Raw genomic sequence first — 57,671 nt, forward strand, 5'->3', positions numbered from 1 at the left:
GCGAACGGCCATTAAGACACTGCAAGGCTTAGTTCGGGATCCACAAGCATGCTATTAAATTCCTGGGGATCCCTCAGACCTGGAGTGCAATTAATAGATAACCTACAAGTAGTTCAGCTAATCATAAATATGTACTTTCAATTAAAATCGTTAAATGATAAAACCAACATAATAAACAAAACATTGTCACGTACTGCACTTTTCAAGAATCTCCTCAAATAATCCCCAAAAAATTCCGTAATTACCTGTCAGATCCTACAGGTCTACAATTTTATCGTAAGCTATGCTCCCTATTACGTAAAAGCATACGATGATAAATGCTCATTGTAATATGGAGTAATTGTAATGAAAGCTGGATTAAGTTTTACAATATTAATATGCACGCTAGTGTTATCAGGGTGCGGAGGTGACGATGATAATAGCAGTGCAGTGGTCGTAGATGTACCCAATCCTATAGTAGTTAATACACAACCTGAGGCTAATGCAGGGGCCGATCAAACGGTTAACACTGAATCAGTTGTAACATTGTCTGGTGTGGGGTCTGACAAGGAGGGAGATATCTCTGTTCTTTGGACTCAAACAGGGGGGCCCGATATTGTCTTATCTGACACTGCCATTTCCAATCCTACTTTCGTCACTGGTTTGTATTCAGAAACCCAAATCCTAACATTTAATTTCACAGTGACTGATACAGAAGGTTTGACAAATGAAGACACTGTTGATGTTATCGTTAACGTCCCCTTATCTTCCATAACTAGCGCTACAGGCAAATGGCGAATTGCAAAGAAAGAATTCGACTATGATAATAATGGTGTTTTTGAGGGAGTAGAGGATTACACTTATCGTGATGGATTACTTTATCGAATAAAGTACACATATACCGCTGATAACGTTGATGACATGCCATATATTCCCTCATTTATATCGAGTTCTCATACAGAGGAACGGACACAAACTGTAGAGTACGACCAATTAGAAAGGCCAATTAATTATCAAACGACAACTCCGAATATACAGCTAGAGTTCGATTACGCCTATACGGACGAAAGCCTTATTTTGAACGAATTCACTTACTCGCTAAATTCACCTTTGTTTTCGCAAACGGCAAACGTCAACTTCATTTATAATGGAAACTACATATCAAAAATTCACAGTGATGCGAACAGCTCATTTAATATAAATAATACTTATGGATATGATACTGAACAGCGCGTTACAGTTGTTGATTCAGAACAATATGAATACAAGTTTCAATGGTCTATCGACAATTACTTAACACAATGGCGCTATATAGACAAATTGACCCCCAATATCAGTAGTGAGGCTAATTTTATTTATATTGATGGATGGTTAATTACTGCTACATATGTAGAAATAAACGGCACTAACGCCGACGGCACTGTTATTTCTACAAGCTACGATGCTTCTTATATATATGATTCAAAACAATTACCAGTGTTAGTTAATTATGAATACAATTCAAGTGGTCAGATAGATATCGTAGAGAAGATAACTTGGGTTGAAGAAAGCTGTTTATTATCAGGTTTATGGGCCCCCTCTCCATCAGGCGGAATCAATTATCGAAAGTACACAACACCAGAGGGAACAGGGCAGGGAACAGGATGGGGGTGGGGAGGTTGCTTGTAATTGTTACGCTACTAGCTTTTGACGACAGCAAAACAAAGCAGAAAGAATGTAACGAACCTTATTAGGATCATATTTATAATATCAAAGCCATTTATAGCCCTAGATTATAAATGGTTTGCACGTAATAATTCATAAGCTCATCAAGGCTTAAGTGAAGATTCATAATGAAAATAACAACCTTGTGAGGACTAGCTGAAATAAATGCAAACGCTCAGAAAAAATGATTAAACAAGAATGTAAAACAATGAGTCACAGGAGTACCCACACTTCGACCATTATTGTGAAAGCCTTAATTATTATTGCTTTATTCATTTAAACAACCCTATTTCTAAGCATACAAGTGTGGACCAGAACGTCACAGGTCTATACATAAATTAATAGGAACGAATAACTTTAGGTACATATTTATATGAGAAATACTAATAAATTGCGGATAAAACTAGTAATAACCTGTCTTTTCTTTGTTTCTATTTCAGGTTGTGACAACTCATTTTTCAATTCATCTTTCTACGACAATATCTTTGATACCTGTACAAATAATAAAGGGGGAACAAAACAGCTATGTAGTTGTATTGCAGGCGATCTAGAAAAATCTTATACAGATAAGGAGCTGAAACTCCTAACTCCCATGCTTGAGTCATTCGCTCACGGAAGTGAAGATGATAAAAATTTCGCTTCTGTTCGCATGCAAAATATCGGAGAGAAATTAGGATACACAAAAATAGAAATAGGGTCTATCGCGAATTCATTTGCGTGGAAAGCTGCGACTGTAGAGAGAGCTTGTAAGAAAAGTACTAAGCAAGATTAACTACCAAGTTCAACCTAGAATTGCATCACCCATACTGCGAGATATTATAGCAGTCATATTTTTAGACTGCTTCAAAGGCCTCTGGACTCACTCCACCGAGGTGCGCATGGCGCCGCTCTGTAGTGGCATAGTTAATTTGGCCACCCAGTTAGACGATATCAGCACCTTATAAGTTAACAGGTGATACTAAAAAAAATGTACGAGAAGGCTTTTTATTCAACTTTTCAAAATTACAGGCACAAAAAAAGGCCGCATTAGCGACCTTTTTTGCATATCAGCTTACGTTATTAGCGCTTGATTAAAGAGCGACTACGTTGCTTGCTTGTGGACCTTTTGGGCCTTGCTCTACTTCGAAAGTCACTTTTTGACCTTCAGTAAGCGTTTTGAAACCTTCAGATGCGATAGCACGAAAATGTACGAATACGTCAGCGCCACCGTTGTCTTGAGCAAGGAAACCGAATCCCTTGTCTTCGTTAAACCATTTTACAGTACCAGTAGTTGAGTTAGACATATGATGCCCCTTATTTAGTTTTAAAAAGTTCAACATTAACACTATGTTAATTTATTGAATTATATCATGTTACGCTAAAATATAAGGCAAACGTCTAGCTACAAAACACGGTTTTGATAGTGGAAGCTTTACTTGTACTTGATGCTGCATTTAATAACTCTCTGAACAACTGAGCGATATAATAACTGCTGTGCGTTTTTTGTACAGCGTTTTTTTGATTTATTTTGCCTTGTTTAAGCAATACCTTTATTTAACAGTTATATGCATATTTTCGTTTTAGACCGCATTGCTCCATTGAACTTTAGCTTCATTGACTTTGGCTAGGGGAAGAGCTGTCAGGGTAAGAGAAATAGGCCTAAACCTATCTCTTGCAATATGACTTCGCCTTGAAACCTTACAAAAATGTATAGTTCAGGAAAACTTGCGGAAAGATGTCTTAAGTAAAGTAGCCTCATCGACAAGGAAACACCCTGTCTGCATTAAAACAAATGAGGATTTAACCATGAACAATACATCAGTTTTTAAAACAACAACTATTTCAACTCTGCTTGGACTGAGCGCCATGATGGCCATTGGCTCTGCAAATGCAGGTGATGCCCCTAAATCTTTTAATCAAGACACTGTCTCTCTACTTCAGGCTGTCGCATTGGCTGAAGCCAACACAGGCGGCGTAACGGTTGAAGCCGAGCGTGAAGTGAAAATGGGACACGTTTTCTATGAAATTGAATTAATCGGTAAAAACGGTGAGAAAATTTATACCGCAATCAACACACAAACCGGTGATGTTATTTTAACAGACAATCGTGGTCAGAATGATGATCATGACGCTGATGATAAATTAGAAGATGCATTGTATTTATCTGGCTTGAACAGTGGTCAATATTTATCGTTTGCAGATGTTGTGAAGCAAGCAGAAATACAATTTAGCGGTAAAGCGTGGAGCGTTGAACTTGATGATGACCACGGTAATGTTTCTTATGAAATCAAGTTGATGACAGTCAATGGTAAACAAGTTGAAACTGAAGTGAATGCATTGACAACAGCAGTGACAAAATAATTCTCTCGTTGAACACTTGAGCCGAACAATGAATAGTTAAAAAAGGGGTGATCTTTGATGACCCCAAGGAGATCTAATGACTGAATCAACTGAATCAACTGAATCAAAAAATACCAACCAAGAAGCTGAGCCTTGCTCGAAAAGGTCGACGTCTTGGTTAAACAGTGTCAAATGCTGTATTAATAAAGTGAAACTGTTGCTTAACAAATCGAAACAATCGTCGTCAAACATACCATCAGGGCTTAAAATCCTTCGTGAAAATGGACCAAAAGCACTTATTGGTTTAGCCTCTTTCTCTCTGTTTTTCAAACTAGGATTGGTTACGCTGGGCGCGAGCTTATTAGCTGGTATCGCAGCGGTGATTATGATGAAATGGCAACAGCATAAAGCGGAAACGATGCCAACTAATGTGGCAGAACCAACGCCAACTGAACAACAAAATGTCCCTATCGTTGCGGCTTAAGCGACAACGACGTTACCCTATGATCTGAGAGAGAACCGTCATGCGAGTGTTACTAGTTGAAGACGATGTGAGTCTGAGCACTTTTGTTGAAAAAGGGCTGCGTGAAGCTGGGCATCAAGTCGAGGTGACAGAAAATGGCAAATATGCGTTGACCCTATGCATGACGGAACACTTTGATGTGGCGATCGTCGATCGCATGTTGCCGGGCTTAGACGGATTGTCTTTAGTTAAGGCCCTTCGAGCTGCGCAAGTGGGAACACCTATCTTATTTTTGACCTCCTTAGGCGGGGTGGATGACCGTGTGCAAGGGTTGGAAGCGGGAGGTGATGATTATCTCACTAAGCCATTTGCATTCTCTGAACTGCTTGCGCGTGTTAGCGCTCTTTCTCGCCGGTCCGGATTGACATCAACCGACACTAAACCGCAACTGACTTTTGGCGATGTGGTATTAAACCTGTTTGAACATACCGCAACACGTCAAGGTAAGCTATTGGATTTACAGCCTAAAGAGTTTCGTATTCTAGAATTATTCTTGCGTCATCCTGGCCGCGTGATCACCCGTACTATGCTGCTTGAGCATGTATGGGATATTCATTTTGATCCTCAAACCAGCGTTGTCGAAACTCACATTAGTCGTCTTAGGAATAAAATAGAGAAGCCTTTTGGCGACACTTTGATCCAAACCGTACGAGGCGCAGGCTACAAGTTAGAACATCGACATATTGAGGAGGCTAAATGAAACGCAGACTCCTTGATATGTTGCAAAATAAAGTCTCACTTCAGCGAATCGTTAATCGACTCCCAATGTGGATGAAAAGCTCTGCTATCCAGCAAGGCGTGATGTTTGCTCTGGTGTCGCTGTTTAGTCTTGTGCTTATGGCCAGCGTGACCATTCTCTATGTTGACTATGAACTGGGTCAACAGAACAGTGAGATAGTCAAAGAATCAAAGCTACGGGCAACAGGTGATAAACACGATATCGACGAAGATCCGATTGAAGATGACGACATTATAGCGGTGCTTACCACAGGTTTTATTCTTGCTGGCGTTTTAGTATCACTCTTTACCATTGCCATTGTTGTCGCGATGAGCCGTGTCAGTCAGCAACGAATATCTCGTATTGAACAAGTATTGAACGCGGCGGCAGACGGCGATTTGTCGGCACGAACGGGCGAGATAAACACCTATAACGATCTGGCGAGAATATCGGTATCTGTGGATGAAATGCTTTCTCGTTTAGAAGGCTCTGTGGCGGCGATGAGCGATATTTCGTCCAATATTGCCCACGAGCTGAAAACGCCTATCACGCGTTTGAGGCACAATTTACTAACCTTACGTGACGAGGCTGATGCATCATCGATTGCGCAAAGTCAGAGCTTTAACAATGAGTTAGACCATGCCTTGGCTGATTCTCAACGTCTTGCTTCTATTTTTGATGCGTTGTTACGCATTACTCAAATTGAGTCAGGCGCGAGACGAAGCCGCTTCACGACAACGGATTTAACCCAGATTGTTGATACCGTCGCCGAAATTTATGTCGATGTTGCAGAAGATGCCGCAATGCAGTTGCAGATCCATAAAGCCCAATCACCGTTACTGATCCAAGGCGATCGAGAGCTGCTGATCCAGCAAATTGCCAACTTGATAGAAAATGCGCTGCGATATTGCTCTGCAGGCAGTGTGATCAAGCTCAGCTGCGGCGCGGATGATAAAGCCTCACTGGTTTGGCTCAAGGTTGAAGATAATGGGCTCGGTATTGCTGAGACAGAAAGGGAGCGTGTTTTTGAACGTTTATATCGTGTCGATAAAAGCCGTACCGATGGTGGCTTGGGGCTGGGTCTCTCGTTGGCAAAAGCGGTTGCGGGCCTACATCACGGCACTATTACCTTACATGATTGTGAGCCAGGTCTGGGTGTGATGATCACGATGCCAAGAGAAGATGTCTAATTTTTAATGCTTAATGCTTAATGCCAAGTGCTTATTGCCTTCTAATGCCTAATACCTAGTGAACGTTAATCTAGCTCGATTAACGGTGACGGAGATTAGAGAGCACTTACCAAAGCCACGCAATGACACAGCCTTAATATGTAGAAAAAAATCTCGAACCTATGTTCGGGATTTTTATTGCTTGTGCATATTGAGTGGGCAATCTTGTTCGCTCTTAGTGGAAAATACAATGCGAAATCTATGATATAATTTAAGATTGAACTAGTATTCAGACTTTATGAATATGTACAGGATTTATCAGATTAGCAAATCCATTAAAATTAACGTTAAGCTATTGATATGTAGCAATTACCTCTTAACAAAGAACTCTTAATAAAAGATTTTTAACAAAATATTCTTAACAAAGCACTTTTGATAAAGAAATCTTGATAAAGGATTCTTGTTGAAAAATAATTTTGAGTTGTGACCACTTTTTTATAACCATTACCGGATAGTAAATATTATGACAAAAAGGAACGTGCTTAGCATTTGCTTATCTTTTATTGTATCTATAAGTGCTGTTAATTTGTTTGTCACTGTTAATAAGAGCGAGTTGAATAGTAAGTTTTTAACTAACATCCTTTTTATTAGTGATGCAATATACCGCTTTAATGTCAACAGCCTTAACAGTGAGTATATTTCTCTACCAGCTGGTGATTTAAGCCAGGGGGTCATAGTCAAAGGTTCTCAAGATAAGAAAATTCGAGACCTATCTAAGCATATAGATAACCTATTTAGTGTATTAAAAAGAAACCCCATCATAGCTGACAATCTATGGACGGTCGCGAATGTATATCCAGAATATGTCATTCCCAAGCCATTTAGAGAGCAGTACGTTCACCTTTATGATAGGGATTTTGCAGAGGGAAACTACTTAGAACGTATTTTGAAATTAGAAAATATAGAAAAGACTTTAAAAGGCAGTGGTTTAACTGTTTTTGAAACCGTGAGGGTTTTTGGGCCTTATATAGAATCTGGCACTAATGAAGAGTTATATTCAATTTATTATCCATTATATTTAGAAGGTGACGTTTTTTCCGTATTGGTCATTGATGTGAAAAGTAATTTTTTGAATGACTTTATCTCAGATTTCAATAATGAAAAATTCACTTGGTTTGATATTTCTGATGAAGACAGTAAAAAATAAGTACGCTTGTTTACGAATCTTTAGCGCTTAAAACTGAAAACAAAAAAGTAGGTCTAACAATAAAGACTTCCTTACTATACAGCGGCATAGCAATCTTCATATGCACACTAATTATACATAGCTGTTTTTTACTTGCACAATACATTAGAAGATTCTATATCGAAAGCAGCATAGATAGGCTATCTGGATTCTATCGTAAAGATGGGTTTATGAATAAAGATATGTCAGTTACCTCTATGTGTCTGATTGATATAGACCACTTTAAGAAAATCAATGATATTCATGGACACGTTGTTGGTGATATTGTGATATCAGAAGTAGCGAATAGAATAAAATCCTCAATGCGCTCCACTGATCTCGCAATCCGATGGGGCGGGGAGGAGTTTGTTGTTATTTTTAATGGTGAGCTTTCTTTCGAACAATTTAATAACAAAGCGAATAAATTATTGAGTGTAATCAATAGCGAAAAAATAAATGAGATTGGCGTTACTATATCTATAGGTGCTATTTACTGTGAATCTAAAATGAAATTGCAGGAAGCGTTTCAATTTTCAGACAAAGCGCTTTATGAGTCAAAGAATGCAGGACGAAATAAAGTAACAATATATCGTCATAGTTGAAGGCATATACAATCTATTAATGCCATCTTTAAACAAGGCGCTATTTTCTTATCTATGTGCCAGAATCCATGCTTTCAATGGAAGGAAGTTAAAATGGCAACAATTTTAATACTTGCTAACAATGAATGGCACAGTGAAGTTAGATCAATCGCAGAGGACAATTCATTATAGCCTTGATGATATAGAGTCAGAGTTGACGAGGATTAAAGGCTGAATGAAGAAGTAATGGCGAACGTAAGCCGAGAATCACATTATCAGCTGTTTTATATGTGGTCCAATTACACAAACACATAGGTGCGCACAATGTATATTATGTTAAATTCGGTGTGGGTGTAGGGAAATGTAGGTATGAGCTTATGACACAGCGATATTCACAAGCCTTTGCTGCTCTATACCTAAGTCATTGCTGCACGTTATGGTTATACTTTTTCATCAGTATTGATCATCAGCTCACATCGCCTACATAAATTAACCATGCGCTACTTGAAATCTGGCGTGTTGAGCTAAGCAAACTTTTAAAGCAGCCACACAGCGCACGATGTTAAATCCGGTTTGAGCAGCTATATAACTGAGCTTGTGGAACTTAATTTCGCTTAGCAATACTGAGCATTCGATGCTCGAACTATAAGCCGAACCATGGCCCGCACTGAAAACTTGGAAAACTATTGCTTAGTAAATTATCCAAACTGGATATTGAGCGTTAGCTGCTAGTGACTTAATGCCATAATTTCTTAGTAGCGGCATCAACGCTACAAAAAGCCAGTTCTTTTGGTACTGGTCTAGTGGGTTTGAATTAGCTGATAGAGGATTAATGTCATGTCGACCTGGTCGTCTCTAATTCAATCAATCAGCCATACACATGCAAGAAGCGACCAAATATAGGCATAACTATATAAATCGGTGAAATACCACTTCATTACTTAGTTTCATGACCTTTAAAGATGGGCTAGCCCTAATAGAACTCTTCAATTAAGTAATGTTCTAATGCTTTTCATCTATGATCTAATTCAAGCTTCAAAATAATAGCTAATTACGACAGAGGCATAATCGTAATCAACGGCATAACAGTTTCTTGATTACACACGAGAAAGCCCCTTTAGGGCAGTTGCCGATAATGTCACTTATCGGCATTAACTGATATCAAACTTTATCTATAAGCCATTTAAATAGTTGGAAAATATGTCATGCTAATGTACTTTCTTGATTTTAATCGACAATCTACTAAGTTTTTACTTATCAAACCAATGCAACCATTAAAGAAAGTCGCTATTTTACAGCTGTATTGTAAGTGAAGCTAACGCAACTGCGGTGTCGCCAAGATAACAGCTGGACTAGCTGTGAAATAAATTCTAGCAGTTAAAGAAAGTCACTCCTAGATTCTCGTCATAACGGTCCGGCCATTGTTTAAGGGAAAAATGGATAACACCTCACTGCCCTAGCCCATTTATGGTTATAGAGGAAGGTACTAATTCTGAGCATAAAGTTAGATTATCAATAATGTGCAGCTAAAATCCTGAACCTAATTTGAAGTAAATTGCATTTTCTTCACCGCTAGTGGCTAAATCGATCCCCATGTATATGCCATAGCGCCTTGCTAGTTGATATCGAAACCCTACCCCGTATGCATTTACTGATGCATCCCCCGCTTCAATCACATCATTACTGGTCACGCCATAGCCGTAAAATGCGGAAACAGTCCAGCGGTGATCGAAGTGATACATTAACTGAGATTGCACTGTGGCCACTTGGTCGCCTTGATACCTGAACGCCGACACGCCACGCAGATCAACATAGGGTTTAGTTGTCGGAGCGAGTTTACTGCCCCCTGTGTATAACTGGTCATAACTACCCGCAAAAGCAAACGTCCAATGTTTAGAAAGCGGCAAATAAAATTCACCATTTGCTTCCAAGGTTTGATAATTATTATCTGAACCCAACGCTTCGTCGTAAACCATGTACTCGGCCGACACTGTATAACCTTTCTTAGGAAAGAAGATGTTATCTCGTGTATCGTATTCAGCAATAAACCCTAAACCCGATGTTGTCGTTTTATCTCCTAGGCTATTTTGCAATATCCAATCAACTAAGGCATTTGACGATGATATGCTCGACTCTGCCCACAACTGCTTAACCCCAAGCATTAGCGGTGTGTCAGCGACCCTAAATTGTACCTTTTGCATGGCAAATAGCGCTTCAGTTTTTGTATCAAACTGTATTGCGTGTTCTACAGGTAACAGCCCTCCTAAGCGTGTGTAGATATCAAGATTAGCATTCGCGGCTCCACCAACTCCTGTATATCGAATACTATCCTTTAACCATGAGTGACGGTGACCGGCAAACGCAAACCAGGTACCATTTACTGTCCCACCCGCACCGACCAACGTCATTGCTGCTGGCATTAATTGTGCGCCGCCTTCAATAGACTCCAACGCCTTTTGCCTTCTTAGCTCTTTTTCTGAGTCAGTCTCATGCAGAAATAGCCCCACTATTCCCACGCCCGCTCCTACAGCGGGTTCTGTGATTAAAACTGGTACAGGTAGAAAACCGTAAGCATTTTCAGCAAGATGATAACCTAAATCAAATTGTCCATCTTTTTCATCAAAAAAGTACGAGCTTTGGGCTATAGCCTGTGATGAAGCCATGAGTAAGATGCATAACGAAATTTTTTTTATCATCTTGTATCAGCCTATTAAATTAATTTCAACAGAAATAAGGAATGGGTAATTAGCCTATAGTTCGAGGCGTGTATATGCAGGAATCGATTGTAAGGCTTACATAAAATTTAAGAGCGTTGAGACGACAATCAACATTAAAAAGCTTGCTGTAATATAAGATACTGCCATCGCATAAATAGTGCCTTCAACCTTGCCCTGTCGATAAAAGGCTGACAAGCCTAGACCCGAGTTCAGGCTACCACTGGTACACGCCATTAATTCAGTTGGATGTTTAATGTTGAAAAGCCAGTAAGCAAAAATAAATGAAATGAGTTGCGAGATCAGCACCACAAAACTTCCAATTAATGAAACTTTAAACCCATTTGTATTCATTGCCTCAAGCATTTGTGGCCCAAAATACAAACCTGTTACCGCTATAAAACCTAATAGTGATAAATCTCTAAGAGGATTAGTTAAATTTTTAGGTAGTAGTTCTAATGGGTTAATTTTATGACAAGCCCAGCCAACCGCAATACCGGATACCAGGCTGCTAAAGCCAAGGCTAAAATAGAGGTAAAGACCGCCTATATTGAGGTGCCACATACTGATGAGATACGCCAATACTAAGCCTATACCAAATATGGCTTGGTTGGTCCCAGCACTGTTGAACGCACGTGGGAAGGTCTTTTTCACATTTTGCAGATCACTTAAGCTACCAGTGACTTGCACAATATCGTGTTGTTTTACAGTTAGATCGGGGGTGATTTCCAGGGGCTTATCGCCCCTGACTAACTGAGTAATACAAACTTCTCTATGAGTACGTAGGTTAATATCTGCCTTAATCGTCTGTAATGACTGACCCACAAAATCGTCTATATTGATCAGCATAAGATAATTTTTTACACGGGTATCACTGTGTGTATCGTAAGGCATTTCTGTACCTAACACATTATCATCAAAATAAAAAAGCGTATTATGCCTCCCGGTGATAGTGATGAGATCCCCAGCAGTAATAAACTCACTGTCCTTAGCGCTATTGTCACGATTATTTGGGCGCGACAGTTCAAATATAATATCGATGGATGGAGCATTAAGTTGCGCTAAGGTTTTACCAACAACGGTACTTTGCTCATTTACTTCAAAAATCCGTCTAACGATATTTTGCGCAGTATTAATAGGCTGATAGCTAGACATACGAGTTACATTTAATGCTAAGTCATCACGTCTGCTTGAAAGTGAGCCCAAAGACCCCTTAAAAAAGCTTGGCAACAACCAGTTCATCATGAATACAGGCGCTAGCACTCCAAAAATTACCGTCAACATATAACCCATGTGCACTTCACTTTGGGCCACATGTTTAGCCCCATTAGTCAAACCTGGTAGCTGCTCAATGGCGTCAGTGGCAACATTAATGATTTCAGGATGCACAAAACTGCCCGCTGCCATGCCAATGGCGAGATAAAGATCGAGATTAAATAACCAGCTCGCTATAGCAAGGGTTACCATGGACATAAGGCTCATCAATATACTTGCAAATAATATCGATTTTTTTCGTAATTGCAGTGTATCGATAATGTGATACCCGCCCTGATAGCCAACCACATACATAAATAAGCCAAAGAAAACCCATCGAATGGATGGCGTGATATCAACACCTATTTGACCAATAGCAATGCCCACCAGTAGGGTTCCAACAATGCTGCCGAGCACAAAACGGCCGATAGCGAGCTTACCAACTAAGGCTCCCAAGACTAAGGTCAACAAGACAGGGAAGTACGGTGATACATTTAAAAGATACTGTAGTGTTTCCATTGGCTGATCACTTTTATGTTAATTACATGGACTGCTGTTCAGTGCATGTTTATTTAAAAGGTGCAGACTGAGCGCAAGTGAATATATCTCTCCAGCACACCACAGCGTGCTAATCGTCAGAATGAGCGTCATAATTTCAGGATTATTTTATTCGCTATTACTTGTTACTGACAATCGCCTATGAAGGATTAGACCCTTCATAGCCTTTGGCCCAATTGCGTAACCTTGTATCGATTTTTAACTGGGAAAAGTGTGCTTAATATGGGGAAGGTGAAGAGATAAATGAACTCGGTAGAATAGTAAACTTGCTAGCCTCTCCTTAAGAGAGGCTATATGGTACAAGGGTTAGTTGACGGCTGAGTCTACCGCTTGTATGTAATCTATAATGCACTTAGAAATTGATTTCTTGACGATTGCAACCTGTTTTGAATGTTGACACCACATTGAAACAGGTACATGGATTGCTTCATTAATCGTATCGGAATCTATTTCTACTATTTTTTCAGAGTAATACTCAGATTGAGAAATAGTTCGAGGCAATAGTGCCCAACCAAGTCCCTCTTGAACCATTCTAATAATTAACGTCTGCTGATCGACCACCTCATACTGTGACGAGAGAACAATTTTTGCGGCCATATCATCATCGAGCATCGATTTGAGTACAAACTGCCGTGTAGACTTCATGGCTGTAAACGTTTCATTAGACGGTAATTGGGCAAGTATGCTGCTTTCACCCGTAAAAGGAACAAACGCCATACTGCGTAACAACATAGAGTCAATACTGTTAATCACTTTGCTTTCAAATACATTCACAAGACCAAAATGAATAGTCCCATCTTGAATACCTTGTTTAATTTCAGCCTTGGAGCGAACCAGCAGGTTTACCCTCATATGGGGGAAGTCATTGATCAGGACCTTTCGGATTGTGGTGAGCACCTGCTGAGGAATGAAGCTGGCATAAGCTATCGTGACAGACTCTAAACCACCATAACTTAAGCTTAAAGCCATTCGATCGAAGGTCCGAGTTTGTTCAATGGCCTGTTTAGCATAATGATAAAGCAAGGTGGCATCTTGGGTCGGCTCAACCGTACGCCCTACTCTTTCAAACAAGGTAATGGCCAGTTGATCCTCAAGATTAGTGATCACCTGACCAATCGTGGTGCGGTGTTTATCCAATTTTACCGCCGCTTTGCTAAATGCCTTTTGCTCATACACAGTCACAAAAGCAAGCAGCTGCTCTAAACTGAAATTCATGATTCTACTCCCTGAAAAATGCAAAAAAATGGGCCGGAATCGACAACCATTCAAATCATTAACTTAGAACCTAACACACTTGAAGTTGATTGTTCAGCTGTTTTGATGGGTTTGATCCGTCATATGAGATTATTAGATTAACTACCAGTCAATTAATATCTGCAGTCTATTGAACAGGTATGCATATAAAGACCTTGTTTACGCATCTTAGAACCGGAGGCTATTAACGATGAACATCATGCCCCATGAAATAGCGCTGGGTGATGTCTATTTCCCCCCCTTGTTGCTTGTTGGAATACTGGCTTACGTTTTGACGGCGGTATTGACCACGATTGGAACCAGACTTGGCTGGTACAAATATGTTATAGCACCAGCGATTGTAGATCTCTCCATCACAATCATCTTTATAGGTGTGATTACGCAGTTTATTTTAATTTTATAAATAGGTAACCTCATGTTTAAACGATACTTGCTCACATTTATCATTGTTTCGGCGGCTATAGGAACGCTGTACTCGCAATATCAGACAGACTTAGCGAATCCTTGGACCAGAGATGGACAAGTACGAGCTCATATTATTCAAATCACTCCTCGAGTGACAGGTCAAATTATCAATATGATGGTCAAAGATAACGTTCTTGTGAAAAAAGGACAGTTGTTATTTGAAATTGATCCGAGCATTTACCACGTCAATTTAAGCAAAGCCATTGCTAGCGAGAAGCAAGCTAAAGCCTTATTAGATAAAGCAGAGAATGAAGCCCAGCGCGCAAATAACCTTGAAAAACTGACACCTGGTGCGCAATCACAATTAACACTGAATAACTTACAAAATGCAGTTGAAACGGCGCAAGCCAACCTGTTAGTGGCCAAAGCACAAGTTGAAGAAGCCAACCTGAATTTACAGTATACCAAAGTAAGTGCGCCAATAGATGGCTACATTACCAATCTAAACTACCGAGTGGGTTCTCAGGTTATTGCTAATAGCCCTATTGTAGCGTTAATTGATGCCTCTAGTTTTTGGATTGAAGGTTTCTTCAAAGAAACCGATCTCAACGATGTCAGCATCCATAATAAGGCGCAAGTTACCCTACTCATGCACGACAGTGAAGTGCTTGAAGGTGAAGTGCAAAGTATTGGATATGGCATTGCTAAATCAGACGGCAGTACAGGCAATGAATTATTACCCAATGTTAACCCTAGCTTTCAATGGATAAGACTCGCTCAACGTATACCGGTAAAGATAAAACTGACTCACCTTCCTAAAGAGATTCAATTGCGGGTAGGTATGACAGCATCAGTACAAATAATTAAGCATTAAAGTGAGAATGGTATGCTCAGTTCAACAATGAAAGAAGCGATAAAAATATCGTTAGCTGTTGGTGTCTCGATTGCTTTGGCCCTTTTTTTTCAATGGGATAAACCTTATTGGGCGGCCATCACCGTTATTGCAATTTCAGCGACAGAAACCTTTGGTCATGGCATACAGCAGGGGAAACTGCGCATATTGGGCACCGTTGTCGGTATACTTTTTGCCTTGCTGCTAATCAGTCTTTTTTCCCAAGATCGATTGTTATTCATCGTTTTTTTTCAATTATTTCTGGCTTTGTGTGTTTTTTTTAGCGCCAACAAGCGTTACGGTTACGCCTTTACTATGGCATTCGCTGTATTTTCCATCGTGGCCATGCTCGGTGGCACCAACGGCATAGCCTCATTTGATATCGCTATTTTAAGAGTTCAAGAAACCATGCTAGGTGTTCTGGTGTACTCGGCTGTCTATCGCTTTTTGTGGCCAACAACCACCGAGTCACTGTTTTTTGAATCACTTAAGGCGTTAACTAACCAGTTTAATTTAGCGAAAACGACCTTAGAACAAGCATTGGTCGAAGAGCGCAAGCTAGAGATTAAATCTGATATGTTTGACGGACAACATCATATCAATAAAATGCGAGAACTACTGGCGCTGCCAGCAGCCAGCAACTATCGCTTACGTCACGAAAAAGCCAAGTGGCGAACCATTATCGATGCATCCGATGGAATTCAAGCTCATATTACTCAGCTAGTAAAAGATAGTAATGAAAGTGAAAGGCAAGTTATCGAAAAAAGCTTGAGCCATTTGGAGTATGAAATGAGGTTACTTACAGCGGCCATCAATGATGATGCGGAGAAGCTTCATGTATTAGCGCTCTATTGGTCTAAGTACGTAAATAGCCAAGCTACGGCGGTTAACAAAAAAAACAACGTTAACCAGTTCAGACTCCAATTAAACAACGCGTTTACCGCAATGGCCATCTCATCAACATGCTTTGGGTTATGGATCTATTTTGCTATACCTGGAGGACCTATGTTCCCGCTGATTGGGGCTGCACTGGCAAATACCACTGTACGTATGCCCGATAGCCTTATTCGGCAGGCAAAACTGGCCTGTCTAGCATGGGGAGTGGTATTTATTGCTGAGTATTGTTTGGTATTAACAACACTCACTGAACTCTGGCAACTTATCGTCTTTTATATGGTTAACATGCTGTTTATATATGGCCTGTGTGGCAAACCATCACTTGCAGTACAACGAATATTAGGCGCAAATCTGTTACTTATCATGACGATGAATGCACTACATGGCACACCGCAATATGAGATTATCACGCCACTATTAATGTTATTAATGTTGGTTATCTGCTTGGCTGTGGCGCGCTTTTACACACGCTTACTACACATTGATCCTAAATAGCAGCTAACTGACTACAAATAGAGCGACTTCAGCACGAGGTTAGGTCGCTACTAAAAATGTTGCATTCTAAGAGCTTCTCAAAATGCGTACTCATAAAAAGTATTCACTCATTGTAAACCCAAAAAGTACCTGACATTAGTTTGATACCATTATTTCCATTCAAAATCATGAATTTAACGATTTAAGTTCCATTCATAAACAAGCTGTAAATAAAGCTGTTCCTTATCCCATCAGCTGTTATTGAAGGGTATCATCCTTCATATGCGATTACTTAATTGTCACATCTAATCATAAAATAACCTCATTGAAAGCAATATGACGACATATCTCAGCTGCGCCCCCCCCCATAACTGGTAAAAATGGTAACGCCATAGCGTGGCAAACTTTAAGGGTAACTACATGACGAAAATACACTCTCTCTCAGTAAGTAACTTCTCTATCGGCAAAAAGATGCTTAAAGCAATACCACTAACCTTAGTCTTGGCACTTTCTAATGGTGCCTACGCAGATGAAACTCAGTTTGTAACACAAACAAAAACCGAAGCGCAGCAAAATGCCTTTGATCGTTACGGGATCTCTGATGAAATCATCAAACTTGGTTTGAGTTCACTATCCCATGGTGACCAGATGGTTGAACATGTGCAACGTAGATTTGACGACGGCGGAGACGTTACTGAATCTGAAGTCTTTTTAGTACAAAGCACTGATCATAATGGCAATATCGACCTGAGAATCAAGTACGACCAAAGCAAGCTTGACTCAAAAGAAGATGTTATCGGCAATATTGAAAAAATATCCAAAATCGAGTATCGGTTAAAGAATTATTTAGAAAGCTATGATAAGTCATCGTTAATCGTCAATGAACTATCGCCAGAGGTGGTTGAAATTAGCTTTAACTACTCAAAATACGGCCTACCTCAAGACATCGCATACTTCAGATTTATGCGAGTAAAGCTGTTCGTTATTAACGGTAATGCAAGCCATATGCAGATCACCAACTCTAAGCCTTATGACTATGAAGGTTATCGCGTTGAAAAATACTCACAAAATATTGAGTTTACAACGCTGGTCAACGGTAAAACCGTGATGAAAAGTAAGATCATCAAGGCTGATGGGATAAAAGGAAAGAAAACTGTAAGCTATAGAGCGACAATTAAACCTGTTACCTTTTATGATGACGAGTTAGGCCCCCTAGTTATAGACCAAGAGCTGCTCTCAACAGTGTCCGACCCACGCATTCGTGAAGAGAAGGTCGATCTAGACAGGTTATTTCCTTTAATGGGAGATTTGGTGCGCCAACAGGGCATTGATGTGCCTATGCCATTTGGTTTTTCTGTGGCTTACCGTAATCAAGATATGAATGTGGGTTTTGACAGTTTTGACATTATGGGACTAAATCTGGATGAGTTTTTTGACCCATCCAGTTCTGTAGGCATGGTCAATGCCCAAAGCTATACCCTTCGAGCCGATGTCAATATCCTTCCCTTTTGGAACGTGTATGGCGTGCTAGGTAAGGTAAATGTAGATGCTGTGGTCGATGCACAATATACCGGCAAGATGAAAGACGTTTTCGAAGATAAATTAGGAGTCGTTGGCGGTAAGCTGGCATGTAGTGCAGTTGCTGGTGCAGGGGTTGATTTGTGCTCTCCTGGAGAAGTCAGCGTACCACTACACCTAGACTACGATGTGGCCGGAATAGGCACAACCCTTTCTGTTGGTTACAAAGAGTTTTTTGCATCCGTTACCGCTACGTATAGTGCAACACGTCTTGAGGGACAGGATAACTGGGGCGATGGTATTTTAACAATACAGCCTATGTTAGGTTATCAATTTCTTGATTCTCGAGCCCAGATATTTGTGGGAGCCGAATACCAAGGTCTTAAAGCCACAATGAGTGGCAATCTAGGCTATATCGACGCATTAGGTCGAGATTTTACTTATGACGTTGGCGTAGAACTTGAACAATGGGCTTACTTGGTCGGCTTTAACAAACAAATAGGCAGAAACTACAATATTACCGCCCTTTATAATAAAGGAGAAACCAGAAGCTCATTCACGATAAACTTCGGCTATCGCTTCTAAGTGAATATCAACAGTCATTGCCACTAAAAGACCCAACCTAATCCGTTGGTTTTTTTTGCCTAAAACATCAAATTATCACTTAGCGTGCTTATCATCCATCAAATAACGTATAAGTATTGAAGGGTTTGATCCATCATTAGTGATTTAACTAAGCGAAATTACTAGCATAAACTAGCGATATAGCTCGCGAAGTCAACCCGCTAACACGGTAAGCGTGGAAAATCCCGATAGCAAACTTAATATCGTGCTGTCATTAACCCTGATTAGGCTATAAATACGAAGTGTAATTAGCCAAGATTAAACTATTGAATCATCAATTAAGGAAAGCATTACTCATGAAAAAATTATCTTCATTTATGAAAAAAGCTTCTGTGATAGGCCTCGGGTTACTCTCTCCATTTGTTATGGCAGCAAACTATGACGTTGTGATCTTAAATGGTCGAGTTATTGATCCAGAAACTAACTTTGACGCAATCGCTAACGTGGGGATCAAAGACAACAAGATAATATCTGTCACCACCGATAAAATCACAGGCAGCCAAATCATCGATGCGACGGGCAAGGTTGTTGCGCCAGGATTTATCGACGTGCATGCTCATGGGCAGAATATAGGTGATTACAGAATGCAGGCGATGCAAGGTGTAACCACTATGCTTGAGCTTGAATCAGGCGTATTACCGATTAGTGATTGGTATGCCACTCAAGGGGAAAAAGGCTTGCCACTTAACTATGGCGCAGCAGCTGGCTGGACCTATGCCCGTATCGCAACCTTTAGCGACACCAAACCTGAAGCAACTGCCGGTTATTTCCAAGCAGCCCAGTCACGTAATGATTGGAAAATGGATATTGCTACGCCTGAACAAGAAAGTAAGATCATGAAGTTAATTGAACAAGGTCTTGATGAAGGCGGCCTCGGCATAGGAATTAACGCAGGTTACGCGCCAGGCCATGGCCAAAAAGAATATTATTCACTGGCTGAGTTAGCTGCAGAGCGTGATGTAGCCACATTTACTCATGTGCGCTATGCAAGTAATGCAGAACCACAAAGCTCTTTTGAAGCAGTAAAAGAGTTGGTGGGTAATGCCGCCATTACTGGTGCACATATGCATCTTTGCCACATTAACAGTACCTCATTGAAAGATATCGACACCATCCTACCTATGGTCAATAAGGCACAGGAACAAGGCATAAATGTCACCGTTGGTGCTTACCCTTGGGGAGCGGCGAGCACGGTCGTCGGTGCAGCGATGTTTAGTGGCGAAGGCTGGCGTGAGCGCATGGGCTCAACCGCAGAAAACTTTCAGCTGGGCAAGGAGCGTATGACAGAAGAGCAACTTGCCGACTATCAAGCAAACAAGCCTGGTACCTTTATTGTTTGGCACTTTTTAGATGAGAGTAACCCTGCAGATTTGGCGAAGCTAGACGTATCGATCCTCAATCCAAATGTGTTAATTGAGTCTGATGAGATGTTCTGGATGCACATGGACGAAGAGGGTCATATTGACAACTACGCAGGTGATGATTGGCCACTACCAACAGATCTATTCTCTCATCCCCGTTCAAACGGTACATTTGCCAAAGTACTAAGAATGTATGTGCGTGAACGCGGATTATTAAGCATGACTGAAGCGTTGCGTAAAATGACCTTGATGCCAGCGCGATTGATTGAAGATTTTGCCCCACAAATGAAATATAAAGGCCGCATTCAGCCTAATATGGATGCTGATATTGTGGTATTTGACCCTGACACTATCGCCGATGTCGGTACCTACCAAGATCCGAACCACCCAGCTGTGGGCGTTCATTGGTTACTTGTTAATGGTAAAGTCGTTGTGAATAACACAGAGCTAGACACCAGTGTCAAAGCGGGTACACCAATTCGCCGCGAACAGAAAAAATAGGACTTTTAATAATAAGCGCAATACTTGTTATTGCGCTTATTTATCGCGAAAAAAGCTGTCCGTTTATCCGCATTGAATCAGCAATCAGCCTAAAATTATAATTAACACTTTACACCCAAACTTGGTCAAATACGCGATACATATTACCTCCCAAGAACTTGCCGCAGTCTGCTTCTGAATATCCGCTTTCAAGCATCTTATCAATTAATGCTGCAACAATTTGATATGGCGCTGGTGTAGGGAATCCTTTTGCCCCTACAGCAGCACTGTAGCCTCCATCAGGGAATACATTTTGTCCCATTGGAGTTTGAATAATCGACGCTGTAAAATTGATATTAGGTATATAGTCCGAACCGAAGCCAACATGATCTATCCCGACTAAATTAACCATATAATCAATATGCTTGAATAATGTATCAGTCGTCAATATATCTGGATTAGAAGTATCCATAAAAGCTGCAACCATATTTATCGAACAAACCCCACCCGTTGAAGCAACTCCTTTAATAACGGCATCGGTAAGGCTCCTCTGATAGTCAGCAATCGCCTTGGCTCCTGAATGTGAAGATATAACAGGCTGGCTACTGCGTTCAATTGCATCAAGGGAAGTACGCTCACCAGTGTGGCTTACATCCACCAGCATACCGTAGCGATTATAGGCATCGACTAATTTCTTACCATAAGCTGTGAGTCCTCGATTTTCAATTTCGAAGCAACCATCACCCACATCATTGCGCTGATTATATGCTAGGAGGCAGTAACCATAGCCCATCTCTCGCCAGAGGCCTACACGGTCAACATCACCGCCAAATATTTGCGTTCCTTGGTGAGTGAAGTAAATACCAAGTTTATTCTGCTTGTGCGCTTCATCAATATCTTTGGTTGTACGAATCAACATGTAATTATCGGGGCGCTCTTTCATTTTACTGAGATAGAACTGAGCCCCCTTCATAATCCCTTCAACAGACGCATCCAATGAATCCGCAGATGGACACGCAGCTAGAACTTTGAAACCTGCGGCTTTGCATTTATCCATTTCATCATGGAATTCATGAGCTTTTGGGGATGACCATTGAGAGGGCCAAAGACCAGAGAATAAAGTGTCAATAGCCATGGAATCACGTACGATTTTTTTTGCACGTTCAGAGGCCGGGTATTGATGAGTTCTTTGTGGAATCTTAGAATAATCCTTTATCTCAAAGTCTGGCAGCTTAGGAGTTGAAACTGCTTTAGGTTGGTCAGTCGCATTGACTATACCACTAGGTAGTATCATTGCCGCGGCACCGACAGAGGTTTTAAGCATAGATCGGCGGCTTAATTCGAGCCCTTTCCCTGTCCCAATCGAGTCACTTGCCACATGGTCTTTAACTAAGTCCACTGGTTGAGTCATTTTGTCCATATGTTTTACCCTCCTTTTTTGAACACAAAAATAAACAACAAAAAGTTAAAGAGTTCATAAGTCGGCAAACACACCCAAAGCCTTTTAGTAAACAATTTTAGAAATTCTGCACGTTTCGTTGCCAATAAATAATATATACCTTCCCCAGGCAAAAATCCTGAGCACGATCACGCTATTGGTGTGTTTCGAATACTGACTCATACAAGGCTGTTTATTAAAAATTTATAATAATTTCAGCCCATAAAGATATTAGCGAGCTAAGCAGCTTGTTTCCTAAATAGCCTTCCGAGCCCTATGACTTTGTCCATTTACAGTTTTTATAACGACCTTGGAGGCTCAAACTATCGGCAAAAAGTTCACTCAATTAAACTAACAAGGCTGTACTTAGCACGTATTTTAGACGCAAAAAAGCCAGTTGAACAATTCAACTGGCTTAAGATCGGGAAAGATTGAGTAGCCTTTAAAAGTAAGCTTTAAAGAAGAACTAGGCTGCAGTGTCATCGATATCAATCTTTTCTGAACTAGACCTCATCGTGCTCACGGTATTTTGAAGCTTAAATTGGCCCCATTTAGACTTATCTTGAGACAAGGGAGTGCCAAACGTTATCGATGTTTTCAAAGTATTGTCTTCAATGCTACCACCTAAATAGGTGTATTCTGGGCTAAACATGATATAGGTACCATCATCACCTGTTTTCCATGAGAAATAAGCCGCCATACCACCAACAATATCAGTATGAGTATGAGTATCACTATCACTTTCTCCCATGGCATTAGCAAAATCCTCATCATATGAACCTGCTAATACCCCGCCACGAACAAAAATATTCAGCGACTCAGCAGGGGTGGTAAACATAACAATGCCACCAACCGCAGTAGTAGTAGTAAACTGTTGATTAACGATGATATCAAGTGATGCCGCGACACGTGGAGTCACCGCGTTATCAATGTTAAACACATGAAAATACTGGATACGACTATCATTATAGTCACCCTGCTTATTCATTGTTCCTTCGATAGTGCCCATCGCCATCTGTCCATTATCAAGTGTATAGGCTAGTGAGCCCGATAGCTTAACGTCCCCCTTATTATTCACACCAACATAGGCAGATGTTGATGCTTTTGTTAAATCAGAAGGATCAACATCGTGAACTTGTTCCTGCGCAAAACATTAGCAGTCAACGCAAGGCCGAGTGTCGTGGCTAAGATAGTTTTAGTAAGTGATGACATGATTTGTAGCTCCGTAAAAATGGGTGTAAGTCAATAACTGGAGCCAGTTAACGGTGAGTTTAAACTAACAATAACTCTCATTTGACGGGTCAAACCATTCAAATGGCAAAGCTCTTATCAGGCCGTTTGTAAAGTGAAGTGCATTGAACTGAATGCCCTTTCTTTTTCGCAGGACTCAACCCTCTATATGCGATTGTAAAGTGAATGACTTAATCATTACCATTTCTGTTCATGCCACCTCTATCCATACCAAAGTTGCCATCATTAATGACCACGCACTGAGTACCAGCCATGAAAGTTAAAAATGAAACGCCTTTACAGCAGGATGACATTTTATCGTTTGCAGATAAATTACATCAATCAGGTTGTGCACCCTACGCCGTTGCCCAATACACTAAGGCTTATGCCAACGAACATGGTGTGGCGATCGCTATCGATGTCACTCCAACCAAAATGGTGACGGTATTTGAGCAACCAACCCAAAAAGTGGTGATGCAAGATAAAAATCCACCTTCGGTAAATTTACGGAAATTGATAACAACATTAAAAAATCAAAAGGCTGATGGAATTGCTAAAGGTGCTGATAAGTATTCCAAACTGACCCTCTGTATCGCCAATATGTTACTGCCACCAACCTATTTAATGTTGGTTGGCAGTACTTATCTTGCCGTCGGCATTGCCTTCATGTTAGGGCTACTAGCCTGGCTTTCACAGGTAGTGTTAACGGGTGAACGTGCGATTCTGATTGAGTTTTTAGTCGCGTTAGTATCAAGCTTTGTGGTTGGGGTTTTAGCTTCTCATTTTCCAGAGCTACCCGTGTTAGCCCTATGCGTCTCATCAATAGTCCTGTTTATACCAGGGCTTACCGTAACCAATGCCCTTGCAAGCCTAACATTAAATGACTTTCGTTCAGGCATAGAACTCTTGGCGCAAAGTACACTCATCGTCATAAAAATTTTTATCGGCGTCGTATTGGGTTTGAGCCTATCGACTCAACTCTTCGGCAGCACAACAGCAGGCCCCTTTGTTAATGAAATCCCTTTCAGTCTGCATATCCTAGCTTTAATCGGCATATCTGTCGCAATTGGGGTCATCTTTAATGCCAGTGCGAAAGATATTGTGATCGGATTACCCGCAGCGGCAATTGGCATGTGGGGCCCTCATTGGTTTACCTCTGACTGGGTAGTAGGGACGTGGATAAGCACTATGCTTATTACCCTATACGGACTCGCTTCGGGAAGAATACGCAATGTTCCCGCGCTGGTATATATCATCCAAGGGATCATTATCTTAGTACCGGGAAGTCGAATAATTGTTGGAGCGAGTGAGTCTTTCTTTGCTACCGCAATCTTACCGATCCCAAGCATAGGACTATCAGCATTACTGATGTTTTGCGCCATTATGGCCGGCCAAATCATCATCTATTCTATCTTTAACAACCGATTTATCTTTACCCATGAAGATCGCTAGTTTTTATGAGTTAACGCAGAACGAATCAATTAAAACCAGGGGGAATCCGCTCATTTTTCAAACGGAATTTCACCTTTCCAATATGTGTTGAGAGGGTTTCATCCTTCATCGGCGATTATTCCATGGTCAAAAAAACAACTAAAATGGCGTCATAAATTGAAGTGTTCCCTGACATATATACCCACTCGACTTAAAACCAGTGGAGGCAAGTGAGTCAGCACTCAATGCCAAATGAACTGAACTATGGAGTCTATTATGACGATGTTTTATCGCTCGGCCCTCGCTGTACTTGTTTCGTTATCTTTAGCTGCGTGTGGCGGTAGTGATGACAATTCAGAAGTCACCAACCCCGATCCCGCACCAGAGATACCTGCACCAGTTGAGCCCTTGCCAACGGAGCAGGTAGCGTTGCAGATAGGTGATAACACCCTGCAAGCACTGCGTGAATCCGTTGTCGTCAATGATATTGATGGTGCACCTGCTCGTGTCGAACTTGAGGTATTTAAAGGACTTCCCTATGCCAATGCAGCACGCTTTGCTCACAGTGAACTCGCAACATTGGCCACGATCAGTGATGCCACATCATTCGGCAATGCCTGCCCGCAAAACCGAACAACTATTCAGGCCCAATCGGAAGATTGCCTCAACCTCAATATTTGGCGTCCTGAAAATACCACAGCATCGGAATCATTACCCGTATACGTGTTTATTCACGGCGGCGATTTTGAAGTGGGTTCAGGTTCAGACCCTTTAGTGCAAGGTGACAATGTGGTGGCGCAGGGCGCAATAGATGGCAAGCCATTTATCGCAGTGACCATCAACTACCGTCTCGGTATTTTGGGCAGCTATTGGCAGGATGGCAGCAAGACACCTGAAGGCGGTAATTTTGGCTTGGGCGATCAAAAACGTGCACTGCAATGGGTAAATGAAAACATCGACTTGTTTGGCGGTAACCCTAATAACGTGACGCTTATCGGCCAAGGCGCTGGCGCAATGTCTGTGGGGATATTGCAACAGAGCCAAACTCAAGACAATATCACTGGTAGTTTTTTCCAGCGCGCGATCATGCAAAGCAACCCTTATGGATTTGATTATAAATCCTATGGCCAGGCACAGACCTTTAACGGCAAGTTGGCCCAATACAATACAGAACTGTACCAAACAGAAAGCCTAGCTGAGCTCAGTCTGACTGAACTGCTGGCCGTTCAATCTAAAGCAACTGGACTTGTATCAACGGTCGGCACCTGGTCTGGCATAGACTGCATCGATACCGATAATTTGGTTGGCAGTGGCCTGTGTTTCGCCAATAAACTAGACAGCGAGATAACACCACAGCACCATCTGAAACCATTTGCGCCCTACATAGAGTACCGTGCCAAGGCGTTCCTGAAACCTGAAATTAGCGGCTACCACCTGACCACTCAGCCCGCGCAAACCGAGTACACAGTACCTACGGTAGTCGGTTTTAACAGTGATGATGGCGCCACCACCAGCTTTTTGCCTAGCCTAACCTCTTTAATCCCAACCATCATTGAGTTAATCAAAGAGATGAATGAGGCACCAGAGGGGATCGAGCCATCAGCACAGGCTATTCAAACCTGGTTGGCTTCGCAAGACAACTTGGCTCAACTTGGGCAGCGCCTGATGCAGCTGACACCTGCGCAAGTTGCCGCACAGGTAGACCTTGGCGATATGTTGCCAGGTAGCGCCTACGAGGCCATAGTTAAATTCTTCTTTGGACTAGGCAATAGTGAGCTGGCCAACAAGTTACTTGCACTGACCGATTACGCCCCTAACGACGAGAGTCAACTCTCTGGCGCAGCCGCAAACATGGCGCAGTTTAATCAGTTGGCCAATGAAATGCTGTTCAGCGGCCCTGCACGTATCAAGGCCAAACAAACCAGTGATAACGGCTTGGTTGCATCCACCCTATATCAATTTGACTATCAGGCTAGTTTTAATAGCTGGACAATTTACAACGAGGAAGAAAATATCTATCTGGGAGACCTCATAAAATCAATCAGTTGTATAGGTAAAGTGTGCAGTGGTGCAGAGTTGCCATTCATCTTTAACAAGCCATACAACCTAGCTGGGAGCCGAGTAAAGCCAACCAATAAAGATAGTGAGTTAATGAGCAAAATGTCACGCGTTTGGTTTAGTGATGAGCTATTTGCTGACAATCAGTACGACACAGCTACCGATAATGTTATCGTCATTGATAGCAATATCGAAACCGTCACCAGCTGGGACAAAACCAAGCACTCGGGTGTTGACCCAAAATTACGAAACGGACGTTTAACTGGCCTAGAAAATTTAGGTCTACTATTAGGCTACTTCAATAAGTAGCCAAAAGATCTATCCCCCTCTATCAGCCAGCTAGGTTAAACCCTAGCTGGCTTTTTATTATCCGAATTAGGATCTAAAAGCTCATGAATATAAAGATACCTAGGCAGTGCCTAGCGATCATGTTGGTGTCACTGTCCTTGCAGCTATTAACTGGCTGCGCCACCTCTTATACAGAAGTAGAGGCATCCTTTGAGTCAGATTGGGCACAGTATCCTTACCAAAGCGATGTGTACCTTATTCCATCGGCCTCAGAAGCGCTAGCACACCGCATCGACTTCATTCGCCAAGCACAGCACTCGGTTGATATAACCTACTTATTCTTTGAATAAGGACACCACAGGATTATTACTATTTAACGAGTTAAAATTACAGCCACTTTTATCAAGTGGTAACAAAAACTACAGATCAAAATACCGTGGTGGTTAATGCGATTGCATCAGCTGTCGGCAACTTAACCAGCATGGCATTTATCCGCAGCGCAGTGACACCGGTATTTGACTCATTGGCCAAGCAGCAGGATAACAAGCCCTATTTCATAACCCGTGTTGAGCGATTAATGGATAGCTCAATAAGTTGCGCTAAGAAGGCTGTGATCTCAAAACCTTACGTTATCCCCACGCAGCATAAATTTAAGATTATTGAAACGCTGGTAAATAATGGCGCAGCGGCCAGCTTAATCAACAACTCATCTGCGTCAAATGATTCTGCCTTTGTGCCTGCCGACTTTGAAGAATATCGTCCGATATTAATGAAGATGGGCGTAAATCTGTATGAATTTAGAGATGATGCCTATATAAAGGACCATCTTTATCATGTCGATACTTACTACCACAATAGGACTTTCATTTTTGACGATAAGATCTCCTATATAGGCTCATCCATTTTTGACCCTCGTTCTGTCTTTCTCAATATTGAATTTGGGATTGTGATTGAAAGCGAAGCCTTTGCCAAGATACTCAACACCTATTTATTGGTGCACACAAGAGTACAACTATTGGCATGTCACTCAACAGTCTGACGGCAGTATTCGTTGGCAGTCCGCTGACGAGAGCCTCGACACTAATCCTAATTATGGGGATTGCTACAAACTGCCAGACTAGCTTATAAGGCAGCTGGAAGATGGATCTGAACTCTAAACAGAAACGGTAATGAACAGGAGCGGTTATTGATACCGCTCTTTTTTATGTCTGGATGTTTAGTAGCGGGAGGGGTTTAGCATTTAAGCATCATCTAGTCTCAAAAAAAGCCCACTAGTTGCGGGCTTAACTTAAGTCACTCATGTTATTTGTATTCGATAACCCGAGCGACGTAATTAAAGTCACCAGAATCACCGTGATAATCACGATATAGATCGACAGAGAAAAAAGCGGGGCTGTGCTCATCGATGCGGTCTGCAATTTTACGGCTCAAAATATCAATATCTTTTTCACCATAAACGTAAAACTTATGCGCAGTTTCAAGGTTAAACGCTTGTGCTTGCTGGCGGCTAATATAGATTTCACTAAACACCTCTTTAATAAAACCTTTATATTCAATTAGCTCAAAACTGGCATCTTCATCGATGGTGATAAAGAATTCTGTCTCCTCAGTAACCGACACTAGCTGCTCCATCTCTTGATCCACCTGCGCCGTTTCACGCTGTTCCAATGTGGTCGCCGAGACATTCGTAGCCAACGTAAGCAGTGTTAGGGTGATAAGTGTTTTCTTCATATTATTACCTTTTGGTAAGTTTAAGGAACTTCAGTTGACCAAAGTTCAGTGGATGTAGCTTTGCTATAGCCATGCTGGTACAAGGCTTTCATATACTGTAAGTCGAACATATCTTTGGTCGATTTAGGTGCGTTAAACTCATCATCCATATAAGTAAATGAAAGTTCTAACCCACTATTTTTACTGAAATAAAGCATTCTATATAGGTCACCTTTAGCTTGTTGAATCGTCATACTGCCAAGACTTCTACTTAATAAGTCAACACCCTTATCCTCAGTTGCCTGATAGGGAACTTTTAACATGCCGTTACGAATAACATGTACCTGTGGCGTCGTCGTTAAACCCAAAGCCTCATTGATCTTGCCGTAATCAACATTGACCACTTCGAAAAACATTTGCACCGTAAGTCCGCCATCAACATGTAGCTCTTCAAGGGTCTTATCACCTTGGCTAACCTCAATAAATTGTGGTGGAAACACCCCTGGTATTGATGAACTCGCGGCCAGAATTTGATGGATCAATGTGACCTTGTTAGGTAGATCACTCTCGGCAATGCGACCAAGGTTCCAAACAACCAGCTCTTCAGAGTCAAAATGAGTGCTGCCAATAAATAACCGACGACCAGACTGATGCTGCACAGCAATCTGCTCAATCATTTCTGCCGTGTAGACGCTCTGGATAAATTCAAACATCTTTTGTCCATCGGTAAATGCATCCTTAATCAGCGTATTTAGAAAATTACGTTTACCTAAAATAAGGTCGTCATTAAGGCTAAGCATGACCCCTTTTAGACGTGGGATCTCATCCCCACCCACAAATACAAATGGCGCCATCAGTGAGCCAGCACTAATGCCAGTAACAATGCTGTACTCCTGCAATTGATTACTGTCGTATAAGCCGTTAATAATTCCGGCACCAAATGCTCCGTTAGCGCCGCCGCCTGACAACGCAAGAATATTTAACCTTTCGCCACTCACCTGCAACGGCGTCGTGCCCTCTTGCGGATCAAACAAAAATTCTGATGAGTCGTCTGCCCAAACTCGATAGGGTTCAGTGGCTAAATCTGTTGCACTAGACTCAACCGTTACCGCTCTGTAATTATCTTTGGTTACTCGGTTTTCAAGGGTGTGTGTTGAACTACACGCCACAAGAAACATCGACAAAAACATCACCATAGATAAAGACTTTGTGTGACCCATTACTATCTCCAAATGACTTATCACCACTGTCTGACAGTGATACTGAAAACAACGGACAACAGCCTTATGTCCAACTGATAAAATACTGCTAGTGGTATTCCCCTCACCAGCACTGCAACATTCTTGATTGTGGGTATTTTATACAGATAATTGAGAAGCCATTTATCGCATATGAAGGGTTAAACCCTACAATCACAACTCGACTATTTGATCAGGAAAGCTTCACGGTGATAGAAGGATTTGATCCTTCAAAAGGAATGTGGGTGATAGCTATGGCTCAGGTACATTAACCTTGTCCGATCCGTTTTAATCTATAGGTCAATTATGAGCAGAAAAAAATTATTATTGAGTACTGCACTTCTTATATCTGTGTCGGCTTACACCAAAGCCAACATCATTGTCGATAGCAAAAATGTCGACCCCCAGCAATATCACGCCGATATGTATGAGTGTGAACAGTTAAGCCAGCAAGTTGAACCACAGTCGTCCAATTCGCTAGGTCATGACATACTAAAGTCAACAGCTAAGGGGGCGGCCATCGGGTACTGACTAGTAGAACGAATTTAATCTGCTGATGGACTTATTATTAGTGCAAACTGCAGACTCAACTAATCGCAATTGATGGATCGAACCATACAAAAGTGTATTGAGTGCTTATTAAGGATACAAATCATTCACTGCATTATTATTACGCTACTCCCCACGCTCATAGATAATGAGTTTTGCAGTTGAAGGTTGTGAGATCTTTAAAGTGATTGAGATCGAATACGACGTGTTCAGCATATTTACCGACTTACAAACGTCCTATATTACGCATTTTGGGGATGTAGGTTCGATAGTCCAATTAGCATTTAAACGAGTACGTAACATAACTTCTATCAATGTTACCGCTTTATACTCCCCCGTTAACTTATTTATTAACAAAGCGAGCAAAGCCCCCGCTAACACGGACTTGCCAAGGTCTCACGGGTAAAGGCACATAATGCCTTCAATTAATGCCCTTACTGTTCACCCTCACATGGCATATAAGGCTATATCCGCACCAACAAATAGCAATGCGAGTTCGATCATGCGTAGATCTTCATTTTAAACATCTGGCTTTAAATTAATGACGACGATTTAATCAAAATTAGTTTGACGTAACTCATTTATCTTATTTTGGGTTATAGCTTTGCCGTACCATGGAAGCAACATTTTGCTTGCTAACACGCAAATTTGAGTACACAAGACTATGGTTGAGTTACATTCAACTCACTAAACGGGCTAATTTTTGGCGCATCTGAATTTCATCCATGCCACCTATCGGAGCTATAAAAACTAAACGTGTTGAACGCTTTTCATCGGCATCCCATGGCTCACCCACAGTGACATTGGCACGCTGGCCTGTACATTGGAAAATACAGCGATGCTCTGGACGATCAATTAGGTTTAAGATGCCTTTCATACGATAAGCATCGACTGAAAACTGCTGAAGTAGTGGATACAGACTTTGCAAAGACAAGGGCTGATCGGTCTCAAAACTAAAGGTGTCGAAACTATGATTTACATGATGATGGTGGGCGTGGCTATCGCGTTCATGGTCATGATGCTTGCATTGGCTGTGGTCATGACGTTGGTGTAAACAAAAGTCGTCATGCAGAGAAATCGCTTGAGGTAGCCTTTCAGGTACATCAAATAGAATCGGTAAATCGACTTTAGCAAATTCAATATCGACTAACTTAGCAAAAGGGGCTTGCGTGCGACACCAGGTTTTGACAACTTCGAGTTGCTCACTTTCGATCAAATCAACTTTATTAACCAATACAATATCAGCGACTTGAATTTGCTGCTCAGCCAAGTTGGCCATAGGTCCTTCCAAAGAAAGTACATTGGCGGCATCAATAGTCGTAACGATAGCATTAAGCGGCGCATGGGCTTGTAATTCAGGGTCTTCAAACTTCAACGCAACTTCTTTAGGCTCGGCAATCCCCGAAGTTTCAACGATGATGTGGTCGGGGCGCTCCTCAAGCGACAGTAAACGCATAACTGATACAACCAGACCTTCAGCAAGATTGCAGCATATGCAGCCATTCTCTAAGCTAATCATGTTGTCGCTTTGGGATTTAACCAACTCGGCATCGACATTAATAGAGCCAAAATCGTTAACGATAACCGCCATGCGCATACCGTTTGCGTTGGTAAGAATATGGTTTAACAGAGTGGTTTTACCTGCGCCTAAAAATCCGGCTAATATCGTCACTGGAATTGGTTGTTTATTCATAACGTGCTCTCTCTAAATTTGGGTAAAATGTGTCTGTAAATGATGAAGGTTAGGGCTTATCTCCCTACCCTTTCTTATTGCTAATTACGCCGATACATCACGACGAACAGGTTCACCTGGCATCGCATCAAGTTTTAGTTCACCTTTCTCTATCAGTAGTGATCCGTTAACCAACAGATACTTCATCCCCGCCGCTAACATGTTAGGGTGAGTAAAAGTGGCTGTGTCTTTTACCTCTTCTAACTTGAAAATGGCTAAATCTGCATCCTTACCGACCTGAACTCGACCTTTGTTTTTCATCTGTGGAATTGAATCTTCAAGAATACGACAAGCATTTAAACTAGTACGCTCCATCGCCTCCACCAGCGATACAGCTTTATACTCGTTAACATATTTATTGATGAACCTTGAATAGCAACAAAGCGAGCGAGGATGCGCAAATGCATCGGCTGGTAGTGGCCATATATCACCTTGAATTAGCTCACCTTTGCTGTTAAGCCAAGGCATTGCATCAGAGGCAATAGCTGCACCTGGAAATAGCACTGAACGATCCATCTTATGGCGATCATCTTTGCTCTCGTCAGGTTTCAAAAAATGCATCACTACAACGGTTCCTGGTGCGGTCGCTTGCAGCTCGGTGACTTTTTCCTGCGTTAACGCTTTACCGTTAGTTTCCATATAACTGGCACTTGGCACGCCCCAACGCTGTAACCAATCGTCACCGCGGAACACTTCTGCGCCAACTGCCGACGATCCTGCGCCATAAGGATAGGCCTCGGTAGTGATAGCTAAACCGTTATCAACAGCTGATTGTATTAGATCGGCACAATCTTCAATGTCCTGCACAGACGTACTATTCAAGTGACAGATATGCATGTGCGCACCAGTGGTCGCGGACAGACTAATCAACTCTTGATAGGCTTCAAAACTGGATTTTGGCTCAGCACTATTTAGGTATCGCACATGAGTATAAGTGGGTACCTCATAGCTTTTAGCAAGTTTGGCCAGTTGATAATACTCTTTATGACCATAGCCTGGTGCATAACCGGCATTAATTCCGATCCCTAAACCGCCCTCTTTGAGACCTTGCTCAACTGAAGATAAAATCTGCTGTAATTCCTCATCCGTCGCTAAGGTATTTTGCCAATTTGTTAAGGCAAACGCTTTTTGGAACCAAATGATGGTGCCATCTGCTGGCGAAACGTCTTTCTCTTTCGCCATCACACGGGCATAAGTCCATGCTACCGATGCGCCATAATTAATGGGGCGTCCCTCTTTGGCGCAATCATCATAGTACTTACTAATTGGCAGCAAGCCTGACTCCATCTCCATTGCTGTGGTGACACCGTCGAATGCTTGTGCACGAGCAGCAGGAACTTGTTGACCATGAGCATGCATGTCAATAAAACCTGGTGCTACCACTAATCCAGTGGCATCAATGACTTTATTACCATGTAGCTTGTTATCAGAAATTGCGGCAATACGTTTACCTTTAATTCCCACATTTCGAATCCCATCGAACTTAGTTTCAGGGTCAATCACGCGGCCATTTTTGATGACAATATCAAAAGGCCCTATTTCATTGGCCATTAGTTTAATATCTTGGTTCAACAGCTTTTCTGGGGCCGCATGTAATATTGAGGCAAATGGAATGGCAGCAGCTCCTACAGCCATTTTTGTCAGCGTGGCGCGCTTAGACTGATCGATCTCTATATTATCGGTTGCACTTGAGTTACGTTTATCTTTCATTTTAAATCTCCTTCAATTCACAATGACCGTCAGCAAATATACAGCCCATGAGTAGGTACTTGATGACAATTAAAATAATAATAATGATATTGAAGTAAGATAAGAACTCACATATGAAGGGTCAAACCCTTCATATGTGAAATATAAGAGCGTCAAGTAGTACGCTTAATATTGATTAAACGGGTCATATGGTGGAAGAGTTTTATTATATTGACTCTATTAAGGCACTAAGTGTCAATCCCCTGCAGATAATCTAGCGGTTTGTTCTGGGCACTCTCGTGACGTTCTATCTGAGTGGTGTGCAAATATTGCGAGGTGGTGTCGATACTCTCGTGTCCAGCATCGGCTTGTACGTGTGATAACGGACGACCGTTAATATTGATGTCGTGGGTAATGCCGGTGTGACGAATATTGTGGATACTTAAGCCGCGCATTTGTAGGGCATCTTCAATAAAACCGTCAGTTTCGATGCTAATCGCCGCTATTTCGATGATCTTATCGACTTCGTCTCGGATATGGCGTATTCCGAGGTTTGCATTTACATTGCCAACTTCGCGCCCTCGCCCAGCGGCTTTTTGACGTACGATTAATGGATGTTGCTCAGTAGCAGAGGGATAATCTGACAGCTTTAGGTAACGTCGATAATCCACTAACGCAGCTAATAATGCTTTAGATATCGCCACGCTTCGACTCTTGCCACCTTTACTCTTAGGGATATGAAAACTCCAGATCCCAGAGTGACGGTTTTGTTTAAACTGGCTCATCACCGGTGAGTAACCCGCCCTGGCAGAGACTTCTGATACGCGCAGATAGCAGGAGTAGATAAGCTTAATGAGGAACAAACTACGTTGGTGTAATTCAGGCTGTGCTTTGGCGAGTTTCTCTACCGTTGACATAATGTAGGACCACTGCAACTCGGTAAATGCCAACTGATTATCGTCGTCTGTGTTGAGGCGGTATTTTCGGCTAGATGAAAAGCGGCTCTTATTGAGCCACATCTGCGCTGGGTTCCGCTCACAATAGTCCTCTCCCATTAAGTAGCTATAAAAGCTAGATAAAATGGCTATCTTTGTTTTGAGTGCGCTATCACTGAGGACATAGGGTTTTATCTGGCCATCGACCTTGCAGCCTCTAAAAGGAAGCCAGCTTGGATTGGGCGTTCTTATGTCGCTGGTATTATCTTGTTTAAATTGGGCGACATTAAAGTAGCCAATAAGGGCTAACGGCGGGTGCTTGCAATAGTCGACATACAGGCCGATCTCTTTGCGCCCTATTGCACTAACGTTCAGTTTAATCACATCAAAACACCAATGTAAAAATGTCGTCAGTTCGCTTCTATAAGCTTTATAGTTGTTTTCATTGTACTTTTGCTCAAACAGCCAATCGGTGGCTAACTCGTAGGCGAGCCCAGCTTCATCGAGTGAGCTCAAGCTAAGTTGAGTGATGCGTTGATTAACAACGGGATTACCCTGTTGAATAAAATCGATGGAATCAAAAAATGGGATAACCGGGGGTAATTGCATAAATAGAGCCAGTAACAATCCGTATATCACTATCTTAATCAGTAAGATGAAGAAGCGATATGGTTATTTAGGGTTTAACCGGCTTAAATGGGCGTATCGCTTAACAAGCGATCAATGTGTGCATGCTTAAGGTTTCTATCACAGTTTATGTCACAACTTATGTAACAGTTTGCGACATTAAGATCAGCTCAGAGCTTTGTACATCAGAGCTTAGTACATCAGTTTTTTGCAGATCAGAGCTTTCGACAATAGCGCATTGGTTTTTACAATGGTCTTGGCACTGCTTGTCGCAGTGAATGCGTTTCTCACAGCTCCATAAACAAAGTTGCCAAACCGCTTTTTTGGTGTCGCTATCGAGGCATTTGAAATCTGCGGCGCAAAGTACACCTTGCTGGATAAGCTTAGCTATTTTGTCTTCAGAGATACTGATATTTAACTGTCCGGTTGGAGTGGTCATGATGAAACCTCCCAATGCGATTCATTTAAAAACAATATACCCACATGAGAATGATTATCAACAACTGTTTTGTGAATGCGTGATAACTGAGCATTGTTTAACCTACACCCAAAGCTAAACCCAAAGCTTGGTGTGCTTAATCTGTGCTAGTGCTTGAGTGTTTACTATTAATCAACAGGCCGAAACGATGAATAAGCAGCACACTATTTAATAAGCCGTGCACTCTTAATAAGCAGTGCACTAAAAATTACCCTGATTATCTTGTTCAGGCCTACTCAGGGCTATCGGCCAAAAAGTCAAAAGTGGTAAATGACTCTACGCCATTGTGCTCAAAACTGACTACTGCACTCCAAACCATATAGCCACTACTACACGAACCGTATATTAGTGGTGCGTTATAGTCATTTTCTCCCATTTGGGTCAAATTTACCGGAATAATGCCCATAAACATGTCTCTACCCTGTAATTTAACCTTAACATTACTTAAGGGTGTCGAGGTATGCAGTGTCATCTGTATAGGCTGTTCACTCGGCGCCTGCCAAGGGTTAAGGCTTAACTCGATGTCAACATCGGCAACCGTTTTGATGCATGGACCCGTTTTAAAACTGCAAAGACTTATATCTACAGGAGTTGACGGTGTAACATCTTGGCTTTTTGGCTCACACCCCAGTAAAAATGCGACCGGGATGAGGCTGTATAGAATTCTTAATAGTGTTGATTTGTGAGTGACTTGCACGTTATTTAACCTTTACATCATTTGTTTTAACATTCTATTGAGTACCTTGATCTAGATCAACTTATCTGGAGGGGTAATTCCTATCTTTTTTGATATAGCTCAAGTATCATTGCTTTGCCTTGCGTTACTTCATGAAATGTAAGGTTACACATTGACACATAACCTATGTTTCCGTTAGGTAGCATGGTTTTTGTCATATATACGGGTAGAGCTTTACTCTACACAACAATAAGTATAAGTAATAAGCAGTGGAAGCAATATGATGAACCATTCCCAGCCTCAAGGCGCTGATTACAACTACACTGTCGTCCGTCAATTTGCCCTAACTACCGTGTTATGGGGAATTGTTGGTATGTCAGTAGGTGTATTAATTGCAGCTCAGTTGATCTGGCCGCAGCTAAACTTCGAAACGTCATGGTTAACGTATAGTCGTCTACGACCACTACATACGAATGCCGTGATTTTTGCGTTTGGCACTTCAGCCCTTTTCGCCACATCCTATTATATCGTTCAACGCACCTGTCAAACTCGACTATTTGCACCTAAGTTAGCTGCATTTACGTTCTGGGGTTGGCAAGCCATCATTCTTTCAGCAGCCATTAGTTTGCCGCTTGGTATTACCAGTGGTAAAGAATACGCTGAATTAGAATGGCCAATTGATATCGCAATTACCGTCGTATGGGTTTCCTATGCTGTGGTTTTCTTCGGTACTATCATTAAACGAACAACGTCCCACATTTATGTGGCGAACTGGTTCTTTGGTGCCTTTATTATCACAGTAGCAGTACTTCACATAGTTAACTCTATGGCTGTACCGTTAACGATGACTAAGTCTTACTCACTCTATAGTGGTGCAGTAGATGCGATGGTCCAGTGGTGGTATGGTCACAACGCGGTGGGCTTCCTGCTAACTGCAGGCTTCCTAGGTATGATGTACTACTTCGTTCCTAAGCAAGCTGGCCGACCAGTTTACTCGTACCGTCTATCTATCGTTCACTTCTGGGCATTGATTGCTTTGTATATCTGGGCTGGTCCTCACCACCTACACTATACAGCGCTTCCAGACTGGACACAGTCACTTGGTATGGTGATGTCTCTAATCCTATTCGCTCCGTCTTGGGGTGGTATGATTAACGGTATCATGACTTTATCTGGTGCCTGGCACAAACTTCGTACTGACCCAATCTTGCGTTTCCTTGTTGTTTCATTGTCTTTCTATGGTATGTCTACCTTCGAAGGCCCAATGATGGCAATTAAGACGGTTAACGCACTTTCTCATTACACTGACTGGACTGTTGGACACGTTCACTCTGGTGCATTGGGCTGGGTTGCTATGGTTTCAATCGGTTCTTTGTATCACTTGATCCCAGTTCTGTTTGGCCACGGCCGTATGTACAGCACAAGCCTAATTAACGTTCACTTCTGGTTGGCAACAATCGGTACTGTTCTTTATATCGTTTCAATGTGGATCTCTGGTGTGATGCAGGGTCTAATGTGGCGCGCAGTTAACTCTGACGGTACATTGACTTATAGCTTTGTTGAAAGCTTAGAAGCCTCTTACCCGTTCTACTTTGTACGTTTCCTAGGTGGTGTATTCTTCCTTACAGGTATGTTCATAATGGCATACAACGTACTGCGTACTGTTAAGGCCCCTAAAGATTCTTTGCCAGCAATTGCTGAAGCAAAAGCAGCTTAAGGAGTAGATACGATGAAATTTAATCATGAGCTAGTTGAGAAAAACATCGGTCTATTAGGGATCTTTACTGTTATCGCAATCAGCTTTGGTAGCTTGGTTGAGATTACACCCCTACTGTTCCAAGAAGATACAACTGAGCCATTAGAAGGTCAGATCCCTTATACGGCAATGCAGATTGAAGGTCGTGACATCTATGTTCGTGAGGGCTGTTATGGCTGTCACAGCCAGATGATCCGTCCTCTTCGCGCAGAAACTGAACGTTATGGCCACTACTCTGTAGCTGGCGAGTCAGTTTGGGATCACCCATTCCAGTGGGGCTCTAAGCGTACAGGTCCAGATCTAGCCCGTGTTGGCGGTCGTTACAGTGACAAATGGCATGAGGTTCACTTAATTGATCCTCGCGCTGTTGTACCTCAGTCAAATATGCCTGCGTACCCTTGGTTAGCAGAAAACATCCTTACTGGTGATTTGACCGGTGAGAAGATGGAAATCCTGCAAAACTTTCACCCAACTCATAAGTTGTATACAGCTGAAGAGATTGCTGGCGCTAAAGACGCTGTGAAAGGTAAGACTGAGCTGGACGCATTGATCGCATATCTGCAATCACTTGGCCACGCGCTTAAATAAGGAGGCAAAATATGGATTACGGCACATTACGTGGAATTATTACTATCGTTGTAATGGTGACCTTCATCGGTATATTTGCCTGGGCATATAGCGCTAGTCGTAAGAAACAATTCGACGATGCAGCTAACCTAGTTTTCTCAGATGATGAGAAAATCTCGGTATCGAAGGACTCAGGAGAACAAAAGTGATGAGTAACTTCTGGAGTGTATGGATTATCGTACTCACCGTTGTGGTAATCATTGGTTGTATTGTTCTACTTCGTGCTTGTTCTAAGAACGACACGGGCGTAGAAGAAGGCGAATCAATGGGTCACAGCTTCGACGGTATTGAAGAACTAAACAACCCACTACCTAAGTGGTGGAGTTATATGTTCTACATTACCATCGTATTCAGTGTTATCTATTTGGCACTGTACCCAGGACTTGGTAGTTTCAAAGGCTTATTAGGTTGGACAAGTGCTAACCAAAGCGTTCGTACTATTGAAGAGTCAAAGCAAGCTGTTATTGACGCTCAAAATGAAGGGCGTTGGGTACAGTATGACCAAGAAGTTAAGCACGCAGACGAAAAGTTTGGTCCTATCTTCAAGGCATATGCTGATACGCCATTGGAAGAGTTAGTTAAGAATGAAGAAGCCCTAAAAGTGGGTGGACGTCTATTCTTACAAAACTGTGCAATGTGTCATGGTAGTGACGCGCGTGGTAGCAAAGGCTTCCCTAACCTAACCGACAACGCTTGGTTATATGGTGGTGAGCTGGCAACGATTAAGACCTCAATCATGAACGGTCGTCACGGTATGATGCCGCCAAAAGGTGGTTTACCGATTGAAGACAGTGAGATTACCGGTCTAGCTGAATACGTTGTAAGCCTATCTGGTCGTGAGCACGATGCAGCACTTGCAGCTCAAGGACAGGGTTCATTTATGAAAGGCTGTTTTGCCTGTCATGGTATGGACGGCACCGGTAACAAGTTTATGGGTGCACCTAACCTAACTGACAATGCGTGGGTCTACGGCGGAAGTCGTGGCGCTATCGAGCAGTCAATTCAGAACGGTCGTACAGGTGTTATGCCTGCATGGAAAGATGTATTAGGTGAAGAAAAAGTTCACGTAATCACAGCTTACGTTTACAGCTTGTCAAACAAGTAATTACACCAGAGTAACATCTAGTGTACTAATAAGGCCTCGTCACCAACGAGGCCTTTTTTTTAAGTGCTAAATCACAGTTTTTTGGGTAAAATATGCGTTCTTTTTTCCCAGCATTTAACAACTATTCTAATAAGTAAAGGCGGTAAATAATGTCGACTCCACAACCCTGGTATAAACAGTTCTGGCCTTGGTTTCTTATCATACTGCCATTATGTGCCGTGGTCGCAAGTATCAATTTATTTTGGGTTGCTTTTAACAACCAAGACCCATTGGTTACCGAAGAATACTATAAAGAAGGTAAAGGCATTAATATTGACCTTCGAAAGATAAAGCATGCTAAGCAGCTTGGCATGAACTACATGCTAGAGTTTGATGACAAATACGTTGAGCTGTCTCAACAAGGTGGCGATACCTATCTTGCAGGCTTAAGCATTAGCTTTTATCACCCGACTCTTGAAGAACGAGATTTCTCGCAAATTGTCACCGCTGATGCCAATGGCGTATATCGAATTGATTTAACGCAGAGTATTGAAGGCCCTTGGGACGTCAGAATTGAAGGTTATGATCAAACTTGGCGTATACAGCAACGCGTAACGCTAAAAGATGATCAACAGTACTGGTTAAACTAATTAGTTTATGCCCTAACCCGTTCGCATCTGCAGCGGGTTTTTCAAATACTTACAAAAAGAATAACATCCCATGAGTCAAACAAGCTGCTTTCATTGTAGCGAACCCGTTTTAACTGGTCAGCAATTCACAACCACCATTAACGAAGTGGAGCAGCTAATGTGCTGCCCAGGTTGCCAAGCAGTGTCGCAAGCGATTATCGATGCTGGACTGACCAATTACTATAAGTTCCGTACAGAGCCTGGTAATAAGCAAACTGCGTTGGTGCCTGAAGAGTTATCAAATTTCAGTGCTTATGACTTACCAGAAGTGCAGCAAGACTTTATTCAACAAAGAGATGCGTTAAATGAAGTCTCGTTAACGGTTGATGGGATCACTTGCGCTGCCTGTGCTTGGCTGATTGAACATAAGATTAATAAGCTTAATGGCATCGCTAACATTCAAGTTAACTCAACCACGCAGCGTGCTTTGATCGCGTGGGACAGTGACAAAATCAAACTCAGCGAAATTCTCAATCAAATTAGCCATATTGGCTACCAAGCAGCGCCGTTTCAAGTCGACGAACAAGAAACTAAAAGTAAGAAAGACAGTCGTAAATTTTTATTAAGACTCGGCCTTGCAGGTTTCGCGACCATGCAGGTGATGATGTTCGCCCTCGCCCTTTATTCCGGCTATTTTAGCGATCTGGATACCGAGTACCGAGACTACTTTCGTTGGGTGAGCATGTTATTTGCCGCCCCTGTTGTTTTTTATTCTGCTCAACCATTTTACTTTAGTGCCGTCCGCTCGTTGTTGATGGGCAGATTAAACATGGACGTCTCTGTGAGTATCGCCATTTGCGGCGCTTATATCGCAAGCTGTATTGAAACCATCAATGGTACTGGCGAAGTGTACTTTGAGTCGGTATCCATGTTTACCTTCTTCTTGTTGCTAGGCCGTTTCTTTGAGCAAAATGCCCGTCAAAAAGCCTCAGTGAGTTCCAGCAACCTCCATAAGCTTGTACCGTTAACCGCACAATTAAAAACTGACGACGGTTTTGATGAAGTACCCGCTAAACGGCTGGTTATTGGCGATATCATTTTAGTTAAGCCGGGTGACGTTATTGCTGCTGACGGTGTTGTTGTTGAAGGTGAGTCTGCGGTAAATGAAGCCATGTTAACGGGTGAGCAGATGCCATTACATAAAGCGCTTGAATCAAAGGTGTTTGCCGGTACCATTAACATTGAGCAGCCAATATTAGTTAGAGTGACTGCGCTTGGGCAAGATCAGTTAGTTGCTGAAATTATTCGTCTGCAAGAGATAGCATCTAACAATAAGCCCAAAGTCGCCTTATACGCCGACAGGTTCTCAAATTACTTTACTGCGGCTATTTTACTGATTGCCACATTGACCTATCTGTTTTGGTATTTCTATTCACCGGAAGACGCTTTTTGGGTCACTTTATCGGTATTAGTAGCAACCTGCCCTTGCGCCCTTGCTTTAGCAACGCCAACCGCTGTGACCTGTGGAACAGCGATTATGACCCGCCTTGGGATCATTACCCGTCGCTCTGGTATATTTGAAAAATTGCCTAAAATCCAACATGTTGTTTTTGATAAAACCGGTACCCTTACCTTAGGTTCATTGTCGATTAGTGATGTGGAGCTAACCGGCGACATATCAAAGGCCGAAGCACTTGGTTACATTGCGGCATTAGAATCTGGCTCCTTGCACCCTATTGCCAAAGCGTTTACAGCTCATATCGATAAGTCTATTAGCGTGACACAAAGACTGAGTGTGGTTGGTAATGGTCTGTCAGGAGTGATAAATGGCCAGGCGTTTAAAGTGGGCAGTCAGCAATTTGTTAATGGCACCGATACTATAGAGAGTGCGACAACGGTTTGGTTAAGTTGTGATGGCGTTATTCAAGCTAAGGTCACGTTAAATGATGAAGTTAGACCTGATACCGCTAAAGCCGTGGCACAACTTAAACAGATGGGCTGCAAACTGAGTATTGCAAGTGGCGACAACTCGACTGAAGTAACAGCATTAGGTAAAAGACTCGGCATTGATGATGTGCACAAAGGGCTTTCACCCAAAGGTAAGCTGGCATTAATTGACAAATTTCAGCAGCAAGGGCAAGTGGCCATGTTTGGTGATGGTATTAACGATGCGCCTGTACTTGCTGGCGCGAACTTATCTATTGCGATGGGCAGTGGCGCTGCGATTTCTAAAAACAGTGCAGATATTATCTTGTTGGGTGATAACCTTTCACGCTTTGCCGATGCGGTCCAAGTGGCCAAATCTACCGGGCGGATCATCAAACAGAATTTATTCTGGGCGCTTGGATACAACCTGTTTATAATTCCGTTGGCCGTAACCGGTCACGTCGCTCCATACGTTGCAGCAATAGGCATGTCCGCCAGTTCACTCATTGTTGTCAGTAATAGCCTAAGACTACTTAAGGTTCGTTTATGAGTATTATCTATGTCCTAATCCCAATTGCCATGCTTTTTGTTTTGGTTGCCGTTGGGATCTTCTTTTGGGCTGTAAAGTCTGATCAGTTTGATGATCTTGAAAAGCAAAGCGTATCGATACTCTTTGAAGACGACAAAGCGCAAAGTGACAATGCTAGCCAGCACAATACGTCAAGCAACCTGTCTGATCCCCTGGCTAATACAACTAACCTCAAAACGTCTAGTTCACAGGCTGAAAATGCCGCTCCCCAGGGCACTGAATCCTCCTCAGCAGCAACTAGTGCGAAAACCGATACAGCTCAACAAGAGGCTACTAAACAAAAGAGCGCTAAAAGTGAATGACTATAGCTTAATTGGCGCATTACTTGTGGGGATCATGGGCGCCGGTCATTGCATTGGTATGTGCGGTGGGCTAGTTGGCGCACTATCTGCAAACCTGCCTAAGCAACAAACGGGCAATAAGCTCGTTGCACAGTTGGGTTACCTGTTAAGTTACAACAGTGGCCGGATAATTAGCTACACAATAGCAGGCGCATTAGTCGGTGCCAGCACCAGTGCATTAGGCTTGTTATTTGATGTTGACACCTATTTGCTGGTACTAAGACTATTTGCTGGCTTTATGATGATTATCACCGGCCTCTACATTGCTCAAATTTGGGCCGGTGTAGTGCAGATAGAACGCCTCGGAAAATGGCTGTGGCAGTACATCTCGCCTATTGCTAACAAATTTATTCCAATCAAAAACAAGCGACATGCATTTATCGCCGGAAGCCTATGGGGATGGTTACCCTGTGGTTTAGTCTACAGCATGTTAACTTGGTCGGTTGCAGCAGGAAATGCCCTAGACGGCGCCTTAATTATGTTTGCTTTTGGTATAGGTACGTTACCCGCCCTGCTAAGTGCAGGTATTGCGGCAAGTACATTTTGCCGTTGGGTACAGAAAAGAGCCGTACGCATTATCAGCGGGATCGCTTTGGTGGGGTTCGGATTGCAGACCTTGTACATTGCTATCGCCCAGCTTCGCTAGCTCCTAATATCAAATTAGTTTAACATAGTAGATGAATAGTCAAAATTGAGAGAGACAATGCCAACAGATAACAACAAAAATCGTCGCCAAATGGCTTCTGGATGTGCGATTCATTGTCATGATTGCAGCATGGGTACGCTATGTATTCCGTTTACACTAAACTCGACTGAGTTAGATCAACTTGACGAAATTATTGAGCGCAAGAAGCCGATTCAAAAAGGTGAGCCAATTTTTAAATCAGGTGATCCATTAAAGTCTTTATTTGCTATTCGCTCTGGCACAATTAAAAGTTATACCATCACCGAACAAGGCGATGAACAGATCACGGGCTTTCATCTAGCGGGTGACGTTATCGGTTTTGACGGAATTCATTCACAATTTCATCAAAGCTTTGCTCAAGCGCTTGAAACGTCGATGGTGTGTGAAATCCCCTACACGACCCTCGATGAACTTACAGGTAAAATGCCTAAGCTTAGACAGCAGATCATGCGCTTAATGAGTAACGAAATTCAAAGCGATCAAGAGATGATTTTATTACTGAGCAAAAAGAATGCAGAAGAACGACTCGCAGCTTTTATCAGTAACTTAGCTAAACGCTTTGGCAGCCGAGGGTTCTCACCAAGAGAGTTTAGATTAACCATGACTCGCGGTGATATTGGTAACTATCTAGGGTTAACTGTTGAAACCATCAGCCGTCTGCTTGGCCGCTTTCAGAAAGCAGAACTAATTGAAGTTAAAGGTAAATATATTACAATACTTGATATAGATGCCTTGAGCGAACTATCTGGTAACAGTAATATTGCAAGGTAGAACTTTTAGGTTATCACTTGATCTAGAACAATACGAAATCATCCTATTGATGCAAGATAAAACTAGACGATATTAGATAAGGAAAAAGTTATGATGGACTATAAAAAACTCCTTGTGGTTGTCGACCCTACGACAGATAAACAGACGGCTCTAGCCAGAGCTGTTGAACTTGCTTGTGATAATCAAGCCGTAATAACTGTATTTTTATCCATTTTTGACTTTTCTTATGAAATGACCTCTATTCTTTCAGGTCAAGAGCGAGAGTCAATGCGTGAAGGCGTGGTTAATCAACGTAAAGCGTGGCTTGAAGATGTGGTTAAACCCTATCGTAAAGACGGTTTAACCATAAATTTAGATGTTATTTGGCACAACCGCCCGTTCGAAAGCATCATTAAACACGCTATTGATGGTGAGTATGATCTTATTGTCAAAGGCACCCATGAACATGACAAGTTAAAATCAGTCATTTTCACCCCGACAGATTGGCACTTGTTGCGTAAAGCCCCTATTCCAGTGCTACTTGTAAAAACGCATGATTGGCCTGTAGCTGGTAAAATTATTTGTGCGGTTAATGTCAGCTCTGAAGAAGATGCTAACGAATCACTCAATGGTAAGATTATCTCTCACGCGAAAAAGCTCGCTCAGCAGTTTAGCGCTCAAGTGCATTTAGTTAATGGTTATCCTGGCACCCCTGTTAACTTGGCTATCGAACTCCCCGACTTTGATGCTCATACCTATAGTGAAACCATAAAGTTACAGCATGAGGAACGCATCAGTTACCTTGCTAATGCTTATGGGATCTCACCCGATTTTTGCCACGTTAAAGAAGGTCTCCCAGAAGATGTTATCCCTGACATGGCAGCCTCTTTAGATGCAGAACTTGTGATATTAGGTACCGTTGGCCGAACTGGACTTTCAGCAGCCTTAATCGGTAATACTGCAGAGCATGTTATTGATAGCATCAACTGCGATCTACTTGCGATAAAGCCTAATGGTTATAAATCACCATTAGAAGAGGTATAACCGCTTTCTAAGCTTTACCAAAAGCCTTTAAGCTGGAATAATACGCGCCCTGAACATTTGTGTACTAGGCGCGTTTTTTTATGTCCGAAGAATTAACTCCAAAACAAGTCACCCGCATGTCAAAATTGCAAAAGCGTTTACGCAGTGAAGTTGGCCGTGCTATTGGTGATTACAACATGATTGAAGAAGGTGACCGCGTTATGTGTTGCCTATCTGGTGGCAAGGATAGTTATGCCATGCTTGATATCTTGTTGAATCTTCAGCAACGCGCACCTATTAAATTCGAAATCGTAGCGGTTAATTTAGATCAGAAGCAACCTGGCTTTCCTGAAGACATTTTACCAGCGTATCTTGATACTTTAGGCGTTGCTTACCATATTCTGGAAAAAGACACTTACTCTATCGTTAAGGATAAGATCCCAGAAGGTAAAACCACCTGCTCTCTGTGCTCTCGTCTACGCCGCGGTACGCTTTATGGCTTTGCACAGAAAATTGGCGCGACCAAGATCGCCCTTGGCCATCACAGAGATGACATCATTGAAACCATGTTCCTAAACATGTTCTTTGCTGGCAAAATGAAAGCGATGCCACCAAAGTTGTTGTCAGATGATGGCGCCAATATGGTGATCCGCCCATTAGCTTATTGCCGTGAAAAAGATATCGCTGAATATGCTGAACTTAAAAACTTCCCAATTATTCCTTGTAACCTTTGTGGTTCACAAGAAAACTTAAAGCGTGCGGCAGTAAAGGAGATGTTAGTCCAGTGGGATAGTGAACATCCAGGCCGTATTGAAACAATCTTCACTGCGATGCAAAATACTGCGCCGTCTCAAGGTGTCGATAGAGAGCAGTTCGATTTCTTGTCATTGACTCGAGATCCAGATGCACCTATGCGTGGTGATGTGGCTGAGTCTGATCTACCCGCCTTTGACTTTGTTGATGTAGCCAACAATGGCCACATCAATTTAGATAAAGCGGCCCGTATTGATGTGGTCAGCACCTATACGCCTGATTAGTTAATACTGGCATAAAAAGCCCATACAAAAAGCCCTGCAATGCAGGGCTTTTTGTATGCTTATGACTTAGATGATGCAGCTAGATGCCCTCGATGACTGAGTTTCATTAGCTTATATACATGCCTATTACTTCGCGGTCCAGGGACTAATGACCTTAGGTGCTACTGAAGATTCTAGCGTTGTCAGTTTATCTAAGTCACTCATCACAAGACGATAAGTCCCCGTAACAGGGATCACTTTTCCATCAATGATTAAACTTGCATCACCATCAAATTCAAGATTTAGACCCGCTATATCGGATGCAAATAAGCGCATTGGAAAACCTTGCATCTGACTCAACAATGCATTCATCTCTGCTGCAATCTGTTTAAGCTCTTCTTGGCTATAGGCTTTTTTTGTGTTTTTAGCTCTAACCTGCATGGCAATAGCACAAGACTTGGCATCACCTTCAACGTCTAAATTAATTAGCGCGCGATCAGATTTTAGTTGGCCATCATAAGGCAAGAACAAACGTTGATCTTTAGTGATAGTCAGCGGAAAAGAATCGTTTTCAGTCGTTATAGTGCCACTGTTAACTTTGCAGCCATTCGCCTTTGATACAGAAAATGCCAGTTCAACTAATTGGTAATTCCCTTTATTAACTTGCTTAAGGCGTTGGTAAAAGCTTTGATACTCAAGTGAGATCGGCGCAGCCTGACTTGCAGATGCAAGTCCTAATAAGATACAGCTAAACAGCAGTTGTTTTTTCATTGTTATCCACTAAAAATCGTTGGTTTTGGCGTAACATTTCAAGTAACTCATCAATATAAGCTTCTTGACGTTCAGAGTAATTAATTAAACCATAAACAAGGTCTTGTGCTTCTGGATTTTTGTCTTGAGCACGTAAATCTGCACGAATTGATCGCAACAAAGAATAAGCAGCATTCGAATTCAAGTTACGCATATAAGAAGCCACTGAATCTTCAACTGTTTTAAATAGTGCGACTTCATGAGACAGGCCTTCAGTTCTAGATTGTGGCACCAGTCCGCAACCTTTTCTAAAACACCATTGACCGAAGAAGTTAAGCCCTTCTCGAGCAAAACGCGAACTGCCCCAACCAGTTTCGTTCGCAGCTTGAATAAGTACCATCTCTTGTGGAATGACATCAACACGAACTAATAAGGTATCTATATTGCCAATATTGAGACTTCTAAAGGTATATTGATACTTTTCAGAGATCTGCTGCAGTCTAAACTCATCGGCTTCGGTAAGCGCTTTGTCATTAACGATTTGATTACGAATACCAATAAGAAAGTTGCGCTCATCTAGAATGATGGCATTTTGATGTTTGATCGAAGGCTTAAGAAAGGCAAAGAAGGCCTTTTTTTTCTCGCTAACATCTTTGATGGCTGCAAAATCCGGCACTAAGCTAGCAGTTTCTGCGTTTTTAACTGCTTTTCCTAATGATTGTGTTTGCTCTTCACTCACGGGAACTAATATTAATCTAACCAGTAGAATTAGCGCTATCACAAGCCCTAATGCTAGGGTAAACAATCCGACTTTACCTGTTTTCACTCATTTTCCTTTATCAAACGCTTAATACTTTGCTTAATTACGGCCATTATATGCTAGCTTTAGCTGAGAATACATCGCGAATAATTTTGTTATCTCAGTTATAATTCTGCAGTCTTTTATATTGCTTTGGGTATTCAGGAAGGAGACCCCAAAAATGAAACAAAATGGGCTTAATCAATACAAACATGTGGTAGCCATAGGTGGCGGGCATGGCTTAGGACAAGTTTTATCTGCACTTTCATTCTTAGGCCCTAGGCTTACCGGTATTGTTACGACGACCGATAACGGTGGTTCTACGGGACGGTTAAGAGCAGAGCAAGACTGCATTGCTTGGGGAGATTTACGTAACTGTTTAACTCAACTTGCCAAGCGCCCTTCTGTCGGCTCGTTAATGTTTGAATATCGCTTTAGTGGCGATAATGAGTTGTCAGGTCACAACCTTGGCAATTTAATGCTTATGGCACTGGATGAACTTTGTGTACGGCCGCTAGACGCTGTCAACTTGGTGCGTAACTTTCTTAATATCGACACTCGCCTAATCCCCATGTCAGAAGAGCCTACTCACTTAGTGGCACTACAAGCCTGTGGGACAAGTGTTTTTGGTGAAACCGATGTTGATAGAATGCAAGATACTCCCATCGCCTTGTCACTCGATCCACAAGTTCAGGCAACATGCGAAGCTTGTGAAGCCATTCGAGAGGCCGAGCTGATTATTTTAGGTCCAGGTAGTTTTTTAACGAGTATTATGCCACCACTATTACTCCCCAAAATAGCCAATGCACTCGCACAATCAAAGGCTGAAGTGATTTTAATTGATAATCTCACCGATGAGCCGTCTCCCATTGCTAATTGCAGCTTGAGCCACAAAATCGATTGGTGCCATCAAGTATTGGGGCTAAAGATTATCGATCAAGTGCTGTGCAACGCTGACAGTGCTTACCAGGAAGGTAATATTAGTTATTATCCGCTGCGTAGTTCACACCATATTGGTTTACACGATAAACGAGCGTTAGCAGATGCACTGTCTTTAATGGTTGGTCACGATTTTAAGGTAATGACAACATAGTCAAGAACCACTCAAGAGTTGACCATGGATTAACGAGGAATCAGCCAAGCGCTTTTTTATGGGTTGCTAACAAAATGCGATGGATTATTGTTTGATATAATTAACTTAAACATCGTATTAGAAAGGCCGTAAACCCAGGTCAGTAAGTTTCTATTTAGTAATACAATATTTGAATTCCGTCATTACAACACACGTTATTATCTGCATTTGGCAACTCAGCCCTTCACTGTTCCATTACTTGACCTATTAGGTTCCTCTAGCCAGACTGAATAGTTACAGATATCGATAAGCAATGGCCAGTTGTCACGATGAAAACATCTCTCACCTCACTTATTAAAGATAATAAATTAGTTACAGCGACTATTTCAGCAATAGGCGCGACACTTTGTATATGGACTCTAGCGGCAATTGATACTGAAATTGACTCTCCCTATGTTTTAATTGCACCTTTTGGGGCGACTATGGTGCTTATTTTTGGGGTGCACCGCAGTCCATTAGCACAACCTAAAAATGTCATATTGGGCCATATTATTACTGCAACGGTTGGGCTTATCTTTGTGAACTATCTCCCTATCACATCTTTAACACTTGGTTTAGCTGTGGGACTTGGCCTATTTTTCATGTTACTTTTTGATGTTACCCATCCACCCGCAGGGGGAAACCCTTTGCTTATTATGCTTGGAGGCCATACAAGTTGGACTTTTTTACTGCATCCCATCTTAATTGGCACCTTAGGAATTGTGGTATTAGCAGTGCTCTACCATAAGTTAATTCCTGGGCATATTTATCCCTACTTTGAAAAGAAAGAGTAATTAAGTATTAACTCGTGCCGTTTTAATATCACTATCACCACTTTTGCAATAACAACTAAATTGACTTTATGCTCGGCAGCAAGAGGTTTATTAGCCTGATAAACCTCAATTGATACTAATTTGCATTAAGAAAGCTTTCTATTCAGAGTGTGTTTGACCAACTAAAACTAAACGAATGAATCAAAAAGTAGAATTTCCCTTGAGGTGTTATTCAACGCCGTAGTAGGAAGGCCAATAACACTGCTAAAGCCCAGTTTTAATGCTTTAAAGCTTTTATAAGCTGCCAATGTTATTAATGCACGACTATATGGATATAAATTATAAGATTAGAGTAATGCTTTGCACCGACTCACAAGGGAATAACCATTCTGTCGTCCATAGGCCTTCAATTGAACAGCTTGAGCGCTTCTGAATTGATTAAATACTTAATGCGATTGGTATAACACAGGAGCTATTGATGTTCCTGGTTTGAAAGTACTAAACTCTTGCTAAGCGAGGAGAACTTTATACTGATTGTTAAAAGATAAGCATAAAAAATGCGCGTAGTGTGTCACTGACGCGCATGTTAAGCTTCTGATAACTAGGCTGATCTTATCTTCAACGATGTAATCGTATCATCACTAGATTAAAGAACCTTAGCAATAGCTTCACAGATGACCGGCATATTGTTTTTAGTCATGCCTGCAACACTAATACGCCCAGAACCCACAATGTAAACGCCAAACTCTTCTTTTAAGCGATTAACTTGGTCTTTATTAAGACCTGAAAAGCTGAACATACCGTTTTGGCGAGAGATAAAATCAAAATTTTGCTCAACACCAGCCGCTTTTAATGACTCTACAAACAGCGTACGCATTTCTGCAATACGTTCGCGCATCTCTTTTAGTTCGTCGTGCCATAATTGCTTAAGTGTGTCATCAGCCAAAATAGTACTAACGATCAGCGCGCCGTGTGCTGGAGGATTCGAATATGATGCACGGATAGTGCTCTTAATTTGGCTGAATGCGTTCACTGCTTCGCCGCTATTACAAGCAACAACCGTTACTGCGCCAATACGTTCGTTATATAGGCCAAAGTTTTTTGAAAATGAATTGGCAACGATTAACTCAGGAACCGTATTAGCAACAATACGAAGACCTTGAGCATCTTCTTCAACACCAGCACCAAAACCTTGGTAAGCAAAATCAAAAAGCGGAACTAACGACTTCTCTAAACACAGATCAGCAACTTGCTGCCATTGGTCAAGGTTTAAGTCGATACCCGTTGGGTTGTGACAGCAGCCGTGAAGTAAGACAAGATCGCCAGCCTTAGCGCCCTGAAGATCTGTCAGCATAGCCTCGAAATCTAGACCATGAGTTTCAGCCTTGTAATAGCGGTACTCAGCAATTTGTAGGCCCGCAGTAGCAAAAATATTATTATGGTTGGCCCATGTAGGATTACTGATCCAGATAGTTTTTGATGACGTGTGACGAACAATAAATTCTGCCGCAACGCGTAAGGAGCCCGTACCACCTGGTGCCTGCGCCGTTAATGCGCGTTGCTGTGATACTACATCATGTTCAGTACCAAATAGTAAGCCTTGAACGGCATGGTTGTACGCTTGAACGCCTTCCATACCGAGGTAGCTTTTACTTTTCTCAGTTCCTAATAGCTTTTCTTCTGCAAATTTTACTGACTTTAGGATAGGTGTCTGGCCTGATTCGTCTTTATAAATGCCAACGCCTAAATTCACTTTGTTTTCGCGAGCATCTGCTTTGAATGCATCTGTTAGACCTAAAATGGGATCAGCTGGGGCCAGTTCAACCTGGGAAAATATCATGACGGCTTTCCTAAATATTAGAAGTGTAGGGTTTTCGCGTGTATTTATAACATTGAAGCTAAGTAGCACAAAGCGAGATCTGCGACTATTAGTAAAATTTGCGCTATCGCTTAGCTTTCATCAGTCGAAGGGGAGTAAATATACGTATTTCTTAAAATTTTTCCGAATTAATCACAATACTGTAAGACGGTGCGTACATTGCCACAAACAAAAAAGCCTTCAAATAAATGAAGGCTTTTACGGTTAATGGCGCTTGGTATTAACCAATCTTTTCTAAGCCGCCCATATAACCACGTAATACTTCTGGCACAGTGATAGAACCATCTGCATTTTGGTAGTTTTCTATAACCGCTACCAAAGTACGACCTACTGCTAAGCCTGAACCGTTTAGGGTATGAAGTAAGCTTGGCTTCTTATCAGTTTTAGCCTTAAAGCGAGCCTGCATACGACGTGCCTGGAAATCTTGCATGTTACTGCAAGATGAGATCTCTCTAAAGGTGTTCTGTGCAGGTAACCAAACTTCAATATCAAAAGTCTTGCTTGAACCAAAGCCCATGTCACCAGTACAAAGCACAACAGTACGGTACGGTAGACCTAACTTTTGCAGCACAGTTTCAGCGTGAGCGGTTAGCTCTTCTAATGCCTGCATAGAATCTTCTGGCTTTACAAGTTGTACTAGCTCAACTTTGTCAAACTGATGCTGACGGATCAAACCACGTGTATCACGACCGTATGAACCCGCTTCACTTCTGAAGCAAGGTGTATGTGCCGTAAGCTTAATCGGTAACTCTTCTTCATCAACAATGGTATCGCGAACTAAGTTAGTTAGCGGAACTTCTGCCGTTGGAATAAGGCTTAGGCCCTGACCTTCTTCTGTTGCTGGTTTGGTGTGAAATAGATCTTCACCAAATTTCGGTAGCTGACCGGTACCCAATAAGCTGTCTTCATTCACCAGTAAAGGCACATAAGCTTCAGTATAACCATGTTCAGTAGTGTGCAGATCCAACATGAACTGTGCTAGTGCGCGGTGCATGCGAGCGATTTGGCCTTTCATAACGATAAAGCGTGAACCGGTGATCTTAACGGCATTCTTAAAGTCTAAACCGCCAATATTCTCACCAAGCTCTACATGATCTTTAACGTCAAAATCAAACTCTTTAGGCGTGCCCCAACGGCGAACTTCAACATTTTCAGACTCATCCGCTCCAATAGGTGCAGACTCATCAGGTAGGTTAGGAACGCTCATTGCGATAGAGTTTAGCTCGTCGAGTAAAGATGCAAGCTCAACTTTCTTAGCATCAAGCTCTTCACCTAGTGAACCCACTTGAGCCATGATTGGTGCAACATCTTCGCCTTTAGCTTTAGCTTGACCAATCGATTTAGAGATAGCGTTACGTGATGCTTGTAATTCTTCGGTAGCAACCTGTAGTGACTTACGCTTGTCTTCAAGCTTGCCTAGGCGCTCAACATCTAAAATAAATCCGCGAGTCGCTAAACGCTCTGCGGTCACTTCTAATTCATTACGTAAAAATTTTGGATCTAACATATTTTATTATCTTAATAGTTAAAAACGAGAAAACACCAATTGCTGTCCTAGATATACGACGAAAATACAAACGCATACGTTAACAACAACATTCAATATGGCTTTAACCAATAAACCTTCTTGCATCAAAAGCAAAGACTCATTGGAAAAAGTGGAAAACGTGGTTAGGGCTCCTAACAGGCCGACCCCAATGAACGCTTTTATCCCTGGGCTAAGTTCGCTAACTTCTCCGAGTGCAAAAACAACACCCATTAAAAACGAACCTAAAATATTAACGACCAGTGTACCAAAAGGAAATCCACTACCAAATACCTGAAGCATCAATAATGAGATAAGATAGCGTAAAACAGCGCCAATTGATCCACCCAAGGCGATAAAAAGTACATTATTCATATCTTTTCACCTCACTCTGTTCATCTAACTGCTGTAATTGAGATAGCTTATCTTTAATCCGCTTTTCAAATCCACGCTCGGTAGGATAATAAAAACGATGTTCAACTATCGAGGCCGGAAGGTATTTCTCGCCACTGGCGTACGCATTTGGTTCATCGTGAGCATAACGATAGCCCTCGCCGTATCCAATATCTTTCATCAGTTGTGTCGGTGCATTACGTAAATGTTCAGGTACCGGCTCATGACCCGTTTCACGCGCTAACTGACGTGCAGCTGCAAAAGCAGTATAGACCGCATTACTTTTAGGTGCACTAGCAAGATATAATACAGCTTGTGCGATTGCTCGCTCACCTTCAGATGGCCCAACCCGATGAAAACACTCCCACGCGTTAATGGCGACTGTCATCGCCATAGGATCAGCATTACCAATATCTTCAGATGCAATCGCTAACAGGCGACGTGCAATATAAAGAGGATCGCAGCCGCCTTCTAACATCCGACAAAACCAATATAGCGCCGCATCAGGAGCCGAGCCACGAATTGATTTATGAACCGCTGAAATCAGATCGTAATATTGATCACCATTTTTATCGAATCCAGCAAGCTGTTGACCTGCAACTGCGATGATCATCTCTTCGGTAAATGCTTCGCCATCTTTAAGCATATCGCTCATTAGCTCAATCAGGTTTAACGCTTTCCGCGCGTCACCATCACAGATTTGAGCCAACTTTAACGAAACATCTGGAGGCATGAGTAAATGACGTTTTCCAAGCCCTCTTTCTTCATCCTCAAGCGCTTGCTGAACAATTTGGCCTATCTCATCGGGCGCTAACTGCTTAATAAGGTATACCCGCGCCCTAGATAACAATGCATTATTGATCTCAAAGGATGGGTTTTCAGTCGTGGCACCAACAAATATCACCGTACCATCTTCAATGAAGGGTAAGAAGGCGTCTTGCTGGCTCTTATTGAAGCGATGTACCTCATCAACAAACAGTAAGGTACGTTGCCCTCGCGACTGCGCTACGCTCTTGGCATGCTCAATGGCACTACGGATCTCTTTAACCCCCGAGCTAACCGCAGAAATGCGTTCTACATGTGCATTGGCATAATGTGCGACTAACTCGGCCAGGGTTGTTTTACCTGTGCCTGGTGGTCCCCAGAACATCATCGAATGCGCCCGACCTGCTTCAAGCGCTTGGCGCAGAGGCTTGCCCTCACCTAACAGATGTGACTGGCCAATATATTGCTCTAGCCGTTCAGGCCGCATTCTTGCGGCTAACGGTCTAAAGTCTGGTGCAAAATCAAAACTGAAACTGGACACGAACTTCTCTTAATTAGTCGATTTAAGACGTTGATCGTCGATATCTACATCGTCAGGTACGATGAACTCAAACAGTGCTTGGTCTTTACCGGCAATGACACTTTGATTGGTCAGTGTAAAGTCACTGATATTGCCCTGTTGATCCTTGAGTACCATTTTAGTTAACTGCTTATCCTTAAAGCAAACTTGCACTTCAGATACACCGCTGTCTTTATCTTTAGGGCTGATATCAAAACAGTTTTGGTGTTGAATAACATTGTATTGTGACCAGGTCGCATCGTCAGAGTGCACTAACAAGGCTATGGGAGATGCATTGATAGCCTGATTTAGGTCCATAACAGAAACTTCTTCTGCAAATGGGTTATAAATCCAAACGTCAGTACCGTCTGCAACAATTAAAGACTCGTCAGGTGCGGTTAAATGCCAATAAAATTGATTGGGGTGAGACAAAGCAAATACCCCCTCACCCCTTTGAATCACTTTATCGTTGATGTCGGTAACAGTCTGAGTGAAGTTAGCTTTTAAGCTATTGACCTCAGTCAACTTAACTTTTAGTTCATCAGACGCTCCAGCAAAAGCTGGAAAGTGGCTCAACAAAGGCAGGCTTAGCGCTGCAATAGCAAAAATCTTTTTCATTTTGTTCTCCGAGTTAAGCCTATATTTTAGGCTTAACACTGAATATATTTTGTGGGGCATGGCACTTATTTACACGTAATCTTTTGGCGGTGGCGGCGCTAATACTTCTCGATTACCGTTATGACCTTGGGCACTGACAACACCTTGAAGTTCCATCTGTTCGATAATACGCGCTGCACGGTTATAACCAATTTTAAACTTACGCTGCACACTTGATATTGAACCACGACGAGTTTGTGTCACAAACGCAACCGCATCGTCGTATAAGGCATCCATCTCCTCTTCTGAATCACTGGCTTCGCCAGGTAATAACACTTGCTCACCTTCTGCAGAACCTTGCAAAATATCTTCGATATATTGCGGTTTACCTCGAGCATGCCAATCGGCGACCACTTTATGAACCTCATGATCGTCAATAAATGCACCGTGAACGCGGATAGGAACGCTAGTACCTGGTGGCAAGTACAACATATCCCCCATACCAAGCAAGGTTTCCGCGCCCTGTTGATCTAGAATCGTTCTCGAATCGATGCGAGATGAAACTTGAAACGCCATACGTGTTGGAATGTTAGCTTTAATCAAACCGGTGATCACATCAACAGAAGGTCTTTGAGTAGCAAGGATTAAATGGATCCCTGCAGCACGGGCTTTTTGAGCGATACGTGCAATCAACTCTTCTACTTTTTTACCTACAATCATCATCATGTCGGCAAATTCATCGACCACCACTACGATAGATGGCAGTTTATCTAACTCTGGCGCTTCTGGCTCCATGCTGTCAGACGACTTCCACAGTGGATCATGTACAGGCTGCCCTGACTCTTTAGCCTGTTTAATCTTAGCGTTATAGCCTTTTAGATTTCGCACGCCAAGTGCTGACATCAATTTATAGCGACGCTCCATCTCTCCGACACACCAACGTAGCGCGTTAGCTGCTTCTTTCATATCGGTAACCACTTCACACAGTAAGTGCGGGATCCCTTCATAAACAGATAGCTCAAGCATCTTAGGATCAATCATGATGAAACGCACATCATCAGGGCCTGATTTATACAACAGACTAGTGATCATTACGTTTACACCCACTGACTTACCTGAACCGGTAGTACCTGCAACAAGCAGATGCGGCATTTTGCCTAAATCAACAACAACTGGCTTACCACCGATATCAGCACCGAGCACCATGCTTAGATGTGAAGGGTCGTCTCTGAAATCTTCACAGTCGAGCACATCACGCATAAATACCGTTTCACGGAACTTATTCGGCAACTCTAGCCCCACATAGGCTTTACCTGGGATCACCTCAACTACTCGTACATTTTCAGCTAACAATGAACGCGCCAGA

51 protein-coding genes and 1 pseudogene (1 of these 52 running past the window's edge) are annotated in these 57,671 nt (G+C 42.1%); 31 read left to right on the plus strand and 21 right to left on the minus strand.

Translation table 11 applies throughout. The annotated features are described in order from the left end of the window. The first annotated feature begins 345 nt into the window (after positions 1-345). Positions 346-1,647 (plus strand): PKD domain-containing protein, encoded by a 1,302-nt coding sequence (locus ACVBIK_RS03830; RefSeq protein WP_447169138.1) that lies wholly within the window; start codon positions 346-348, stop codon positions 1,645-1,647. Positions 1,648-2,056: 409 nt separating this feature from the next. Beyond that, positions 2,057-2,455 carry a hypothetical protein gene (locus ACVBIK_RS03835; RefSeq protein ID WP_447169139.1) on the plus strand — a complete coding sequence of 133 codons (399 nt, stop codon included), beginning with the start codon at positions 2,057-2,059 and terminating at the stop codon, positions 2,453-2,455. A gap of 298 nt (positions 2,456-2,753) precedes the next feature. Here the strand turns inward: ACVBIK_RS03835 and cspE are convergent, their stop codons facing one another. Then, positions 2,754-2,966 carry a transcription antiterminator/RNA stability regulator CspE gene (cspE, locus tag ACVBIK_RS03840; protein WP_447159274.1) on the minus strand — a complete coding sequence of 71 codons (213 nt, stop codon included), beginning with the start codon at positions 2,964-2,966 and terminating at the stop codon, positions 2,754-2,756. 502 nt (positions 2,967-3,468) lie between these two features. Here cspE and ACVBIK_RS03845 point away from each other — a divergent pair. The 6 genes from ACVBIK_RS03845 (at position 3,469) to ACVBIK_RS03870 (ending at position 8,239) form a co-directional block, all read left to right on the plus strand. Further along, on the plus strand, positions 3,469-4,023 hold the full coding sequence (locus tag ACVBIK_RS03845) for a PepSY domain-containing protein (protein WP_447169140.1): 555 nt from the start codon (positions 3,469-3,471) through the stop codon (positions 4,021-4,023). A gap of 76 nt (positions 4,024-4,099) precedes the next feature. After that, positions 4,100-4,486, plus strand: a complete 387-nt coding sequence (locus ACVBIK_RS03850; protein ID WP_447169141.1) for a hypothetical protein — start codon at positions 4,100-4,102, stop codon at positions 4,484-4,486. 40 nt (positions 4,487-4,526) lie between these two features. Continuing rightward, entirely contained in the window at positions 4,527-5,225 is a 699-nt protein-coding gene (locus ACVBIK_RS03855; protein WP_447159271.1) for a response regulator transcription factor, read from the plus strand. Continuing rightward, complete coding sequence (locus ACVBIK_RS03860) at positions 5,222-6,433, plus strand: sensor histidine kinase (protein WP_447159270.1); 1,212 nt, start codon at positions 5,222-5,224, stop codon at positions 6,431-6,433. Before ACVBIK_RS03855 ends, ACVBIK_RS03860 begins: the two co-directional genes overlap by 4 nt. Before the next feature lie 502 nt (positions 6,434-6,935). Then, positions 6,936-7,619 carry a hypothetical protein gene (locus ACVBIK_RS03865; RefSeq protein WP_447169142.1) on the plus strand — a complete coding sequence of 228 codons (684 nt, stop codon included), beginning with the start codon at positions 6,936-6,938 and terminating at the stop codon, positions 7,617-7,619. 209 nt (positions 7,620-7,828) lie between these two features. Continuing rightward, positions 7,829-8,239, plus strand: coding sequence for a GGDEF domain-containing protein (locus tag ACVBIK_RS03870; protein ID WP_447169143.1), 411 nt, complete (start codon positions 7,829-7,831; stop codon positions 8,237-8,239). Positions 8,240-9,744: 1,505 nt separating this feature from the next. On the opposite strand, the gene ACVBIK_RS03875 is transcribed toward ACVBIK_RS03870, so the two are convergent. The 3 genes from ACVBIK_RS03875 to ACVBIK_RS03885 all read right to left on the minus strand — a co-directional run bounded on the left by ACVBIK_RS03875 (position 9,745) and on the right by ACVBIK_RS03885 (position 13,959). Continuing rightward, entirely contained in the window at positions 9,745-10,914 is a 1,170-nt protein-coding gene (locus tag ACVBIK_RS03875) for a BamA/TamA family outer membrane protein (protein WP_447169144.1), read from the minus strand. A 96-nt stretch (positions 10,915-11,010) separates the two neighbouring features. Further along, positions 11,011-12,705 (minus strand): aspartate-alanine antiporter-like transporter, encoded by a 1,695-nt coding sequence (locus ACVBIK_RS03880; protein ID WP_447169145.1) that lies wholly within the window; start codon positions 12,703-12,705, stop codon positions 11,011-11,013. 345 nt (positions 12,706-13,050) lie between these two features. Beyond that, a complete protein-coding gene (locus ACVBIK_RS03885; protein ID WP_447159257.1) occupies positions 13,051-13,959 on the minus strand; it encodes a LysR family transcriptional regulator in 909 nt (302 codons plus the stop codon). A 229-nt stretch (positions 13,960-14,188) separates the two neighbouring features. Here ACVBIK_RS03885 and ACVBIK_RS03890 point away from each other — a divergent pair, with 229 nt between their 5' ends. From ACVBIK_RS03890 to ACVBIK_RS03910, 5 genes are all read left to right on the plus strand, one after another. Beyond that, positions 14,189-14,401, plus strand: coding sequence for a DUF1656 domain-containing protein (locus ACVBIK_RS03890; protein ID WP_447169146.1), 213 nt, complete (start codon positions 14,189-14,191; stop codon positions 14,399-14,401). Between the two features lie 12 nt (positions 14,402-14,413). Continuing rightward, a complete protein-coding gene (locus ACVBIK_RS03895) occupies positions 14,414-15,277 on the plus strand; it encodes an HlyD family secretion protein (protein WP_447159255.1) in 864 nt (287 codons plus the stop codon). Positions 15,278-15,289: 12 nt separating this feature from the next. Next, positions 15,290-16,687, plus strand: coding sequence for an FUSC family protein (locus ACVBIK_RS03900; protein ID WP_447159254.1), 1,398 nt, complete (start codon positions 15,290-15,292; stop codon positions 16,685-16,687). 399 nt (positions 16,688-17,086) lie between these two features. After that, positions 17,087-18,769, plus strand: coding sequence for a hypothetical protein (locus ACVBIK_RS03905; protein WP_447169147.1), 1,683 nt, complete (start codon positions 17,087-17,089; stop codon positions 18,767-18,769). Positions 18,770-19,104: 335 nt separating this feature from the next. After that, the gene (locus ACVBIK_RS03910; protein ID WP_447169148.1) at positions 19,105-20,670 is read left to right on the plus strand and encodes an amidohydrolase family protein; all 1,566 of its coding nucleotides are present in this window, start codon (positions 19,105-19,107) and stop codon (positions 20,668-20,670) included. A gap of 109 nt (positions 20,671-20,779) precedes the next feature. On the opposite strand, the gene ACVBIK_RS03915 is transcribed toward ACVBIK_RS03910, so the two are convergent. Together ACVBIK_RS03915 and ACVBIK_RS03920 are read right to left on the minus strand one after the other, a co-directional pair. Beyond that, positions 20,780-22,069 carry a dipeptidase gene (locus ACVBIK_RS03915; protein WP_447169149.1) on the minus strand — a complete coding sequence of 430 codons (1,290 nt, stop codon included), beginning with the start codon at positions 22,067-22,069 and terminating at the stop codon, positions 20,780-20,782. 484 nt (positions 22,070-22,553) lie between these two features. Then, the gene (locus ACVBIK_RS03920) at positions 22,554-23,165 is read right to left on the minus strand and encodes a hypothetical protein (protein WP_447169150.1); all 612 of its coding nucleotides are present in this window, start codon (positions 23,163-23,165) and stop codon (positions 22,554-22,556) included. Positions 23,166-23,590: 425 nt separating this feature from the next. Here ACVBIK_RS03920 and ACVBIK_RS03925 point away from each other — a divergent pair, with 425 nt between their 5' ends. The 4 genes from ACVBIK_RS03925 to ACVBIK_RS03940 all read left to right on the plus strand — a co-directional run bounded on the left by ACVBIK_RS03925 (position 23,591) and on the right by ACVBIK_RS03940 (position 28,133). Beyond that, positions 23,591-24,769: a threonine/serine exporter family protein gene (locus ACVBIK_RS03925; RefSeq protein ID WP_447169151.1), complete on the plus strand. Its 1,179-nt coding sequence runs from the start codon at positions 23,591-23,593 to the stop codon at positions 24,767-24,769. Positions 24,770-25,024: 255 nt separating this feature from the next. Beyond that, positions 25,025-27,115, plus strand: a complete 2,091-nt coding sequence (locus ACVBIK_RS03930) for a carboxylesterase family protein (RefSeq protein WP_447169152.1) — start codon at positions 25,025-25,027, stop codon at positions 27,113-27,115. An 83-nt stretch (positions 27,116-27,198) separates the two neighbouring features. Continuing rightward, positions 27,199-27,444 (plus strand): hypothetical protein, encoded by a 246-nt coding sequence (locus tag ACVBIK_RS03935; protein ID WP_447169153.1) that lies wholly within the window; start codon positions 27,199-27,201, stop codon positions 27,442-27,444. 56 nt (positions 27,445-27,500) lie between these two features. Continuing rightward, positions 27,501-28,133: a phospholipase D-like domain-containing protein gene (locus tag ACVBIK_RS03940; protein WP_447169154.1), complete on the plus strand. Its 633-nt coding sequence runs from the start codon at positions 27,501-27,503 to the stop codon at positions 28,131-28,133. A gap of 263 nt (positions 28,134-28,396) precedes the next feature. Here ACVBIK_RS03940 and ACVBIK_RS03945 read toward each other — a convergent pair whose 3' ends face one another. Then, on the minus strand, positions 28,397-28,825 hold the full coding sequence (locus ACVBIK_RS03945) for a hypothetical protein (RefSeq protein ID WP_447169155.1): 429 nt from the start codon (positions 28,823-28,825) through the stop codon (positions 28,397-28,399). A 20-nt stretch (positions 28,826-28,845) separates the two neighbouring features. Beyond that, complete coding sequence (locus tag ACVBIK_RS03950) at positions 28,846-30,024, minus strand: patatin-like phospholipase family protein (RefSeq protein ID WP_447159244.1); 1,179 nt, start codon at positions 30,022-30,024, stop codon at positions 28,846-28,848. 324 nt (positions 30,025-30,348) lie between these two features. On the opposite strand from ACVBIK_RS03950, the gene ACVBIK_RS03955 reads away from it, so the two are divergent. Then, positions 30,349-30,573 carry a hypothetical protein gene (locus tag ACVBIK_RS03955; protein WP_447169156.1) on the plus strand — a complete coding sequence of 75 codons (225 nt, stop codon included), beginning with the start codon at positions 30,349-30,351 and terminating at the stop codon, positions 30,571-30,573. 697 nt (positions 30,574-31,270) lie between these two features. Here ACVBIK_RS03955 and ACVBIK_RS03960 read toward each other — a convergent pair. From ACVBIK_RS03960 to ACVBIK_RS03980, 5 genes are all read right to left on the minus strand, one after another. Beyond that, positions 31,271-32,284 carry a CobW family GTP-binding protein gene (locus ACVBIK_RS03960; protein WP_447159239.1) on the minus strand — a complete coding sequence of 338 codons (1,014 nt, stop codon included), beginning with the start codon at positions 32,282-32,284 and terminating at the stop codon, positions 31,271-31,273. A gap of 84 nt (positions 32,285-32,368) precedes the next feature. Then, on the minus strand, positions 32,369-34,033 hold the full coding sequence (locus ACVBIK_RS03965; RefSeq protein ID WP_447169157.1) for an amidohydrolase family protein: 1,665 nt from the start codon (positions 34,031-34,033) through the stop codon (positions 32,369-32,371). Between the two features lie 227 nt (positions 34,034-34,260). Next, a complete protein-coding gene (locus ACVBIK_RS03970; RefSeq protein WP_447169158.1) occupies positions 34,261-35,556 on the minus strand; it encodes a tyrosine-type recombinase/integrase in 1,296 nt (431 codons plus the stop codon). Between the two features lie 157 nt (positions 35,557-35,713). Continuing rightward, entirely contained in the window at positions 35,714-36,013 is a 300-nt protein-coding gene (locus tag ACVBIK_RS03975; protein WP_447169159.1) for a hypothetical protein, read from the minus strand. A 271-nt stretch (positions 36,014-36,284) separates the two neighbouring features. Next, complete coding sequence (locus tag ACVBIK_RS03980) at positions 36,285-36,749, minus strand: hypothetical protein (protein WP_447169160.1); 465 nt, start codon at positions 36,747-36,749, stop codon at positions 36,285-36,287. A 259-nt stretch (positions 36,750-37,008) separates the two neighbouring features. On the opposite strand from ACVBIK_RS03980, the gene ccoN reads away from it, so the two are divergent. From ccoN to ttcA, 11 genes and pseudogenes are all read left to right on the plus strand, one after another. Continuing rightward, complete coding sequence (ccoN, locus tag ACVBIK_RS03985; protein WP_447159234.1) at positions 37,009-38,445, plus strand: cytochrome-c oxidase, cbb3-type subunit I; 1,437 nt, start codon at positions 37,009-37,011, stop codon at positions 38,443-38,445. 12 nt (positions 38,446-38,457) lie between these two features. Next, positions 38,458-39,072, plus strand: coding sequence for a cytochrome-c oxidase, cbb3-type subunit II (gene ccoO / locus ACVBIK_RS03990; protein ID WP_447159233.1), 615 nt, complete (start codon positions 38,458-38,460; stop codon positions 39,070-39,072). A gap of 11 nt (positions 39,073-39,083) precedes the next feature. Continuing rightward, positions 39,084-39,260 (plus strand): cbb3-type cytochrome oxidase subunit 3, encoded by a 177-nt coding sequence (locus ACVBIK_RS03995; protein WP_447159232.1) that lies wholly within the window; start codon positions 39,084-39,086, stop codon positions 39,258-39,260. Continuing rightward, entirely contained in the window at positions 39,260-40,216 is a 957-nt protein-coding gene (gene ccoP / locus ACVBIK_RS04000) for a cytochrome-c oxidase, cbb3-type subunit III (RefSeq protein ID WP_447159231.1), read from the plus strand. Before ACVBIK_RS03995 ends, ccoP begins: the two co-directional genes overlap by 1 nt. 149 nt (positions 40,217-40,365) lie before the next feature. After that, positions 40,366-40,845, plus strand: a complete 480-nt coding sequence (locus tag ACVBIK_RS04005; RefSeq protein WP_447159230.1) for a FixH family protein — start codon at positions 40,366-40,368, stop codon at positions 40,843-40,845. A gap of 70 nt (positions 40,846-40,915) precedes the next feature. Next, positions 40,916-43,300: a heavy metal translocating P-type ATPase gene (locus tag ACVBIK_RS04010; RefSeq protein ID WP_447169161.1), complete on the plus strand. Its 2,385-nt coding sequence runs from the start codon at positions 40,916-40,918 to the stop codon at positions 43,298-43,300. Beyond that, a pseudogene (gene ccoS, locus ACVBIK_RS04015) lies at positions 43,297-43,485 on the plus strand (cbb3-type cytochrome oxidase assembly protein CcoS); the annotation flags it as partial. The gene ACVBIK_RS04010 and the pseudogene ccoS, both read left to right, overlap by 4 nt. Before the next feature lie 148 nt (positions 43,486-43,633). After that, on the plus strand, positions 43,634-44,326 hold the full coding sequence (locus ACVBIK_RS04020) for a sulfite exporter TauE/SafE family protein (RefSeq protein WP_447169162.1): 693 nt from the start codon (positions 43,634-43,636) through the stop codon (positions 44,324-44,326). A gap of 57 nt (positions 44,327-44,383) precedes the next feature. Then, complete coding sequence (gene etrA / locus ACVBIK_RS04025) at positions 44,384-45,136, plus strand: electron transport transcriptional regulator EtrA (RefSeq protein WP_447159227.1); 753 nt, start codon at positions 44,384-44,386, stop codon at positions 45,134-45,136. 90 nt (positions 45,137-45,226) lie between these two features. After that, positions 45,227-46,159 (plus strand): universal stress protein UspE, encoded by a 933-nt coding sequence (gene uspE / locus ACVBIK_RS04030; RefSeq protein WP_447169163.1) that lies wholly within the window; start codon positions 45,227-45,229, stop codon positions 46,157-46,159. Between the two features lie 80 nt (positions 46,160-46,239). Next, on the plus strand, positions 46,240-47,175 hold the full coding sequence (gene ttcA / locus ACVBIK_RS04035) for a tRNA 2-thiocytidine(32) synthetase TtcA (RefSeq protein ID WP_447159225.1): 936 nt from the start codon (positions 46,240-46,242) through the stop codon (positions 47,173-47,175). 126 nt (positions 47,176-47,301) lie between these two features. On the opposite strand, the gene ACVBIK_RS04040 is transcribed toward ttcA, so the two are convergent. Together ACVBIK_RS04040 and ACVBIK_RS04045 are read right to left on the minus strand one after the other, a co-directional pair. Then, positions 47,302-47,925 carry a DUF2987 domain-containing protein gene (locus tag ACVBIK_RS04040; RefSeq protein ID WP_447159224.1) on the minus strand — a complete coding sequence of 208 codons (624 nt, stop codon included), beginning with the start codon at positions 47,923-47,925 and terminating at the stop codon, positions 47,302-47,304. Next, positions 47,903-48,730 carry a glucosaminidase domain-containing protein gene (locus tag ACVBIK_RS04045; RefSeq protein WP_447159223.1) on the minus strand — a complete coding sequence of 276 codons (828 nt, stop codon included), beginning with the start codon at positions 48,728-48,730 and terminating at the stop codon, positions 47,903-47,905. Before ACVBIK_RS04045 ends, ACVBIK_RS04040 begins: the two co-directional genes overlap by 23 nt. A gap of 154 nt (positions 48,731-48,884) precedes the next feature. Here ACVBIK_RS04045 and yvcK point away from each other — a divergent pair, with 154 nt between their 5' ends. After that, the gene (gene yvcK / locus ACVBIK_RS04050; protein WP_447159222.1) at positions 48,885-49,796 is read left to right on the plus strand and encodes a uridine diphosphate-N-acetylglucosamine-binding protein YvcK; all 912 of its coding nucleotides are present in this window, start codon (positions 48,885-48,887) and stop codon (positions 49,794-49,796) included. Between the two features lie 308 nt (positions 49,797-50,104). Beyond that, the gene (locus tag ACVBIK_RS04055) at positions 50,105-50,608 is read left to right on the plus strand and encodes an HPP family protein (RefSeq protein WP_447159221.1); all 504 of its coding nucleotides are present in this window, start codon (positions 50,105-50,107) and stop codon (positions 50,606-50,608) included. 625 nt (positions 50,609-51,233) lie between these two features. Here the strand turns inward: ACVBIK_RS04055 and ACVBIK_RS04060 are convergent. From ACVBIK_RS04060 to ACVBIK_RS04085, 6 genes are all read right to left on the minus strand, one after another. Then, positions 51,234-52,427 (minus strand): amino acid aminotransferase, encoded by a 1,194-nt coding sequence (locus ACVBIK_RS04060; RefSeq protein ID WP_447162768.1) that lies wholly within the window; start codon positions 52,425-52,427, stop codon positions 51,234-51,236. 259 nt (positions 52,428-52,686) lie between these two features. Next, on the minus strand, positions 52,687-53,973 hold the full coding sequence (gene serS, locus ACVBIK_RS04065; protein WP_447159219.1) for a serine--tRNA ligase: 1,287 nt from the start codon (positions 53,971-53,973) through the stop codon (positions 52,687-52,689). Positions 53,974-53,991: 18 nt separating this feature from the next. After that, the gene (crcB, locus tag ACVBIK_RS04070) at positions 53,992-54,366 is read right to left on the minus strand and encodes a fluoride efflux transporter CrcB (RefSeq protein ID WP_447169164.1); all 375 of its coding nucleotides are present in this window, start codon (positions 54,364-54,366) and stop codon (positions 53,992-53,994) included. Continuing rightward, positions 54,359-55,690 (minus strand): replication-associated recombination protein A, encoded by a 1,332-nt coding sequence (locus tag ACVBIK_RS04075; RefSeq protein ID WP_447159217.1) that lies wholly within the window; start codon positions 55,688-55,690, stop codon positions 54,359-54,361. The genes crcB and ACVBIK_RS04075 overlap by 8 nt, the downstream gene beginning before the upstream one ends. Positions 55,691-55,699: 9 nt before the next feature. After that, complete coding sequence (gene lolA, locus ACVBIK_RS04080; protein ID WP_447169165.1) at positions 55,700-56,326, minus strand: outer membrane lipoprotein chaperone LolA; 627 nt, start codon at positions 56,324-56,326, stop codon at positions 55,700-55,702. Positions 56,327-56,395: 69 nt separating this feature from the next. Further along, a protein-coding gene (locus tag ACVBIK_RS04085; protein ID WP_447162770.1) for a DNA translocase FtsK 4TM domain-containing protein crosses the window boundary here: on the minus strand, positions 56,396-57,671 show its 3' end. Its footprint extends 1,325 nt past the window's final position; the window shows 1,276 of its 2,601 coding nt (coding positions 1,326-2,601); the start codon falls outside the window, past its right edge; its stop codon occupies positions 56,396-56,398.

The sequence above is a fragment of the Shewanella sp. 125m-1 genome, assembly GCF_052977065.1.

Bases quoted from the DNA above. Each gene is read 5' to 3' on its own strand.
- ACVBIK_RS03830 (WP_447169138.1), top strand. From the start codon at position 346: ATGAAAGCTGGATTAAGTTTTACAATATTAATATGCACGCTAGTGTTA.
- ACVBIK_RS03835 (WP_447169139.1), top strand. From the start codon at position 2,057: ATGAGAAATACTAATAAATTGCGGATAAAACTAGTAATAACCTGTCTT.
- cspE (WP_447159274.1), bottom strand. From the start codon at position 2,966: ATGTCTAACTCAACTACTGGTACTGTAAAATGGTTTAACGAAGACAAG.
- ACVBIK_RS03845 (WP_447169140.1), top strand. From the start codon at position 3,469: ATGAACAATACATCAGTTTTTAAAACAACAACTATTTCAACTCTGCTT.
- ACVBIK_RS03850 (WP_447169141.1), top strand. From the start codon at position 4,100: ATGACTGAATCAACTGAATCAACTGAATCAAAAAATACCAACCAAGAA.
- ACVBIK_RS03855 (WP_447159271.1), top strand. From the start codon at position 4,527: ATGCGAGTGTTACTAGTTGAAGACGATGTGAGTCTGAGCACTTTTGTT.
- ACVBIK_RS03860 (WP_447159270.1), top strand. From the start codon at position 5,222: ATGAAACGCAGACTCCTTGATATGTTGCAAAATAAAGTCTCACTTCAG.
- ACVBIK_RS03865 (WP_447169142.1), top strand. From the start codon at position 6,936: ATGACAAAAAGGAACGTGCTTAGCATTTGCTTATCTTTTATTGTATCT.
- ACVBIK_RS03870 (WP_447169143.1), top strand. From the start codon at position 7,829: ATGAATAAAGATATGTCAGTTACCTCTATGTGTCTGATTGATATAGAC.
- ACVBIK_RS03875 (WP_447169144.1), bottom strand. From the start codon at position 10,914: ATGATAAAAAAAATTTCGTTATGCATCTTACTCATGGCTTCATCACAG.
- ACVBIK_RS03880 (WP_447169145.1), bottom strand. From the start codon at position 12,705: ATGGAAACACTACAGTATCTTTTAAATGTATCACCGTACTTCCCTGTC.
- ACVBIK_RS03885 (WP_447159257.1), bottom strand. From the start codon at position 13,959: ATGAATTTCAGTTTAGAGCAGCTGCTTGCTTTTGTGACTGTGTATGAG.
- ACVBIK_RS03890 (WP_447169146.1), top strand. From the start codon at position 14,189: ATGAACATCATGCCCCATGAAATAGCGCTGGGTGATGTCTATTTCCCC.
- ACVBIK_RS03895 (WP_447159255.1), top strand. From the start codon at position 14,414: ATGTTTAAACGATACTTGCTCACATTTATCATTGTTTCGGCGGCTATA.
- ACVBIK_RS03900 (WP_447159254.1), top strand. From the start codon at position 15,290: ATGCTCAGTTCAACAATGAAAGAAGCGATAAAAATATCGTTAGCTGTT.
- ACVBIK_RS03905 (WP_447169147.1), top strand. From the start codon at position 17,087: ATGACGAAAATACACTCTCTCTCAGTAAGTAACTTCTCTATCGGCAAA.
- ACVBIK_RS03910 (WP_447169148.1), top strand. From the start codon at position 19,105: ATGAAAAAATTATCTTCATTTATGAAAAAAGCTTCTGTGATAGGCCTC.
- ACVBIK_RS03915 (WP_447169149.1), bottom strand. From the start codon at position 22,069: ATGGACAAAATGACTCAACCAGTGGACTTAGTTAAAGACCATGTGGCA.
- ACVBIK_RS03925 (WP_447169151.1), top strand. From the start codon at position 23,591: ATGAAAGTTAAAAATGAAACGCCTTTACAGCAGGATGACATTTTATCG.
- ACVBIK_RS03930 (WP_447169152.1), top strand. From the start codon at position 25,025: ATGACGATGTTTTATCGCTCGGCCCTCGCTGTACTTGTTTCGTTATCT.
- ACVBIK_RS03935 (WP_447169153.1), top strand. From the start codon at position 27,199: ATGAATATAAAGATACCTAGGCAGTGCCTAGCGATCATGTTGGTGTCA.
- ACVBIK_RS03945 (WP_447169155.1), bottom strand. From the start codon at position 28,825: ATGAAGAAAACACTTATCACCCTAACACTGCTTACGTTGGCTACGAAT.
- ACVBIK_RS03950 (WP_447159244.1), bottom strand. From the start codon at position 30,024: ATGGGTCACACAAAGTCTTTATCTATGGTGATGTTTTTGTCGATGTTT.
- ACVBIK_RS03955 (WP_447169156.1), top strand. From the start codon at position 30,349: ATGAGCAGAAAAAAATTATTATTGAGTACTGCACTTCTTATATCTGTG.
- ACVBIK_RS03960 (WP_447159239.1), bottom strand. From the start codon at position 32,284: ATGAATAAACAACCAATTCCAGTGACGATATTAGCCGGATTTTTAGGC.
- ACVBIK_RS03965 (WP_447169157.1), bottom strand. From the start codon at position 34,033: ATGAAAGATAAACGTAACTCAAGTGCAACCGATAATATAGAGATCGAT.
- ACVBIK_RS03970 (WP_447169158.1), bottom strand. From the start codon at position 35,556: ATGCAATTACCCCCGGTTATCCCATTTTTTGATTCCATCGATTTTATT.
- ACVBIK_RS03975 (WP_447169159.1), bottom strand. From the start codon at position 36,013: ATGACCACTCCAACCGGACAGTTAAATATCAGTATCTCTGAAGACAAA.
- ccoN (WP_447159234.1), top strand. From the start codon at position 37,009: ATGATGAACCATTCCCAGCCTCAAGGCGCTGATTACAACTACACTGTC.
- ccoO (WP_447159233.1), top strand. From the start codon at position 38,458: ATGAAATTTAATCATGAGCTAGTTGAGAAAAACATCGGTCTATTAGGG.
- ACVBIK_RS03995 (WP_447159232.1), top strand. From the start codon at position 39,084: ATGGATTACGGCACATTACGTGGAATTATTACTATCGTTGTAATGGTG.
- ccoP (WP_447159231.1), top strand. From the start codon at position 39,260: ATGAGTAACTTCTGGAGTGTATGGATTATCGTACTCACCGTTGTGGTA.
- ACVBIK_RS04005 (WP_447159230.1), top strand. From the start codon at position 40,366: ATGTCGACTCCACAACCCTGGTATAAACAGTTCTGGCCTTGGTTTCTT.
- ACVBIK_RS04010 (WP_447169161.1), top strand. From the start codon at position 40,916: ATGAGTCAAACAAGCTGCTTTCATTGTAGCGAACCCGTTTTAACTGGT.
- etrA (WP_447159227.1), top strand. From the start codon at position 44,384: ATGCCAACAGATAACAACAAAAATCGTCGCCAAATGGCTTCTGGATGT.
- uspE (WP_447169163.1), top strand. From the start codon at position 45,227: ATGATGGACTATAAAAAACTCCTTGTGGTTGTCGACCCTACGACAGAT.
- ttcA (WP_447159225.1), top strand. From the start codon at position 46,240: ATGTCCGAAGAATTAACTCCAAAACAAGTCACCCGCATGTCAAAATTG.
- ACVBIK_RS04040 (WP_447159224.1), bottom strand. From the start codon at position 47,925: ATGAAAAAACAACTGCTGTTTAGCTGTATCTTATTAGGACTTGCATCT.
- yvcK (WP_447159222.1), top strand. From the start codon at position 48,885: ATGAAACAAAATGGGCTTAATCAATACAAACATGTGGTAGCCATAGGT.
- ACVBIK_RS04055 (WP_447159221.1), top strand. From the start codon at position 50,105: ATGAAAACATCTCTCACCTCACTTATTAAAGATAATAAATTAGTTACA.
- ACVBIK_RS04060 (WP_447162768.1), bottom strand. From the start codon at position 52,427: ATGATATTTTCCCAGGTTGAACTGGCCCCAGCTGATCCCATTTTAGGT.
- serS (WP_447159219.1), bottom strand. From the start codon at position 53,973: ATGTTAGATCCAAAATTTTTACGTAATGAATTAGAAGTGACCGCAGAG.
- crcB (WP_447169164.1), bottom strand. From the start codon at position 54,366: ATGAATAATGTACTTTTTATCGCCTTGGGTGGATCAATTGGCGCTGTT.
- lolA (WP_447169165.1), bottom strand. From the start codon at position 56,326: ATGAAAAAGATTTTTGCTATTGCAGCGCTAAGCCTGCCTTTGTTGAGC.